Annotated in this window: 53 protein-coding genes (1 of these 53 only partly in view); 21 read left to right on the top strand and 32 right to left on the bottom strand. The window is 71.6% G+C overall.

Annotated features, from left to right (window positions below; genetic code table 11):
• On the top strand, positions 1-69 hold the 3' end of the coding sequence (locus tag ACIBQZ_RS07165) for a hypothetical protein (RefSeq protein WP_396087568.1). 681 nt of this gene lie to the left of the window's left edge; the window shows 69 of its 750 coding nt (coding positions 682-750); the start codon falls outside the window, past its left edge; it ends in the stop codon at positions 67-69.
• Positions 70-71: 2 nt separating this feature from the next.
• Here ACIBQZ_RS07165 and ACIBQZ_RS07160 read toward each other — a convergent pair whose 3' ends face one another.
• The 4 genes from ACIBQZ_RS07160 to ACIBQZ_RS07145 form a co-directional block, all read right to left on the bottom strand.
• Positions 72-620, bottom strand: a complete 549-nt coding sequence (locus ACIBQZ_RS07160; protein ID WP_396087566.1) for a hypothetical protein — start codon at positions 618-620, stop codon at positions 72-74.
• A gap of 77 nt (positions 621-697) precedes the next feature.
• Positions 698-3,229, bottom strand: a complete 2,532-nt coding sequence (valS, locus tag ACIBQZ_RS07155) for a valine--tRNA ligase (RefSeq protein WP_396087565.1) — start codon at positions 3,227-3,229, stop codon at positions 698-700.
• Positions 3,226-3,735, bottom strand: a complete 510-nt coding sequence (locus ACIBQZ_RS07150; RefSeq protein ID WP_396087564.1) for a methylated-DNA--[protein]-cysteine S-methyltransferase — start codon at positions 3,733-3,735, stop codon at positions 3,226-3,228. The genes valS and ACIBQZ_RS07150 overlap by 4 nt, the downstream gene beginning before the upstream one ends.
• On the bottom strand, positions 3,732-5,147 hold the full coding sequence (locus ACIBQZ_RS07145) for an AlkA N-terminal domain-containing protein (RefSeq protein WP_396087563.1): 1,416 nt from the start codon (positions 5,145-5,147) through the stop codon (positions 3,732-3,734). Before ACIBQZ_RS07145 ends, ACIBQZ_RS07150 begins: the two co-directional genes overlap by 4 nt.
• Positions 5,148-5,224: 77 nt before the next feature.
• Here ACIBQZ_RS07145 and ACIBQZ_RS07140 point away from each other — a divergent pair, with 77 nt between their 5' ends.
• The 6 genes from ACIBQZ_RS07140 to ACIBQZ_RS07115 all read left to right on the top strand — a co-directional run bounded on the left by ACIBQZ_RS07140 (position 5,225) and on the right by ACIBQZ_RS07115 (position 9,889).
• The gene (locus ACIBQZ_RS07140) at positions 5,225-5,914 is read left to right on the top strand and encodes a hypothetical protein (RefSeq protein ID WP_396087562.1); all 690 of its coding nucleotides are present in this window, start codon (positions 5,225-5,227) and stop codon (positions 5,912-5,914) included.
• 29 nt (positions 5,915-5,943) lie between these two features.
• Positions 5,944-7,029: a redox-regulated ATPase YchF gene (ychF, locus tag ACIBQZ_RS07135; RefSeq protein WP_396087561.1), complete on the top strand. Its 1,086-nt coding sequence runs from the start codon at positions 5,944-5,946 to the stop codon at positions 7,027-7,029.
• 31 nt (positions 7,030-7,060) lie between these two features.
• Complete coding sequence (locus ACIBQZ_RS07130; protein ID WP_396087560.1) at positions 7,061-7,387, top strand: type II toxin-antitoxin system RelE/ParE family toxin; 327 nt, start codon at positions 7,061-7,063, stop codon at positions 7,385-7,387.
• Positions 7,356-7,649, top strand: coding sequence for a HigA family addiction module antitoxin (locus tag ACIBQZ_RS07125; protein WP_396087921.1), 294 nt, complete (start codon positions 7,356-7,358; stop codon positions 7,647-7,649). Before ACIBQZ_RS07130 ends, ACIBQZ_RS07125 begins: the two co-directional genes overlap by 32 nt.
• Positions 7,650-8,738: 1,089 nt before the next feature.
• Positions 8,739-9,311, top strand: a complete 573-nt coding sequence (locus tag ACIBQZ_RS07120; RefSeq protein WP_396087559.1) for an NYN domain-containing protein — start codon at positions 8,739-8,741, stop codon at positions 9,309-9,311.
• A 44-nt stretch (positions 9,312-9,355) separates the two neighbouring features.
• Entirely contained in the window at positions 9,356-9,889 is a 534-nt protein-coding gene (locus tag ACIBQZ_RS07115) for a hypothetical protein (RefSeq protein ID WP_396087558.1), read from the top strand.
• Positions 9,890-9,905: 16 nt separating this feature from the next.
• Here ACIBQZ_RS07115 and ACIBQZ_RS07110 read toward each other — a convergent pair whose 3' ends face one another.
• On the bottom strand, positions 9,906-10,547 hold the full coding sequence (locus ACIBQZ_RS07110; RefSeq protein ID WP_396087557.1) for a hypothetical protein: 642 nt from the start codon (positions 10,545-10,547) through the stop codon (positions 9,906-9,908).
• Between the two features lie 94 nt (positions 10,548-10,641).
• On the opposite strand from ACIBQZ_RS07110, the gene ACIBQZ_RS07105 reads away from it, so the two are divergent.
• A complete protein-coding gene (locus ACIBQZ_RS07105; RefSeq protein ID WP_396087556.1) occupies positions 10,642-11,991 on the top strand; it encodes an MFS transporter in 1,350 nt (449 codons plus the stop codon).
• A gap of 4 nt (positions 11,992-11,995) precedes the next feature.
• On the opposite strand, the gene ACIBQZ_RS07100 is transcribed toward ACIBQZ_RS07105, so the two are convergent.
• The 4 genes from ACIBQZ_RS07100 to ACIBQZ_RS07085 are packed head-to-tail and all read right to left on the bottom strand — an operon-like array spanning position 11,996 to position 14,029.
• Positions 11,996-12,580, bottom strand: a complete 585-nt coding sequence (locus tag ACIBQZ_RS07100; protein ID WP_396087555.1) for a phosphoesterase PA-phosphatase — start codon at positions 12,578-12,580, stop codon at positions 11,996-11,998.
• An 11-nt stretch (positions 12,581-12,591) separates the two neighbouring features.
• Positions 12,592-12,891, bottom strand: coding sequence for an ArsR/SmtB family transcription factor (locus ACIBQZ_RS07095; protein ID WP_396087554.1), 300 nt, complete (start codon positions 12,889-12,891; stop codon positions 12,592-12,594).
• Between the two features lie 30 nt (positions 12,892-12,921).
• The gene (locus tag ACIBQZ_RS07090) at positions 12,922-13,533 is read right to left on the bottom strand and encodes a DUF402 domain-containing protein (RefSeq protein WP_396087553.1); all 612 of its coding nucleotides are present in this window, start codon (positions 13,531-13,533) and stop codon (positions 12,922-12,924) included.
• Positions 13,514-14,029 carry a MarR family winged helix-turn-helix transcriptional regulator gene (locus tag ACIBQZ_RS07085; RefSeq protein WP_396087552.1) on the bottom strand — a complete coding sequence of 172 codons (516 nt, stop codon included), beginning with the start codon at positions 14,027-14,029 and terminating at the stop codon, positions 13,514-13,516. The genes ACIBQZ_RS07090 and ACIBQZ_RS07085 overlap by 20 nt, the downstream gene beginning before the upstream one ends.
• Positions 14,030-14,117: 88 nt before the next feature.
• Between ACIBQZ_RS07085 and ACIBQZ_RS07080 the strand changes: the two genes are divergently transcribed.
• Complete coding sequence (locus ACIBQZ_RS07080; protein ID WP_396087551.1) at positions 14,118-14,690, top strand: NADPH-dependent FMN reductase; 573 nt, start codon at positions 14,118-14,120, stop codon at positions 14,688-14,690.
• Between the two features lie 63 nt (positions 14,691-14,753).
• Here the strand turns inward: ACIBQZ_RS07080 and ACIBQZ_RS07075 are convergent, their stop codons facing one another.
• Complete coding sequence (locus tag ACIBQZ_RS07075) at positions 14,754-15,212, bottom strand: lamin tail domain-containing protein (RefSeq protein WP_396087549.1); 459 nt, start codon at positions 15,210-15,212, stop codon at positions 14,754-14,756.
• A gap of 288 nt (positions 15,213-15,500) precedes the next feature.
• Between ACIBQZ_RS07075 and ACIBQZ_RS07070 the strand changes: the two genes are divergently transcribed.
• The 3 genes from ACIBQZ_RS07070 to ACIBQZ_RS07060 all read left to right on the top strand — a co-directional run bounded on the left by ACIBQZ_RS07070 (position 15,501) and on the right by ACIBQZ_RS07060 (position 18,252).
• Positions 15,501-16,445 (top strand): G5 domain-containing protein, encoded by a 945-nt coding sequence (locus ACIBQZ_RS07070; protein WP_396087548.1) that lies wholly within the window; start codon positions 15,501-15,503, stop codon positions 16,443-16,445.
• A gap of 239 nt (positions 16,446-16,684) precedes the next feature.
• Positions 16,685-17,518 carry a nucleotidyltransferase domain-containing protein gene (locus ACIBQZ_RS07065; protein WP_396087547.1) on the top strand — a complete coding sequence of 278 codons (834 nt, stop codon included), beginning with the start codon at positions 16,685-16,687 and terminating at the stop codon, positions 17,516-17,518.
• Entirely contained in the window at positions 17,515-18,252 is a 738-nt protein-coding gene (locus tag ACIBQZ_RS07060; protein ID WP_396087546.1) for a Type 1 glutamine amidotransferase-like domain-containing protein, read from the top strand. The genes ACIBQZ_RS07065 and ACIBQZ_RS07060 overlap by 4 nt, the downstream gene beginning before the upstream one ends.
• 33 nt (positions 18,253-18,285) lie before the next feature.
• Here ACIBQZ_RS07060 and ACIBQZ_RS07055 read toward each other — a convergent pair whose 3' ends face one another.
• From ACIBQZ_RS07055 to ACIBQZ_RS07040, 4 genes are all read right to left on the bottom strand, one after another.
• Positions 18,286-19,983 carry a ThuA domain-containing protein gene (locus ACIBQZ_RS07055; protein WP_396087545.1) on the bottom strand — a complete coding sequence of 566 codons (1,698 nt, stop codon included), beginning with the start codon at positions 19,981-19,983 and terminating at the stop codon, positions 18,286-18,288.
• Positions 19,980-22,799 carry a PQQ-dependent sugar dehydrogenase gene (locus ACIBQZ_RS07050; protein WP_396087544.1) on the bottom strand — a complete coding sequence of 940 codons (2,820 nt, stop codon included), beginning with the start codon at positions 22,797-22,799 and terminating at the stop codon, positions 19,980-19,982. The genes ACIBQZ_RS07055 and ACIBQZ_RS07050 overlap by 4 nt, the downstream gene beginning before the upstream one ends.
• A gap of 259 nt (positions 22,800-23,058) precedes the next feature.
• On the bottom strand, positions 23,059-23,421 hold the full coding sequence (locus ACIBQZ_RS07045) for a PH domain-containing protein (RefSeq protein WP_396087543.1): 363 nt from the start codon (positions 23,419-23,421) through the stop codon (positions 23,059-23,061).
• 10 nt (positions 23,422-23,431) lie between these two features.
• Complete coding sequence (locus tag ACIBQZ_RS07040; RefSeq protein ID WP_212994216.1) at positions 23,432-23,743, bottom strand: 4a-hydroxytetrahydrobiopterin dehydratase; 312 nt, start codon at positions 23,741-23,743, stop codon at positions 23,432-23,434.
• A 182-nt stretch (positions 23,744-23,925) separates the two neighbouring features.
• On the opposite strand from ACIBQZ_RS07040, the gene ACIBQZ_RS07035 reads away from it, so the two are divergent.
• On the top strand, positions 23,926-24,360 hold the full coding sequence (locus ACIBQZ_RS07035) for a (deoxy)nucleoside triphosphate pyrophosphohydrolase (RefSeq protein ID WP_396087541.1): 435 nt from the start codon (positions 23,926-23,928) through the stop codon (positions 24,358-24,360).
• On the opposite strand, the gene ACIBQZ_RS07030 is transcribed toward ACIBQZ_RS07035, so the two are convergent.
• Together ACIBQZ_RS07030 and ACIBQZ_RS07025 are read right to left on the bottom strand one after the other, a co-directional pair.
• Positions 24,337-25,872: a long-chain fatty acid--CoA ligase gene (locus ACIBQZ_RS07030; RefSeq protein WP_396087540.1), complete on the bottom strand. Its 1,536-nt coding sequence runs from the start codon at positions 25,870-25,872 to the stop codon at positions 24,337-24,339. The genes ACIBQZ_RS07035 and ACIBQZ_RS07030 overlap by 24 nt on opposite strands.
• A gap of 31 nt (positions 25,873-25,903) precedes the next feature.
• Positions 25,904-27,076, bottom strand: coding sequence for an acyl-CoA dehydrogenase family protein (locus ACIBQZ_RS07025; protein ID WP_396087539.1), 1,173 nt, complete (start codon positions 27,074-27,076; stop codon positions 25,904-25,906).
• Positions 27,077-27,130: 54 nt separating this feature from the next.
• On the opposite strand from ACIBQZ_RS07025, the gene ACIBQZ_RS07020 reads away from it, so the two are divergent.
• The 4 genes from ACIBQZ_RS07020 to ACIBQZ_RS07005 all read left to right on the top strand — a co-directional run bounded on the left by ACIBQZ_RS07020 (position 27,131) and on the right by ACIBQZ_RS07005 (position 33,031).
• A complete protein-coding gene (locus ACIBQZ_RS07020; RefSeq protein WP_396087538.1) occupies positions 27,131-27,778 on the top strand; it encodes a TetR/AcrR family transcriptional regulator in 648 nt (215 codons plus the stop codon).
• Complete coding sequence (locus ACIBQZ_RS07015; RefSeq protein WP_396087537.1) at positions 27,775-29,175, top strand: aldehyde dehydrogenase family protein; 1,401 nt, start codon at positions 27,775-27,777, stop codon at positions 29,173-29,175. The genes ACIBQZ_RS07020 and ACIBQZ_RS07015 overlap by 4 nt, the downstream gene beginning before the upstream one ends.
• The gene (locus ACIBQZ_RS07010; RefSeq protein WP_396087535.1) at positions 29,172-30,257 is read left to right on the top strand and encodes an alcohol dehydrogenase catalytic domain-containing protein; all 1,086 of its coding nucleotides are present in this window, start codon (positions 29,172-29,174) and stop codon (positions 30,255-30,257) included. The genes ACIBQZ_RS07015 and ACIBQZ_RS07010 overlap by 4 nt, the downstream gene beginning before the upstream one ends.
• Positions 30,258-30,454: 197 nt before the next feature.
• Positions 30,455-33,031, top strand: a complete 2,577-nt coding sequence (locus tag ACIBQZ_RS07005; protein ID WP_396087534.1) for a hypothetical protein — start codon at positions 30,455-30,457, stop codon at positions 33,029-33,031.
• 201 nt (positions 33,032-33,232) lie between these two features.
• Here ACIBQZ_RS07005 and ACIBQZ_RS07000 read toward each other — a convergent pair whose 3' ends face one another.
• The 11 genes from ACIBQZ_RS07000 to ACIBQZ_RS06950 form a co-directional block, all read right to left on the bottom strand.
• Positions 33,233-33,544, bottom strand: a complete 312-nt coding sequence (locus tag ACIBQZ_RS07000) for a MerR family transcriptional regulator (RefSeq protein ID WP_396087532.1) — start codon at positions 33,542-33,544, stop codon at positions 33,233-33,235.
• A gap of 515 nt (positions 33,545-34,059) precedes the next feature.
• Entirely contained in the window at positions 34,060-34,656 is a 597-nt protein-coding gene (locus tag ACIBQZ_RS06995; RefSeq protein WP_396087530.1) for a TetR/AcrR family transcriptional regulator, read from the bottom strand.
• Complete coding sequence (locus ACIBQZ_RS06990; RefSeq protein WP_396087529.1) at positions 34,656-35,861, bottom strand: acyl-CoA dehydrogenase family protein; 1,206 nt, start codon at positions 35,859-35,861, stop codon at positions 34,656-34,658. The genes ACIBQZ_RS06995 and ACIBQZ_RS06990 overlap by 1 nt, the downstream gene beginning before the upstream one ends.
• Entirely contained in the window at positions 35,861-36,859 is a 999-nt protein-coding gene (locus tag ACIBQZ_RS06985) for a phosphotransferase family protein (RefSeq protein ID WP_396087527.1), read from the bottom strand. The genes ACIBQZ_RS06990 and ACIBQZ_RS06985 overlap by 1 nt, the downstream gene beginning before the upstream one ends.
• On the bottom strand, positions 36,856-37,629 hold the full coding sequence (locus ACIBQZ_RS06980) for an SDR family oxidoreductase (protein ID WP_396087920.1): 774 nt from the start codon (positions 37,627-37,629) through the stop codon (positions 36,856-36,858). Before ACIBQZ_RS06980 ends, ACIBQZ_RS06985 begins: the two co-directional genes overlap by 4 nt.
• A 2-nt stretch (positions 37,630-37,631) precedes the next feature.
• A complete protein-coding gene (locus tag ACIBQZ_RS06975) occupies positions 37,632-38,387 on the bottom strand; it encodes an SDR family oxidoreductase (protein WP_396087526.1) in 756 nt (251 codons plus the stop codon).
• Between the two features lie 81 nt (positions 38,388-38,468).
• Positions 38,469-39,737: an ABC transporter substrate-binding protein gene (locus ACIBQZ_RS06970; protein ID WP_396087525.1), complete on the bottom strand. Its 1,269-nt coding sequence runs from the start codon at positions 39,735-39,737 to the stop codon at positions 38,469-38,471.
• Positions 39,734-40,780, bottom strand: a complete 1,047-nt coding sequence (locus ACIBQZ_RS06965) for a branched-chain amino acid ABC transporter permease (RefSeq protein ID WP_396087524.1) — start codon at positions 40,778-40,780, stop codon at positions 39,734-39,736. The genes ACIBQZ_RS06970 and ACIBQZ_RS06965 overlap by 4 nt, the downstream gene beginning before the upstream one ends.
• Entirely contained in the window at positions 40,777-41,655 is an 879-nt protein-coding gene (locus ACIBQZ_RS06960) for a branched-chain amino acid ABC transporter permease (RefSeq protein ID WP_396087522.1), read from the bottom strand. The genes ACIBQZ_RS06965 and ACIBQZ_RS06960 overlap by 4 nt, the downstream gene beginning before the upstream one ends.
• 13 nt (positions 41,656-41,668) lie before the next feature.
• Positions 41,669-42,412, bottom strand: a complete 744-nt coding sequence (locus ACIBQZ_RS06955; RefSeq protein WP_396087521.1) for an ABC transporter ATP-binding protein — start codon at positions 42,410-42,412, stop codon at positions 41,669-41,671.
• Between the two features lie 55 nt (positions 42,413-42,467).
• Positions 42,468-43,190 carry an ABC transporter ATP-binding protein gene (locus ACIBQZ_RS06950; RefSeq protein WP_396087520.1) on the bottom strand — a complete coding sequence of 241 codons (723 nt, stop codon included), beginning with the start codon at positions 43,188-43,190 and terminating at the stop codon, positions 42,468-42,470.
• A gap of 237 nt (positions 43,191-43,427) precedes the next feature.
• Between ACIBQZ_RS06950 and ACIBQZ_RS06945 the strand changes: the two genes are divergently transcribed.
• Positions 43,428-44,435, top strand: a complete 1,008-nt coding sequence (locus tag ACIBQZ_RS06945) for a DUF4328 domain-containing protein (protein WP_396087519.1) — start codon at positions 43,428-43,430, stop codon at positions 44,433-44,435.
• Here the strand turns inward: ACIBQZ_RS06945 and ACIBQZ_RS06940 are convergent.
• Positions 44,432-45,046, bottom strand: a complete 615-nt coding sequence (locus ACIBQZ_RS06940; RefSeq protein ID WP_396087919.1) for an alpha-ketoglutarate-dependent dioxygenase AlkB — start codon at positions 45,044-45,046, stop codon at positions 44,432-44,434. The genes ACIBQZ_RS06945 and ACIBQZ_RS06940 overlap by 4 nt on opposite strands.
• Positions 45,047-45,235: 189 nt before the next feature.
• On the opposite strand from ACIBQZ_RS06940, the gene helR reads away from it, so the two are divergent.
• From helR to ACIBQZ_RS06925, 3 genes are read left to right on the top strand one after another with little or no spacing between them, the layout of a single operon-like run.
• Entirely contained in the window at positions 45,236-47,377 is a 2,142-nt protein-coding gene (gene helR, locus ACIBQZ_RS06935; RefSeq protein ID WP_396087518.1) for an RNA polymerase recycling motor ATPase HelR, read from the top strand.
• The gene (locus tag ACIBQZ_RS06930) at positions 47,377-48,924 is read left to right on the top strand and encodes an MDR family MFS transporter (RefSeq protein WP_396087517.1); all 1,548 of its coding nucleotides are present in this window, start codon (positions 47,377-47,379) and stop codon (positions 48,922-48,924) included. Before helR ends, ACIBQZ_RS06930 begins: the two co-directional genes overlap by 1 nt.
• Positions 48,925-48,934: 10 nt before the next feature.
• Positions 48,935-49,759 carry an alpha/beta fold hydrolase gene (locus ACIBQZ_RS06925; protein WP_396087516.1) on the top strand — a complete coding sequence of 275 codons (825 nt, stop codon included), beginning with the start codon at positions 48,935-48,937 and terminating at the stop codon, positions 49,757-49,759.
• A gap of 40 nt (positions 49,760-49,799) precedes the next feature.
• On the opposite strand, the gene ACIBQZ_RS06920 is transcribed toward ACIBQZ_RS06925, so the two are convergent.
• The 4 genes from ACIBQZ_RS06920 to ACIBQZ_RS06905 form a co-directional block, all read right to left on the bottom strand.
• Positions 49,800-50,804 (bottom strand): succinate dehydrogenase/fumarate reductase iron-sulfur subunit, encoded by a 1,005-nt coding sequence (locus ACIBQZ_RS06920; protein WP_396087515.1) that lies wholly within the window; start codon positions 50,802-50,804, stop codon positions 49,800-49,802.
• Positions 50,804-52,693, bottom strand: coding sequence for a fumarate reductase/succinate dehydrogenase flavoprotein subunit (locus ACIBQZ_RS06915; protein WP_396087513.1), 1,890 nt, complete (start codon positions 52,691-52,693; stop codon positions 50,804-50,806). Before ACIBQZ_RS06915 ends, ACIBQZ_RS06920 begins: the two co-directional genes overlap by 1 nt.
• A gap of 10 nt (positions 52,694-52,703) precedes the next feature.
• Positions 52,704-53,510 carry a hypothetical protein gene (locus tag ACIBQZ_RS06910; RefSeq protein ID WP_396087512.1) on the bottom strand — a complete coding sequence of 269 codons (807 nt, stop codon included), beginning with the start codon at positions 53,508-53,510 and terminating at the stop codon, positions 52,704-52,706.
• A 129-nt stretch (positions 53,511-53,639) separates the two neighbouring features.
• Positions 53,640-54,083 (bottom strand): hypothetical protein, encoded by a 444-nt coding sequence (locus ACIBQZ_RS06905; protein WP_396087511.1) that lies wholly within the window; start codon positions 54,081-54,083, stop codon positions 53,640-53,642.
• Positions 54,084-54,669 lie beyond the last annotated feature (586 nt).

Below are 54,669 nucleotides of genomic sequence, written 5' to 3'. Positions count from 1 at the left end.
GACATCGATCAGGCCGGTGACTTCGGCGGCGGTGACTTCGGCGGTGGGGATTTCGGTGGGGACTTCTGAGCTCAGTGCATGCGGCGGGCCAGCTCGCGGCGGAGCGCCCGGGGGCCCGGCCATACCTGGGTGAGGTCGGCGGTGAAGGCGGGTCGGCCCAGCGGGTCGGCCTCGTCGTCGACGATCGCCGGCCAGCCCTCGTCGGCCCCCGAGACCGGGTGCACCCGGTCCAGGTCGACCGGGGTGACGTCCAGCACCGTGCGCAGGCCCTCCCGGCGCACCACCACGTGGTCGATGTCCGGCCAGGCCAGCAGCACCGGGTCGCTGCCCTGCGCGGCCAGTTCCAGCCCGCCGGCCGACGCCCGCACCCAGGTGCTGAGCGCCGACCGCGAGGTCAGGGAGTAGGCGCCGGCGACCAGCACCGCGACCACCGCGCCCTGGGCGAGAATCGACCACCAGGGCTCGCCGGGGGCGCCCAGCACCAACGTCACCAGCGGCGACACCATGACGTAGGCGACCAGCAGGGCGCCGGACAGCAGCGCGAACGTGCGCCACGGCGACGACCGGAACAGCACCGCGTCGTCGGCCGGGGCCTCGACGTCGTCGGGCGGGATCGACATGCTCCCTATGCTGCCGTGCCCGGGGCTTCCTCGGGCCGCGTTGGTGAGGTTGGTGGGTGGACGGCCGTTGACGTCGTTCAGAAGGCGCTGGCGATGACCAGCTCCGTTGTGCGGTCCGGGAGCATGTCGAGCTTGCCGATCCGGCCCGCGGCCTTGAGGTCGTCCTCGACCCGGGCCAGCCGTTCCAGCACCGCCGCCGGGCCGAGCGCCTCGGCGAGCGGCACCTCGGCCTTCATCGACAGCTTGCGGTCCGACTTGGCCCGGCGCACCTGGCGCAGGGCGTCGCCGGCCAGGTCGAGCAGGGTGGCGTCGCCGTCCGGGGCGACCCGGGTCAGCTCGTACTTGGTGGGCCAGGTGGAGGTGTGCACCGAGCCGTACCGCCACCAGGACCAGATCTCCTCGGTCGCGTACGGCAGGAACGGCGCGAACAACCGCACCAGCACCGACAGCCCCGCCGCCAGCGCCGCCCGGGCCGAGTCCCCGCCCGGCCCCTCCGCGTACGCCCGGTCCTTGACCAGCTCGATGTAGTCGTCGCAGAACGTCCAGAAGAACGCCTCGCTCACCTGGAGCGCGGTCGTGTGGTCGTACGCCTCGAACGCCGCCGTGGCCGCCTCCACGACCTCGGCCAGCCGGGCCAGCACCGCCCGGTCCAGTTCCGCGGTCACCGGCCGGCGCAGCGCGTCCGCCGCGCCCAGCCCGAGGGCGAACCGGGACGCGTTGAGCAGCTTGGTGGCAAGCCGCCGGCCGACCTTGATCTGCGCCGGGTCGAACGCCAGGTCGGCGCCCGGCCGCCCGTTGGCGGCCCAGTACCGCACCGCGTCGGCGCCGTTCTGCACCAGCAGATCCATCGGCGTGACCACGTTGCCCTTGGACTTCGACATCTTCTTGCGGTCCGGGTCGAGGATCCAGCCGGACAGCACCGCCGTGCGCCAGGGCAGGGTGCCCTGCGCGAGGTGCGACCGGACGATCGAGTAGAACAGCCAGGTCCGGATGATCTCCTGACCCTGCGGTCGCAGGTCCATCGGGAAGACCCGGTCGAACAGGTCGTGGTCGTCGCCCCAGCCGCCGACGATCTGCGGCGTCAGCGACGAGGTGGCCCAGGTGTCCATGACGTCGGGGTCGGCGGTGAAGCCGCCCGGGACGTCCCGCTGCTGCTCGGTGAAGCCCGGCGGACACTCCGAGGAGGGGTCGACCGGCAGTGCCGAAACGTCCGGTATGAGAAGCTGGCCGTAGTCCGGCTCGCCAGCGTCGTCGAGCCGGTACCAGACCGGGACGGGCACGCCGAAGAACCGCTGCCGGCTGACCAGCCAGTCCCCGGTGAGCCCGTTGACCCAGTGGTCGTAGCGGTGCTGCATGTGCGGCGGGACCCAGGCCAGCTCGCGGCCCCGGGCCAGCAGCCCGTCCCGCAGCTCTTGGTCGCGTCCGCCGTTGCGCAGGAACCACTGCCGGCTGGTGACGATCTCCAGCGGCGAGTCGCCCCGCTCGTAGAACTTGACCGGGTGGCTGATCGGCCGTGGCTCGCCGAGCAGGTCGCCGGTCTCGGTGAGCAGCCGGACCATCTCGCGCCGGGCGGCGTTGACGGTCAGCCCGGCGAACTGCGCATAGCTGCCCGCGGGCACCCCGGCCGGCCGGTCGGGGAGAAAACGCCCGTCGCGGCCCAGGACGACGCGGGTGGCAAGGTCCAGGTCGCGCCACCAGATGACGTCGGTCAGGTCGCCGAAGGTGCAGACCATCGCGACGCCGGTGCCCTTGTCGGCCTCGGCGAGCGGGTGCGCGTACACCGGGACCTCGACGTCGAACAGCGGCGTGCGGGCGCTCCGGCCGACCAGCGGGTGGTCCGGGTGGGTGACCAGCGCGACGCAGGCCGGCAGCAGCTCCGGCCGGGTGGTGTCGACCTCGACCGGCCCGTCCGGGCCGTGGAAGCGCAGCCGGTGGTACGCGCCGGCCCGCTCCCGGTCCTCGATCTCGGCCTGCGCGACGGCGGTCCGGAAGCCGACGTCCCACAGCGTCGGCGCCTCCGACGTGTACGCCTCCCCGCGCGCCAGGTTGTCGAGGAACGCCCGCTGCGACACGGTCTGCGCACGGCTGCCGATGGTCGTGTACGTCATCGCCCAGTCGACCGACAGCCCGAGGCGCCGCCACAGCGCCTCGAACACCTTCTCGTCCTCGACGGTCAGCCGGTTGCACAGCTCGACGAAGTTGCGCCGGGACACCGGCAGCGCCTGCTTGGGCGGCGTCGCCGGGGGCTGCCACTGCGGGTCGTAGGGCAGCGACGGGTCGCAGTAGACGCCGTACACGTTCTGCACCCGGCGCTCGGTGGGCAGCCCGTTGTCGTCCCAGCCCATCGGGTAGAAGACGGCCTTGCCGCGCATCCGCTGGAACCGCGCGACCGTGTCGGTGTGCGTGTAGGAGAAGACGTGCCCCATGTGCAGCTCGCCCGATACGGTCGGCGGAGGGGTGTCGATCGCGTATACGTCCGCCCGCGCCTTGCTGCGGTCGAACGTGTACGTGCCCTCCTCCTGCCAGCGGCGCGCCCACTTCTCCTCGAGGCCGTCCAGCGACGGTCGCTCGGGCAGACCGGCGCGCGCGGTCCGTGCCGTATCAGTCATGCCGCGATGCTACGGCCCTGCTCGTGCCGCAGCAGCCAGGTTTTGACGTCGAGTCCCCAGCGGTAACCGCGCAGCGTGCCGTCGGTGCCGAGGACCCGGTGGCAGGGCACGAACAGGGCGACGGCGTTGCGGGCGCAGGCGGTCGCCGCGGCGCGCACCGCCGCCGGCCGCCCGGCCAGCTCGGCGAAGCCGGTGTAGGTCACCGGCTCGCCCGGCTTGATCTCCCGCATGACCTGCCAGGCGTGCGCCAGGAACGGCCCGCCGGTCCGCTGCTCCACCGGTACGGCGTCCAGCGCCGCGAGATCACCCTCCAGATAGGACCGCACCACCGCGCCGACCCCGCCCGCGTCCGCCGCGGGTTGCGCCTCCTCCCGCAGCGCCGGATGGACGAGCGCCAGCAACAGCGGCAGCTCCGTGGTGAACCCGGCGGCGCGGACCGCGCCGGCCGGGCTGACCACGTAGGTGAACGGGCCGGCCGGGGTGTCGAGGGTCGAATACCGCATCATGCTGATCTCCACAGTCTCATCAGGGCGTAGGAGCGCCAGGGCCGCCAGCTTTCGGCGTGCGCGGCCAGCGCCTTGGGGGAATCGGGCAGGCCGAGCGCGCGGGCGCCGCGCCGGACCGCCACGTCGGTGGGCAGGAACACGTCCGGGTCGCCGATGGCCCGCATGGCCACGTAACCGGCCGTCCAGTCGCCGACGCCGGGCAGCTCGAGCAGCCGGGCGACGGATTCCGCCCGGTCGGCGCCGGGTTCCAGGTCGAGCTTGCCGTCGGCGACGACCTGGGCCAGCGCCCGGATGGTCCCCCGGCGGGCGGCCGGCATCCGGAACGCGGCGTCGGGCAGCTCGGCGACGGTTCCGGCGCTCGGGAAGCCGCGCAGCTCGCCGGGGGCGGCCGGGGTCAGCAGCCGGCTGAGTGTCAGCCGGGCGCCGGCGACCGAGACCTGCTGGCCGACGATCGCGCGGACCGCCAGCTCAAAACCGTCGACCGCGCGGGGCACCCGTACCCCCGGCTCGGCGCGGACCGCCGCGGCCAGCGCGGGATCGGCACCCAGCAGGCCGTCGACGGCGACCGGGTCGGCGTCCAGGTCGAACAGCCGCCGGCAGCGGGCGACCGCGGGCGCGAGGTCGCGGACGTCCGCGAGCCGCAGCGTCGCGGAGACCCAGCGGTCACCCGGCGTGAGCGCGACGGTCGCGCTCCCGTGCGGCAAGGTCAACCCCCGCCGGTACGTCGTGAGGTCGCACTCCTCGATGCCCGGCAGCGTCCGGGCCGCCAGGAACCCGAGCAGCGCCCCGGCGTGCAGGGGTGCCCGGAACGCCAGCCGCAGGCTGATCGTGCCCGCCTCGGGGTGCCGGGTGGTCCGGCGGTCCCGCAACGCACTCGGCGACCGCGCGTACACCTGGAGGATCGTGTCGTTGAACTGCCGCACGCTGCCGAAGCCCGCGGCGAAGGCGATCTCGGCCAGGCCGAGGTCGGTCGTCTCGATCAGGATGCGCGCGGTCTGGGCGCGCTGGGCCCGGGACAGGGCCAGCGGGCCGGCGCCCAGCTCGGCCGTGAGCAGCCGGTTCAGGTGCCGCTCGGTGTAGCCGAGCCGGCCGGCCAGGCCGGGCACGCCCTCCCGGTCGACGACCCCGTCCGCGATGAGCCGCATGGCCCGGCCGACCAGGTCGGCCCGCAGGTCCCACTCGGGGGAGCCGGGCGCGGCGTCGGGCCGGCACCGGCGGCAGGCCCGGAAGCCGCCCCGCTGCGCGGCGGCGGCGCTGGGGAAGAACGTGACGTTCTCCCGTTTGGGTGTGACGGCCGGACAGGACGGCCGGCAGTAGATGCCGGTGGTCCGCACGGCGGTGTAGAACCAGCCGTCGAACCGCTGGTCGCGGCTGTCGACGGCGCGGTAACAACGCTCGAAGTCCAACTCCATGCCACCGAGTCTGCTCCCCGCGACCGGTCCGCGGCTGGCGGGATTCGGACATTGCCGTGGCCCCGTATGCTTCGGCCGTGAGTTCCGAGAGGTTGACGCTGTCGATCGGCGCCCCGCCCGCCCAGAAGGCGTTCGGCGCCGTGTTCGGCGGGTTCTTCGCGGCGGCCGGCGCGGCGTTCGTGCTGCTGCCGTTCGTGGTGGACGGCTGGCTGGGCAGCACGTTCGGCGCGGACGAGAACTGCCCGACCTCGTCGGAGATCTCCGGCATCCCGCCGGAGCTGCTGCCCCCGTCGGTGCGCGAGTGCGTGGCGGACGGCAGCTGGTTCACCGGCGGCGACGGCTTCGGCGCGATGCGGCTGATCGGCCTGCTCGGCATCCCGTTCGTGCTGGTGGGCGGCTATCTGGTGCTCAGCGCCCTGCGCACCGCGGGCTGGCTGGAGGGCACCCGGGCGACCGTACGCGGCGCCCTGCGCACCCGCACCGTCGACCTGACCACGGCAGTGGTCACGGCCGGCGCCCGGACCTACCGCCGCCACCCGCACACCAGCCGCGAGTCGATCGAGCGGGTGCCGACCCTGACCGCCCGGGACCCGGACGGTCACCAGGTCACGATCCCGCTGCACGGGGTGGGCATGGCGCAGCTGCCGCCGCCCGAGCTGCGCGCCCTGGCCGAGGCGCTGACCGCCAACCAGGACCGCGACGCCCGCAACCTGGCGGCCCAGCTCCGCACCATGGCCGACAACCCCCTGGGGCTGACCAGCCGCTAGCTCCGGCGCTCCCCGTAGACTGGCGTGTCGTGAGCCTTACCATCGGGATCGTCGGCCTGCCCAACGTCGGCAAGAGCACCCTGTTCAACGCCCTGACCAAGAACGACGTGCTCGCCGCGAACTACCCGTTCGCGACGATCGAGCCCAACGTCGGCGTGGTCGGGCTGCCCGACGAGCGGCTGCACAAGCTGGCCGAGATCTTCGGCTCGGAGAAGATCCTGCCCGCGCCGGTGTCGTTCGTCGACATCGCCGGCCTGGTCCGGGGCGCCTCCAAGGGGCAGGGCCGGGGCAACGCCTTCCTGGCCAACATCCGCGACGCCTCGGCGATCTGCCAGGTGGTCCGGGCCTTCTCCGACCCCAACGTGCTGCACGTGGACGGCAAGGTCGCGCCCGCCGACGACATCGAGACGATCAACACCGAGCTGATCCTGGCCGACCTGCAGACGGTCGAGAAGGCGCTGCCCCGCCTGCAGAAGGAAGCCAAGCTCAAGAAGGACAAGCTCCCGGTCGTCGCGGCGGCCGAGGCGGCGTTCAAGCTGCTCGACGGGGGCACCACCCTCTACACCGGCGCCAAGGCCGCCGGCATCGAGCTGGAGCTGCTCAGCGAGCTGCACCTGCTGACCACCAAGCCCTTCCTGTACGTCTTCAACGTCGACGAGGCCGAGCTGGGCAACGCCACGTTCCTGGACGAGATGCGCGCCCTGGTCGCCCCGGCCGACGCGGTCTTCATGGACGCGAAGATCGAGTCGGAGCTCATCGACCTGCCCGAGGACGAGGCGATGGAGCTGCTGGAGTCGACCGGCCAGACCGAGCCGGGCCTCAACCAGCTGATCCGGGTCGGCTTCGACACGCTGGGCCTGCAGACGTACCTGACGGCCGGCCCGAAGGAAGCCCGCGCCTGGGTGATCCCGGTCGGCGCGACCGCACCGGAAGCGGCCGGCGTCATCCACTCGGACTTCCAGCGCGGCTTCATCAAGGCCGAGATCGTGAGCTACGACGACCTGATGGCGGCGGGCTCGATGGCGGCGGCGAAGGCGGCCGGCAAGGTCCGGATGGAAGGCAAGGACTACACCATGAAGGACGGCGACGTGGTCGAGTTCCGATTTAACGTGTGACGTTATTGACGCGGCGCGTTATGCCCGGCCGGTGATCCGTTCATTCGGAAACCGGGACACCGAGCGGCTTTGGCGACGCGAACGCGTCAGATCCCTCGATCCCCGCGTCCTCCGAACGGCCCTGAGGAAGCTCGCACTCCTCGATGCCGCGGTGACTCTCGGTGACGTGCGGGTCCCGCCGGGCAATCGCCTGGAGGCACTTAGCGGCGACCGTAAGGGTCAGCACAGCATTCGGATCAACGACCAATGGCGGATCTGCTTCGTCTGGACCGAGACCGGTCCGGAAGACGTAGAGATCGTGGACTACCACCAGGGAGGTGAACGAGATGAGCAAGTTGGCCCCGATCCACCCGGGTGAGGTGCTGATGGAGGACTTCATCGCCCCGCTCGGGATCACCCAGAACAAGGTTGCCGTCGCCATCGGCGTACCGCCCCGGCGGATCAATGAGATCGTCCACGGCAACCGACGTGTCACGGCCGACACGGCTCTCCGTCTCGCGCGCTACTTCGGCACGACGGACATGTTCTGGATCAATCTGCAGAACCGCTACGACCTTGAGGTCGAGAAGGACGCGCTCGGCGACTCCCTCGACCGCATCCGGCCGCTCCAATCGGCGTGAGCCCACACTCGCGGCTGCCACAACGTTGTTCCGCGACGTGACGTGGTTCGCCGAGGAGGGCGCGTGGCCCGCCGCAAGCTGATCCACGAAGGGACGCTGGACCTCGACAGGGAGGGGCTTTCGAAGCTGCTCTGCGGTGATCGTGTCCGGCTCAGCTCTTGCGGCCGGTTACCAGCCCATCCAGGTCGAGGTTGATCGCGAAGGGCGTCGTGGTGCGCAGCTCGTGTCGATGCGCCGACTCCGGCGAGGGCCACCTCGGCCACCAGCAACACCTAGTCGGGCAGGTAGTAAGTGCGGTCCGGGGCGTAGGACGTCGTTGTGGCGAGAAGGCCGGGTTCGGGTCGGTTCCGTTTCGCGGCAAGGGCGAACAGCAACCCGGAGACAGTCCGGCCGTGCCAGGAGCGCTGGGGAGATCATGAAGACAAGTGCTCCACTCGACCTTCGCCATGTGGCGGAGCCCTTACGGCGCCTGGGCCTTCGGCGTCCGCGGAGGTCGGGCAGGTTCTCGAAGTTCTCGCCGAGGATTTCGGGACCTCGGCTCGACCGACGCGATGCTCTCGGGCGCCCGGCAGTGGCCGACAATGCGTGACATCACCCCATATGGCGCCCGCGCCGAGGGGCAGCCGCCGACCGCCTCAAAGATCTTGGAAAGTGCACGGGTGCGGTCGACTTTCGCCATTCAGTGCCGTCGCAGCCTCAGCGGCAGCCGTCCAGCAGATCTTGGTGAGCTAGAACGTTCCAGCCACACCACACCGCTACAAGGTCCACCACCCGTGCCCCTTTCCTCCTGAGATGAACCCCTCAACCCCACTATCGCCAATGCTGCATACCGGACGAACCCGGCAACGGGCTGAATCCGGCGGGACCGTGATCCAGACATGGCGAAAGTCGAGTGCTCCATCGATCAGCTCGGTGTGACGCGGCGCTTCGGGGAGGCGGTCGAGGTCGTCGGCATACCACCCCTCGAGCCGGGGCGGCCGCATCCACTCGGGCACGGCAGCCATACCGTCACCGTAACATCGGCGCCAGCGGCCCTGGCATGCTGCGCTCCGAGGTCATGACGACCCGGCCGAACAGGAGACGAGGACCATGAGCGAACCGGTCGACGGGGTCACCTACCTGCTCATCGACGGCGAGAACATCGACTCGACGCTGGGCCAGCAGATCCTCGAGCATCGCCCGACCTCCGAGGAGCGGCCCCGCTGGGAGCGCCTGCGGCAGTTCGCCGAGGACCAGTGGGGACAGCCGGTCACCGCCCTGTTCTTCCTCAACGCGTCGTCCGGCGTGCTGCCGACGCCGTTCATCCGGGCCCTGCAGTCCATGGGCTACCGGCCGGTCCCGCTCTCCGGTGCCCCGGGCCAGAAGGTCGTGGACATCGGCATCCAGCGCACGCTGGACGCGATCGGCCGCCGCCGGGGTGACGTGCTGCTGGCGAGCCACGACGGCGATTTCCTGCCGCACATCGGCCGGCTCGTCAAGGACGAGCAGCGCCGGGTGGGCGTGGTCGGCTTCGTCGAGTTCTTCAACGCCGGCTTCGCCGACCTGGCCGGCAGCGGGCTCACGCTGTTCGACCTGGAGTTCGACGCCGGCTGCTTCACCAGCGTGCTGCCGCGCGTACGGATCATCCCGGTCGGCACCTTCGACCCCGAGGCGTTCCTGTAGGCGCGGCCGGCCGCCGAGTGGATCGACACCCCTACCGTCGGTCCATGGACTCCTCTTATCCGCGCGCTGTCCTCGGCGCCGCCCTGCAGGGACTGCTCACCGGCGTCTGGGTGGCGGCCGGTGAGCTGCCGACCGGCCGGCGCCGGCTGGTCCGGGCCGGCTCGGTGCTCAGCCTGTCCGCCGTCGCGTCGCTCGGTGACCGCGCCGCCGATGACGCCGACGACGACGACGACGACGCCGACGACGCCGACGACGCCGACGACGCCGACGACGCCGACGACGCCGACGACGCCGACGCCGACGCCGCCGACGACGCCGACGCTGACGAGGCGGACGAGCCGCCCGCGTCCTGGAATGTCGACAAGCGCAAGCTGGCCGTCACCGCCGTCTCGCTCGGGGTCTCGGCCGGCCTGATAGTCGGGCGCCGGCGGCTCGAGAAGCGCTGGCTGGCCGGCCTGACCCGGGCCGGGCACCCGCATCCGCAGCGGGCGCTGGCCCTGCGGCTGGGGCTGCTGTCGTTCGCCGGCACCCTGCCCGGCCGGCTGGTCCGGGTGCACGAGTCCCGGCGAGGGCGCTGACCTCGCCGGGGAACCGTCACAGCGGCGGGTGGCAGCTCCGCAGGTCGTCGGTGGAGCCCGGCATGCCCGCGACCGAGTACGCCACCCGGTCGGTGTCGAACTCGACGGCCTTGCCGGCCATGCCGGCGGGGTCCAGCTCGGTGGGCAGTTCGGCCTCGGTCAGGGGTTTGCCGACGTACACCGCGGTGAGGATCCCGGTGCACTCGCGCGCGCTGAAGTTCTTCGGCGGCTTGATCGTGACCGTGCGGCGCCCGTCGATCGTGACCTGTTTGCGCAGGACCGACTTCAGCTCGAAGGAGGCGTTGCCGACGAACGAGGTCAGATCGACACGCCAGAACTCCACCTGGACGGCCAGGCCCTTGCAGAGGTCGTCGACGTCGTCGTTCCCGCCCAGCACCACATTGGACGACGAGTCGGTCTCGCTCATCGCCCGCACCCAGTTGAGCGTCTGGGTCTGCGACCAGGCCGTGGTCCGCTGACAGGGCCGGGCGCTCGGTGCAACCGACCGGGACGGTGCCGGGCTGCTCGCGGCCGGCGCCGACGTGACGGCCGTGGCTGTCGCCGCTGAGCCGGCGGCCGGCTGCTCCGTGCTGCTGCATCCGGCGAGGACGAGGGCCAGAACGACGAGCGACGCGGCCCGTACCGTCGGGGGAGACATGCCCGGACCTTATCGTGGGGCGGCCCGCCGGAATGTCCACTGTCAACTGTTGGCCTTTTGACCTCAACCCCGGGTGAGGTTCTAGGTTCGGGTGGTGAGTGTGGACAGCGAGACCCCGCGGGCCGGCCTGCTGGGGCGGCCGTACGCCCTGGCCACCGTCGGTGCGTGGAGCCTGGTCTTCCTGGCCGCCTTCGAGTCCCTGGCCGTCACCACGATCATGCCGATCGTCACCAGCGACCTGGACGGCCGGGGGCTGTACGCGCTCGCCTTCTCCTCGACGCTGGCCGCCGGGGTGGTCGGCATGGTCGCGATCGGCTCCTGGGCCGACCGGCGGGGCCCGGCCGTGCCGCTGTTCACCGCGATCGCCGTCTTCGCGGTCGGGCTCGCCATCGCCGGTACGGCCGTGTCCATGCCGGTGTTCGTGGCGGCGCGGTTCCTCCAGGGCCTCGGCGCCGGCGGCATGACCGTCGCCCTGTACGTGCTGGTCGCGCTGGTCTATCCGGCCGCGCTGCACATCAGGATCTTCGGGGCGTTCGCGTCCGCCTGGGTGCTGCCGTCGATGGTCGGGCCGTTCGTCGCCGGCTTTGTCGCCGACGCCCTGAGCTGGCACTGGGTCTTTCTGGGGGTGGTCGCGCTGGTCGCGGTGGCGGCGGCGCTGATGCTGCCCGCCGTACGCGGTCGTGATCGGGCCCCGGCCGACCGGGTGCCGGCGTCGGCGGCGGATGCGCGCCGGGTCGCCGAGGCCGCGGTGGTCGCGGTCTGCGTGGTGGCGCTCAGTTCGCTGGGTGAGCTCGACCCCGGTGTGGCCTGGCTGCTGGCGCCGGTCGCGGTCGGGGCGATCGGCCTCGCGCTGCGTCATCTGGTGCCCCGGGGCACCTACCGGGTCCGCGCCGGTCTGCCGGCCACGGTGGTGCTGTGCGGTGTCGCCGGCGGGGTCTTCTTCGGCACGGAGGTCTATCTGCCGCTGCTGCTGCACGACCGCTACGGGCTGCCGTCCTGGCTGTCCGGCATCACGCTGACCGCGGGCGCGGTCGCGTGGGCGCTGGCCTCGGCGGTGCAGGCCCGGCTGGGCGAGCGGCTCGACCCGGGTACGGCGGTCCGCACCGGCGCCCTGCTCCTGGCGGGTGGGGCCGCGCTGGAGCTGGCGACGGCGGCCCTGCACCTGCCCCCGGCGGTGGCGGCGGTCGGCTGGTTCGCGGCCGGGGCGGGCATGGGCACGTTGTATCCGCGGATCAGCACGCTGGTGCTGGCGCTGTCGGCGCCGGGCGAGAAGGGCTTCAACACCGCGGCGAAGAGCATCACGGACGCGGTGGGTGGCAGCGCGGCGCTGGCGATCGCCGGCCTGCTCTTCCGGCCGGCGCCCTTCGTCGGCCCGTTCACCTTCACCACGCTGCTCGGCGTCGCCACCGTCCTGGTGGCCGTGCGGGTGGCCCGCAGCACCTGAGGGGTCAGCGCAGGGCCGGGAAGACGGTGCCCGCGATGACGGCGCCGACCAGGGCGCCGGCGACCACCTGGGCCGTGGTGTGCGCGGCGAGGCGGACGCGTGCCCAGCAGGCCAGCAGCACCAGCGGCACGCCGAGCAGGGCGAGCGGGCCGTAGATCGCCGTGAGGGTGGCCGCCGTGCCCGCCGCCACGCCCGCGTGGATCGACATCTTCCACCAGTGCGTGACCGCGGTGAACACCACCAGGCCGACGCCGCCAGCGGCCAGCAGCGCCAGCACCTCACGCGGGGCGCCGAGCAGCACCAGGGCCACCAGGCCGGCCGCCACCGACGCGATGCCGAACAGCAGCGGGACCCGGCGGTGCTCGCGTTCCGGGATGTGGTGGCTGCTCAGCCGGCCCTGCCGGACGCCGCGGAGCACGTAGACCAGCGGGATGCCGGCGGCGAACAGCGCCCCGGGCAGGCCCCACCAGCGGGACACCCCGTCCCGGTCGCCGGCGTGCCAGCCGACCACCAGCATCAGGCCCGCGACCAGCACGGCGGGGGCGAAGATCTCGGAGGCGATCCGGGCGGTCCGATCAGCGGTGGGCACGCTTCATGATCTCAGGCGGCCCGGGCGACCTCCGCCGAGGAGAAGTCGTACGGGCTGAGCCAGGCGTGGATGGCCTTGAGCGGTTCCGGGTCCAGCCGGTACAGCCGGTGCCGGCCGACGTCGCGGACCCGCACCAGGCCGACCTCGCGGAGCACCCGCAGGTGCTTGGAGACCTGCGGCTGGGTCAGGCCGAGCAGCTCGACGAGGTGGTTGACCGGGCGCTCACCGGCCGCCAGCAGGTCGAGGATCTCCCGGCGCCGGGGCTCGGCCACCGCGTTGAACGCGTCCGTTGTCGTCGCCGCTCGTGCCATCGGCCGATCGTATACCCATAACGACATGCTTCACCGGGTGGCGGCGTCCCACCAGGGCGGCAGCGTGGCCGGGGCCCACTCCGGCGGCGGCGTGAAGTCCAGCCAGGTGCCGTCGAACGGGAACGTCGCGGTCTGTGCCAGCTTGCCCAGCCGGGCACCCTCGGCGCGGACGGTCGCCGCCTCCGCCGGGTCCAGGGCGCCCAGGTCCTCCTCGTCCTTGAACTGCCACGAGTGGTCCGCCGCGACCAGCACGTCGAGCGTCTGGTCGTGCGAGTCGACGCCGCCGGCCCAGCGTCGGGCCGGGGTCTCGAGGTTGGCGTACCAGCCGGCGAAGGTGCCGTCGGCCTGCCAGCTCCACGAGACGGCGTGCGGCGCGCCGGGCGGCAGGAGCAGCAGGGAGCGGTAGCCCTGGCGGCGTACCGGGGAGAGCATCGTCGGCATGGCCAGCTCGGCGGCGACCGGAAGGTGCCGGGTGGGCGCGCCGGCCAGGTCCGTGCGCCGCATCGACTCGGCGCCGATGTCGACGAACAGCAGCAGCCCGCGGTCGTCGTCCGCGACGACCCGGGCGGCCTGGACCGCGGCCAGCCGGCGGTCACGGTGCAGGAACCGCCGGACGATCACCTCACCGCTGCGGAACGTCATGAGCGGCACTCTGGCACGGCTGCCCGCCGCCGCCCGCCATCGCCTCGAGAACCGCGGCGAGCCGGTCCAGATCCAAGCCCTCCAGGTGATCCACGATGTGCCGGCGCACGCTCGCCAGGTGGGTCGGCCAGGCCCGCCGGAGCCGGGCCAGGCCGCTGTCGGTGAGCACCGCGTTGAGCCCGCGGGCGTCCCGCTCGCAGCGGATCCGCCGCAGGTCACCCTGAGACTCCAGCTTGCCGGCCAGCCGGGTCATCCCGCTCAGCGACATGTCGCAGGCGGCGGCCAGCTCGCTCATCCGCATCAGGCCGTGCTCGGCTTCCGAGAGGTGCCGCAGCACCGAATACTCGCTGAGCGACATGCGCTGCTCGTCCTGCAGGTCCGCGTCGAGCACCCGCGGCATCACCAGCATGAGCCGGCCCAGCGCCCGCATCACCGCCTCCTCGCCCGGGCTCAGCGGCAGCGCCGCGGGCGGCCCGGCGGGGAGGGTGGCGGACATGACAAAGATCCTACGACCTTGACACCACGCCGCCCAGGCCTATTTGCTTGACGAAGCAAACACTGTCTTGAACAACGGAGTCCTGGTCATGACCAAGATCGGCATCATTCTCGGCAGCACCCGCCCCGGCCGTAACGGCGAAGCGGTCGCCAAGTGGGTCCTGGAGCTGGCGGCCCGGCGCACCGACGCGGAGTTCGAGCTGGTCGACCTGCTCGACTACAAGCTGCCGCACCTCGACGAGCCGGTGCCGCCGTCGATGGCGCAGTACAGCCAGGCGCACACCCTGGAGTGGGCCGCCAAGATCGCGTCCTTCGACGGCTTCGTGATCGTGACCCCGGAGTACAACCACGCCACCTCCGGCGTGCTCAAGAACGCCATCGACTTCCTCTTCGCCGAGTGGAACAACAAGGCCGTCGGCTTCGTCGGCTACGGCTCGGTCGGCGGCGCGCGCGCCGTGGAGTCGCTGCGCCTCATCGCCGGCGAGCTGATGATGGCGGACGTCCGCGCGGCGGTCACGCTGTCGCTGGCCACCGACTTCGTCAACTACAGCCAGTTCACCCCGGGCGCCCACCAGGCGGCCGCGCTGACCACCGTGCTGGACCAGGTCGTGGCGTGGAGCACCGCCCTCGCGCCGCTGCGGGCGACGACCGTCGCCGCCTGACGGCGACACCGCGGAAGCGGCCGGCCGCCGGGGCGAGCAGAGCGTCCCGGCGGCCGGCTTTCCTCAGCAGGCGACCCAGGTACGGTTCTTCTTCGCCTTCCAGGAGCAGGAGTCCAGCGCCTTGCCCGCGGCGTTGCGCAGGCGCGCGGTGTCGCCGGTGTTGTTCCAGACGTAGTTGCCGCTGCCCCAGTAGACGTTCTTGGTCGTGTTGCTGCCCTTGCCGGTGTGCACCCAGACCCGGCCGCCGTTCGCCGCGATCGTGGTGCTGCCGAACGTGTACACGTGGTTGGACGCGTCGCGGATGGTGTAGCCCTTCAGGTTGACCTTCGTGCTGCCGCTGTTGACGAGCGAGATCCACTCCGCGTTCAGGCTCTTGTTGCTGCGGGTGTCCTTGCCCGGGGAGTCGTACTGGGCGCCGTGGAAGCGCAGGCTGGGCGTGGCCGCCGATGCCGGGCTGCCGGCCGCCAGGGTGCCGGCGAGGGCCACCACCGCCGCCGCGAGGATGCTGATTGTTCTGCGCACCGTACCTCCAGGGTTCGTGGGCGAGTGCGAGCATTGTCGGCTCGCCGCGGCGGGTGGTGGAGGACGTGGAGTGCGGCGCGGCGGTCCGAAACCGATCACCTCTCGGTGGTGTCGGACAGCCGTTGGGACGCTGCGCGTCATCCTTTCGGGTGCGGGACTGATGCTGGCGCCGTGGCTGCGCGGAAGCATAATGTTTTGGTGCTAAACCAGACATCTAGTGATTCCTGGCAGCATCTACTCGAAATGCCGCGAAAGACATTCTGGTCGCGGCTGCCATTCGGGGTACGGATGGCCACTGCCGGGCTCGGGGTGCTCGCCCTCGTGGCCGGCACCGCAGGCGGGATCGCCGCCCTGACCAGTAATGACACACGTGTCGTCACCGCCGTCGGACAGGCGGCGCCGGTCGTCGACCTGCCCGCCGCGGAGGTGCCGGTGCAGCCACCGGCCGGGCAGACGGGCCTGGGCTCCGGCACCGGCGCCGTCGGCCACGCCCAGGCCGAACGCGAGGCCGACGAGACCCGCTCGGCGCCCGGCGAGGCCGACCGTACGGCGACCCGCACGCCACGCCGGCCGGCCTCGGTGCCCCGGGACAGCGCCGGGGCGGCTGCCGTCGCGCCGGGTGTCGGCGCCGCCGCGGCCGGGCCGGGCGCGGCCGTCGCGCCGGCCGGCCCGCAGATCCGCACCGGACAGGTCTCCGAGACCGAGGCCATCCCGTTCCGCACCACCCTGGTCCGAGACCCTGCGCTGCCGCGCGGCAGCCGGGAGATCCGGACGCCGGGCGCGCCTGGCGAGCGGCTGTTGCGGTACGAGGTCACCTACACCGGGGATCGGGAGACGAGCCGGCGGCTGCTGGACTCGGCGGTGACCCGCGAGCCGCGGAACCGGGTCGTCGCCGTCGGCACCCGGGGGCGCGGTGACCGGCCCGGCGCCGACCACGGGAAGGACCGGGGCCGGGGCCACGACCGCCCCGACCGCCCCGACCGCCCCGGCCGGCACGACCGCCCCGACCGGGATTGCCGGCTGCTCGGGTCGTGCGTCCAGCTGGACCACGGCACGGAGTGCACCGACGGCGACAAGTTCGACGCCCGCCACGAGGGCATCATCGACGGCGACCTCAGCCTGCTCGACCCGTCCGACATCGACGAGCTGGAGCTGACCCTGCCCTGCGAGGATGAGCCGGACGACGCGGACTGGGCCGAGGACGACGCGGACTGGGACGACGGCGACGAGTGACTCGCCGGCGGTGACCGGGCGGGCCACGCAGAATGCCCCGACGGGCGCGTCGTTCGCCGGCCGCCGCGCGGGCGGCCGGCCTGACCGTGCTCGACGTCCGGCTTCGAGGTGGAGAAGGTCCTGCCCCGGCTGCGTGCGGTGCACGACGGCATCCGGTCCCGGGGCCTGTTCGTGTCGTACGCCAAGCGTGTCCTGATCGAGGCCCGCAAACCGTCCTGAGGTACGCGAGGATGGTCGGCGTGGCGTTGAGTGAGCAGCGGCTGGGCGAGCTGGCCGCCGAGCTGGCCGCGGTGCCCGGGGTGGCCGGGGTGCTGCTGGGCGGGAGCCGGGCGCGTGGCACCCACACCCCCGATTCCGACACCGATCTGGGCATCTACTACCGCCGTCCGGTCGACGTGGCGGCGCTGGGTGAGCTGGCCCGCCGGTTCGGTGGTCCGGGCGCGCAGGTCACGCCGCTGGGCGAGTGGGGGCCGTGGGTGGACGGCGGCGGCTGGCTCACCGTGGACGGCGCGGCGGTGGACTGGATCTACCGGGACGTCGACCGGGTCGCCCACGCCTGGGCGGACGCCGAACAGGGCCGGTACGCCTTCCACGCCCAAGCGGGCCATCCGCTGGGCGTGCCCGACTTCGCGTACCCGGGTGAGCTCGCCCTCGGGGTGGTCCTGGCCGACCCGGCCGGGGAACTGGCGGCGCTGCGCGCGCGGATGCGGGTCTACCCGCCCGCGCTGCGCGACGCGCTGGTGGCCGGGCTGTGGGAGGCCGACTTCCTGGTCGGCGTCGCCCGCGAGGCGGTGACCCGGGGTGACGCGGCCTACGTGGCGGGCTGCCTGTTCCGGCTGACCGGGGTGTGCGCGCATGCCCTGCACGGCGCGGCCGGCCGCTGGCTGATCAACGAGAAGGGCGCGATCGCCGCGGCCGCCGCCCTGCCCGGCGCGCCGCCGCGGTTCCGCGAGCGCACCGACGCCGTCTTCGCCGCGGTGGACGGTGACCCGGTGCACCTGACCGTGGCGCTCGACGCGGCCGCTGACCTCGTTCTGGAGACCGCCGACGCGTGCGCCATGATGACGCGATGACCGCTGATCAACCCACCATCCTCGCCACCAGCGCCGGCTTCGAGCGGGGCCGTTACGGCTTGTTCGACCTGCGGCCGGGCCCCATCCACCGGTTTGCCGCCGAGCTGGCGAACGCCGGTGACACCGCGAAGTTCTGCTTCCTGCACCAGGCCGTCGGCGACCCGGAGAACTGGATCGGCGCGACCTACGCAGCCTTCGCGAAGACCGGCTACCGCGCCTCCCACCTGCAGCTCTTCCCGATGCCCAACCACGACGACATCCGCGCGCACCTGCTCGCGCAGGACGTGATCTGGGTCAACGGCGGCAGCGTGGCGAACCTGGTCGCGGTGTGGCGGGTGCACGGGCTCGAGGAGATCCTGCACGAGGCCTGGCAGGCGGGCGTGGTGCTGGGCGGCGTCTCGGCCGGTTCGATCTGCTGGCACCAGGGCGGCAGCACCGACAGCTACGGCTACGACCTGCGCGGGTTCACCGACGGGCTGGGCTGGCTGCCGTACAGCAACGGGGTGCACTACGACGCCGAGGAGCAGCGCCGGCCGACGATGCACCGGCTCATCGGCGACGGCACGCTGGGCGACGGCTACGCGACCGACGACGGGGCCGGGCTGGTCTACCGCGGCACCGAGCTGGCCGAGGTCGTGGCCGACAAGGAAGGCCCGCGGGGCTACGAGCTCAAGCGGGCAGCGGACGGCTCGGTGACCGAGACGCCGCTGCCCACCCGCGTGCTGAGCTACTGAGCCCACCCGCGGCGGAAAACCCAGGCAACTTCGTTAAAGGGGCAGCGTCCACTTCTGGTTGGCGGCGCCCAGGCAGTCCCAGATGTGGATCTGCTGGCCGTTCGCCGAGCTGTTCTGGCTGACGTCGAGGCACCGGCCCGACTGCGGGTTGCGCAGCGTCTGGTCGGGTTGCGCCGACCAGTTCTGCGCGCCCGAGCCGTTACAGGTCCACAGCTGCGCCTTGGTGCCGTTGGCGGTGCCGCCGCCGGCCGCGTCCAGGCACTTGCCGAGGGCCTTCACCGGTCCGTTCGGGGTCACCGTCCACTTCTGCGCGTTGGTGCCGTTGCAGGTGTAGAGCTGGATCTTCGTACCGTCGGCGGTGCCGGCGCCGGCCACGTCGAGGCACTTGCCCGCCAGCCCGACGATCGGGCCGGTGCCGCCCGCCGGCGGCGGGGTCACGCCCAGCTCCTTGATCCGCACGTTGCGGAACGCGGCGTCGTCACCGTCGCCGTGGTTCTGCAGTCCGATGTGGCCGGCCAGCGAGCGGACCGGGTCGGTGTTGGTGAAGTCGTTGATCCTGGTGCCGTTCAGGAAGACCTGCAGCCGCTCGCCCTCGACGAGCAACTCGTAGGTGTTCCACTCGCCCGGCGGGTTGAGCGCGGCGTCGCGGGCCACGAGGTCCGCCGACTTGAACGTGTAGACCGCGCCGGTGGTGCGGTCGGCGGCGTCCGTGGCGTCGATCTGCACCTCGTAGCCGTTGTTCACCGCCGACCACGGGTCGCTCGACGGCGGGAAGCCGAGGAACACCCCGGTGTTGTCGTCGCCGGCCAGCTTCCAGTCCAGCTTCAGCGAGTAGTTGGTGAACTGCTTCTGGCTGTACCAGAACAGGCCCATGCCGCCGATTGAGGTCAGCGTCGCGTCGGTGTTGGTGAAGGCGCCCGGCCCGGCCTGCGACCAGCCGGTGGTGGCGCCGTTGTAGAGCGCGGTGTAGCCCGTCTCCGGCCGGCAGTCGGCGTTGGTCGCCTCGGCCGCGTACCGGATGCCGCCGAGCAGGTGGGCCCGGAAGGCCGGGTCCGCGTACGACTCGATGGTGTGGCCGCCGCCGGTGTAGAAGGACCGGCCGCCCTCGTAGGTCTTGCACCAGACGTGCGGGTGGTCGGCGCCCATCCCGCCGCCGGAGTACGAGCTCTCGTCCAACGTGGCCAGCACGTGCGCGGTGGACCGGGGGTTGGTGCGGTAGTTGTACCACTCGTCGGTGCGGTTCCACCGTTGCGGCAGGTGTGCCGTGGCCGCGTGCGCCCGGTCCTCGAGCACCACCGCGGCCGGCTGGATCGCCGGGTGCGACGCGAAGTACGCGCCGACCAGCTGACCGTAGAACGGCCAGTCGTACTCGGTGTCGGCCGCCGCGTGCACGCCGACGTAACCGCCGCCGCCGCGGATGTAGCCCTCGAACGCGGTCTGCTGGGTGGCGTTCAGGACGTCGCCGGTGGTGTTGAGGAAGACCACGGCCTCGTAGCCGGCCAGCCCGGCCGTGGTGAACGCCGCCGGGTCCTCGGTCGCGGTGACCGAGAAGCCGTTGGCGGCGCCCAGGTCGCGGATGGTCTGGATGCCGGCCGGGATGGCGTCGTGCCGGAACCCGGCCGTGCGGGAGAAGACCAGCACGTCGTAGGGGTCGTCCGCGGCGGCCGCCGGGGACGCGACGGCCAGCGTGGCCGGAATCAGCATCAGGGCGGCTAGCGTTTTTCCGATCATGGCAACACCCACTTCTGGTTGGCGGCGCCCAGGCAGTCCCAGATGTGGATCTGCTGGCCGTCGGCCGAGCTGTTCTGACTGACGTCGAGGCACCGGCCCGACTGCGGGTTGCGCAGGCTGCCGTCGGCGTTCGCGGCCCAGTTCTGCGCCGCGGTGCCGTTGCACGTCCAGAGCTGCGCCTTGGTGCCGTTGGCGGTGGCGCCACCGGCCACGTCCAGGCACTTGCCGAGCGCCTTGACCGTGCTTCCCGCGACGGTCCAGGTCTGCGCGGCGGAACCGTTGCAGGTGTAGAGCTGGATCTTGGTGCCGTCCAGGGTGGCGCCGCCGGCCACGTCGAGACACTTGCTCGCCAGCCCGACGATCGGGCCGACCCGGGCCGCCGCGCTGTTGAGCGTGAACGCGTCCACGTCGAACAACGCGCCGGCGCCGCCGGAGAACGTCAGGTACAGCTGGCCCGTCGTGTTCGGCGCGCCGGAGACCGTACCGGTGACGTCGACGAACGTCTCCCAGCCGCCGGTGAGCGGCACCGTGGCCGAGCCGACGATCGTGCCGGTCGGTGAGCCGGTGCGCAGCTGGAGCGTGCCGCCCACGCCGCCGGAGGACACCCGGGCGGTGAAGGAGGTGACCCCGCTGAGCCGGTACGGCTCGAACGCGATCCAGTCCCCGTTGTTGATGTTGCCGACGGTCTGGCCGCCCTCGGCCGGCGTCTTGCTGAACTTGTCCACCCCGGACGAGGTCTTGTAGTGCTCGGCCTGCCGGTGCCGCGGCTGCAGCGGGTGCTGGGTGTGCGTGGTCAGGCCGCCGGCGTCGGTGTACTCCGCGTCGAAGACCGCGAAGATGTTCGCCGCCGAGTCGTGCTCACCGTCGGCCGGGATGGTGATCGTGCCGGTGCAGCCGTTCTTCGAGGTGATCTGGTGGCCGTGGCTGTCGTGGCCGAGCACGTAGGTCATCTTCACCGCGGCGCAGGTGATCGAGCTGTCCTCGGGGTCGGTGACCGTGATGGAGAACGGGACGGCGTCGCCGTAGGAGAAGAGCGAGCCGCTGGCCGGGCTGTTGATGGTCACCGTCGGCGCGGTGTTGCCGACCGTGACCGTCACGTCGGCCGTGCCGGTCAGCCCCTCGGGATCCCGGGCGGTCAGCGTGACCTGGTACGTCCCGTTGGCCGTGTAGGTCTTCGTCGGGTTGGCCGCCGTCGAGCTGGTGCCGTCGCCGAAGCTCCACGAGTAGCTGAGCGTGCCACCCTCCGGATCGGACGAGCCCGCCGAGGAGAACGTCACGGCCAGCGGCGCCTGCCCGGAGGTGCGGTTCGCGGCAGCCACCGCGGTCGGCGCCCGGTTGGAGCCGGCCAGGTAGTCGAAGCGGTACAGCGCCGAGTTGACGTCACCGTTGAAGTAGCCGGTGCCGTAGTCGAGGACGTACAGCGAGCCCTCGGGGCCGAATGCCATGTCCATCACCTGCTTGCCGGCCCAGGGGAAGGACGAGATCTCGCCGACCGAGCCGTCCGCGCCGACCTTGATCGGCTTGATCCAGCCGCGGCCCAGCTCGCCGGCGAAGAAGTTGCCGTCCAGCGTGGCGGGGAACTTGGTCGGCGAGTTCAGGTTGGCGTCGTAGCGGTAGACCGGGCCGCCCATCGGCGACTCCGAGCCGCTGCCGAACTCCGGCGGGCTGCCGGCGTCACCGGCGTACCGGATCCAGGCCGGCCGGGCCGGCGGCAGCGTGGTCAGGCCGGTGTTGCGGAACGAGTTGTTGGTCGGCCCGCCGGCGCAGTCGTACTTTCCGCCGGTGGCGTTGGTGGCGAAGTTCCACTCGTTGTAGGTCTCGGTGCTGGTGTTGCTGCCGGTGCAGTACGGCCAGCCGTAGTTGCCCGGGCTGGTGATCCGGTTGAACTCGACCTGGCCGCTGGGCCCGCGGCTCGGGCTGGTGGTGCCGGCGTCGGGGCCGTAGTCGCCGAGGTAGACGACGCCGGTGGCCTTGTCCACGCTCATCCGGAACGGGTTGCGGAACCCCATCGCGTAGATCTCCGGCCGGGTGTTCGCCGTGCCCGCCGGGAACAGGTTGCCGGCCGGGACGGTGTACGTCCCGTTCGCGTTCACCTTGATCCGCAGCACCTTGCCGCGCAGGTCGTTGGTGTTGCCGGCGGTGCGCTGCGCGTCGTAGCCGGGGTTGCGGTCGGTGCGCTCGTCCAGCGGCGAGTAGCCGGCCGAGTCGAACGGGTTGCTGTCGTCCCCGGTGGACAGGTACAGGTTGCCGGCCGCGTCGAAGTCGATGTCGCCACCGACGTGACAGCACAGGCCGCGGGTCGCCGGCACGTCCAGCACGTCCACCTTGGAGCCGGTGTTGAGGGTGAAGTCGGCGTTGAGCGTGTAGCGGGAGAGCCGGTTGACGCCGGTCCAGGCGGAGAAGTCCGTGCCGGTGGCGGGGGCGTCGCCGGCCGGGGTGCTCAGCGGCGGGGCGTAGTAGAGGTAGATCTGCCGGTTGGTGGCGAAGCCGGGGTCGACGCCGACGCCCTGCAACCCCTCCTCGTCGTGGCTGTAGACCGCGACGGTGCCGACCACGGAGGTGGCGCCGTTCTTGTCGGTGCGCCGCAGCGTGCCGTTGCGGGCGGTGTGCAGCACCGACGAGTCGGGCAGCACGGCGATGGCCATCGGCTCGCCGGTCTCGGCGACTCCCTTGGCGAGCGTCACCTGCTGGAAGTCGGCGGGGTCGAGGTCGACGGCGGAGACGGGGGCGGGGGTGGCGACCAGGCTCGCTGCCACCAGCAGGGCCACGCCGGCCGCGTATCGAAGCTTGGGGATTCTTCGATGTCTTGAGGACATAGGGGTGTCCGGTCCCTTTCCTGACGTAGGGGAGTTGCCAGGTGTGGGCTACCTTGCGCCGATACGCCGAGCCCTGGCCGACGTCGCGGCCCCGGGAACGACCGCGTCGCGTGTTACCAACGTGTAACAGTGAGCAAACGGTAGTAACTTCTCGTGCGGCTGTCCATACTTTCCGCGTAAGGGCCTCAACTTTCGTCGTTTACAACAAAAAGATGCGCCACTCCGACGTGGAGTGACGCATCGCGGATGGAGGAACGCGTCAGGACGCGTAGTGCAGGATCACGTTGTGCACGTGCTGGGTCTTCTCCGAGCCGCGGAACTCGACCTCGTAGGTGTGCGTGCCCACGTTGATGGCGATCGTGCCGGTGGAGAAGAACTGGCCGGCCCAGCTCTTGTTGCTGACCACGCTCACGCTGCTGACCTTCGAGTACGGGATGCTGGTGATCGCGAAGCGCTTCCCGGCGAAGGACTTGTCCTGGATGATCACGCGACGGGTGGTCAGCCCGATGAAGCCGGTGCCGGCGCCGACGGCGTCGTACACCGCGATGATCTGTTCACCTTCGAGCAGGCCGCTCTCGATCTGCTGGAGCTGGCCCTTGCTGTCGTATATCGGCGCCGTCATGATCCCGAGGTTACTGAGGCCCGACCACTGTGCGGTACGCGTCCTCGATCCGGGCCGCGAGGGTCACCTCACCGTCGGTGATGGTCTCGCCGTCGGAGGCGCCCAGCAGGATCTGCGTGTGACCGTCCATGCGCCGGATGCTGGGCCGTAGGCGCAGCGTGTCGGCGGCGACCTTGATCCGCTCCGTCAGTGCGGCATGCTGACTGTCGTCGCACGCGAGCACGCGCTTCAGCTGCACGCCGTCCTGGGTCCAGCCGCCCAGCACCGCGAGCGCGTCGCTCAAGTAGTCGGAGCGGGTACCCCGGAGTTTCCTGCCCCGCATGGCCGCACCTCCCTGGCGTCGTTGCCGGCTTGTGGCCAAACTGTCGCCGTGTCGTCATGGTCGGTGCCCACAGTCTTGTCTGCCGCGTCAACGATGTCCACGCCCACATATCCGTGTTCTCGTGACGATCGGGACGCATCGTTCAACCTGATCGGTTAAGTTTTGTGGCACGCTCTTGGCTCATGTCCCATGAACACCACGTCAACGGCCGTCCATCACCCAGGGTGATTGTCGCGGCAGTGATCGTGACGGCCGGCCGGGTGCTGGCGTGCGAGCGGGCCGCGCCCCCGGAGGTGGCCGGACGCTGGGAGTTCCCGGGCGGCAAGGTGGAGCCGGGGGAGACCGACGCGCAGGCGCTGGCCCGCGAATGCGCGGAGGAGCTGGGCGTTCGGGTTGCGGTCGGTGACCGGGTCGGCCCGGACGTGCCGCTGGCGCACGGCCGCGCCGTCCTGCGCGTCTTCACGGTGACGCTGCTGAACGGCGACGAGCCGCGCGCCCTGGAACACACGGCGATGCGCTGGCTCTCCGCCGACGAGCTGGACAGTGTGCCCTGGCTGCCGGCGGACAGGCCGATCGTCGCGGAGCTGCCGCGGCTACTGGCCGAACGTCCGGCGTAGCTCGCGCTTGAGCACCTTGAAGCTGGGCCCCATCGGCAGGGCCTCGACGAAGCGCACCTGCCGCGGGTACTTGTGCTTGCCGAGCTTCTCCCGGGACCAGTCGATCAGCTCCTGCTCGGTGACGCCGCCGGGATCGGGCACCACCACCGCGCAGATCTCCTCGCCGTGCACCGGGTCGGGCACGCCGATGACCGCGACCTGCACGACGGCCGGGTGCCGGGCCAGCGCCTCCTCGACCTCCCGCGGGTAGACGTTGAAGCCGCCCCGGATCACCAGGTCCTTCTTGCGGTCGACGATGGTGATGAAGCCGTCGGCGTCCTTGGTGCCCAGGTCGCCGCTGCGGAACCAGCCGTCGACCACCGCCTCCGCGGTCGCCTCGGGCCGGTTCAGGTAACCCGCGAAGACGTTGTGGCCGCGGATCACGATCTCCCCGAGCTCGCCGGCCGGCAGCAGCTCGATCCGCTCGTCGACCTCCGCCCGGGCGATCTCCACCTCCACGCCCCAGATCGGGTGCCCGATGGTGCCGGCCCGGGTGCCGAAGGCCGGCTGGTTGGTGGTCGCCGTCGGCGAGGTCTCGGACAGCCCGTAACCCTCGAACACCGTCGAGTGGAAGGTCTCGCTGAAGCGCTCCAGCACCGCCACCGGCAGCGACGCCCCGCCGGACACGCAGATCCGCAGCTCGGGCAGCTTGTCGGCCTTGGCCGCCGCTTCCAGCAGGCCGATGTACATCGTCGGCACGCCGTGGAAGACGGTCACCCCCTCGCGGACCATCAGATCGATCGCGGCCTCGCCGGTGAAGCGGGCCAGCAGCACCAGCTTGCCGCCGAGCCGGAAGGTGCCGTTCATGCCGACGGTCTGGCCGAAGGTGTGGAACAGCGGCAGGCAGCCCAGCACCACGTCGTCGGCGCGCACCTCGTTGGCGTCGAAGACGTTCACGGTCGCGTTCATGACCAGGTTGAGGTGGGTGAGCAGGGCGCCCTTCGGCTCACCGGTGGTGCCGCTGGTGTAGAAGATGACCGCGACGTCCTCGGCCTCCCGGCTGACGTACGTCGGCAGCGGCGGGACCGTGGCGGCGACCTCCTCCAGCCGCGGCGGCGCGTCCGGCACGCCCGGCGGCATCGGGCCGACGCTGGCCACCTTGGTGCCGGTCAGGGCGGCGGCGCCCAGGGCGGTCGCGAGCTGGCTGGAGTGCGCGACGAGCAGGTCGGCGCCGCTGTCGCGGAGCACGTACGCCATCTCCTCCGCGGTGAGCAGCAGGTGGACCGGGACGATCCGCGCGCCCACCGCGAGCGCGCCGTAGTAGACCCGCGGGAAGTCGGCCACGTTCGGCACCAGCACGGCGACCGTGTCACCGGGGCCGATGCCCAGCTCGCGCAGGCCCGCGGCGTAACCGAGGGACTGCTGCCAGAGGTCGCGGTAGATGACCCGCTCGGCGTGGTCGACGACCGCGAGCTTGTCCGGATACCGGCGCGCGGCCTCGGCCAGCACGGCCGCCAGCGACAACATCGTCATACTGAACCCCCTTCGGGCGCGGTGCGGTCAGTCATGCCAGGTGCCCGCCGATCTTGGTGTAACCGCGCAGCAGATCACGCGAGATGATCAGGCGCTGCATCTCGTCGGTGCCCTCGTAGATGCGCATCAGCCGGACCTGGCGGTACCAGCGCTCGATCGGCAGCTCGCGGGTGTAGCCCATGCCGCCGTGGATCTGCATGACCCGGTCGACCACGTTGTTGACCATGTTGGCGCCGTAGAGCTTCGCCATCGAGGAGGCGTGCCGCGGGTCCCAGCCCTGGTCCACGGTCCAGGCGGCCTTCAGGATGAGCCAGCGGGCCGCCTCCAGCTCCACCTCGGAGTCGGCGAGCATCCACTGGATGGCCTGGTTGGTGCCGATGGTGGTGCCGAAGGTCTCGCGGGTGTTCGCGTACTCGACCGCCATGCCGAGCGAGCGTTCGGCGATGCCGAGCGCGTTCGACGGGATCAGGTAGCGGCCCTTGCCGATCCACTTCATGCCCAGCTCGAAGCCCTGGCCGAGCTCGCCGAGGATGTTGCGGGCCGGCACCCGGACGTCGTCGAAGATCAGCGACGCCGGTCCGCCCTCGCCCATGGTCTGGATGAACTCCGAGCGCCAGCCCATCTCCCGGTCGACCAGGAACGCGGTGGTGCCGCCGCCGCGAACGCCCTTCTCCCGGTCGGTGACCGCCACCACGATCACGAAATCGGCGTCGTTGCCGTTGGTGATGAACGTCTTCTCGCCGTTCAGCACCCAGTCGTCGCCGTCCTGGCGGGCGCTGAGCTTGATGTTCGCCGCGTCCGAGCCGGCGCCCGGCTCGGTGATGGCGAAGCAGGAGATCCGGTCGCCCTCGATGGTCGGTACCAGGTATTCCGCCTTTTGCGCGTCGTTGGCGTAATACAGGATGTTGTCGGCCTCGCCGCCGAACTTGAACTGCACGAACGTGCGGCCGACCTCGGTCCAGATCAGCGACTGCAGGACCGCGGGGAGGTCCATGCCGCCGTACTGCTCGGGGGTCGACAGGCCCCAGAAGCCGAACTTCTTCGCCTTGAGCTGCAGCTCGCGCAGCTCGCTGCGCTCCAGCCCGGGCTGATGGTCGCGCTCGCGCCGCAGAGCTTCCTGCTCGAGCGGCATGACCTCGCGGGTGATGAATGTGCGGGCGGTGTCGCGAACGGCCCGCTCCTCGTCGCTGAGTTGAAAGTCCACGTGATAAAACTAGCGGTGTAAGTTTTGTGCCGTCCAGAGTTTCAGGAGCGTTAAATGGCCCGGCCCCGGCACACCCTGCTCAGCAGGGAACGGATCGTCGAGGTGGCCGGCGCCCTCGTCGACGCCGAAGGACTGGAGGCCGTCTCGGTCCGCCGGCTCGCCACCGAGCTGGGCGTCGCCGGACCGTCGCTCTACAACCACTTCCCCACCAAGGCCGACATCCTGGACGCGGTCGCCGACGCCGTGGTGGCCCGGGTGGACGCGTCCTACTTCTCCTCGCACGACTGGCGGGAGGCGCTGCGGCTGTGGGCGTACTCGTATCACGCCGAGCTCGCCGCGCACCCGAACATCGTCCCCGTCCTCGCGCACGGCCCGGGGCGCCGGCCCGCCGCGCTGGCCATGGCCGACGCGGTCTACGGCGGCCTGATCGCGGCCGGCTGGCCGCCGGCCCGGGCCACCCACATCGGCGCGGTCATGCGGTATCTGGTCACCGGTGCGGCCCTCGGCTCGTTCGCCCTGGGCTTCGACGAGGACCCCCAGCTGTACGCCGAGCGGTACCCGCACCTGCGCGACGCCCACCTGCTGGCCGAGCACCGGCGCAGCGTCGACGAGGGCGCGTTCGCCCTCGGCCTGGAAACCGTCCTCGCCGGCCTGGACGCGCTCAAGGCGCGTCTGGACCCGTTGAAAGGGAGCCTGACATGACCCTCTCCCGCGACACGATCTATCTCGCCGGGGCCTGGACGGCGCCGTCGTCCGCCGAGACGATCCCGGTCGAGAACCCAGCGACCGAGGAGATCCTCGGCCACGTGCCCGCCGGGACCGCCGCCGACGTGGACCGGGCCGTCGCCGCGGCGCGGGCGGCCTTCACCGGCTGGGCGGAGACGCCGATGGCCGAGCGCGGCGCCGTGCTGGGCAAGCTGCACGAGGCGCTCGCCGCCCGCGCGGGCGACATCGCCCGCACGGTCGGGCTCGAGCTGGGCACCCCGCTCAAGGTCGCGAAGGCGGTCCAGGCCGGACTTCCGCTCGCGGTCCTCCGGGGGTACGCGGACCTGGCCGCCCAGCCGGCACGCGAGGAGACGATCGGCAACTCGCTGGTGGTCCACGAGCCGGTCGGGGTGGTCGGCGCGATCACCCCCTGGAACTACCCGTTGCACCAGGTCGTCGCCAAGGTGGCCGCCGCGCTGGCGGCCGGCTGCACGGTGGTGCTCAAGCCCAGCGAGCTGACGCCGCTGGTCGCCTACCTGCTGGTGGACGCCGCCGACGAGGCCGGGCTGCCGCCGGGCGTGCTCAACCTGGTGCCCGGCACCGGCCCGGTGGTGGGCGCGGCGATCGCCGGGCACCCGGACGTGGACATGGTGTCGTTCACCGGCTCCACGGCGACCGGCCGGGCGATCACGCACGCCGCGGCCGACCGGATCGCCCGGGTGGCGCTGGAGCTGGGCGGCAAGAGCGCCAACGTGATTCTTGCGGACGCCGACCTGGCCAAGGCGGTGAAGGTGGGCGTCGGCAACGCCTTCCTCAACTCCGGCCAGACCTGCACGGCGTGGACCCGGATGCTGGTCCACCGCAGCCACTACGACGCCGCGGTGGAGCTGGCCGCGACCGCCGCTGCGGCCTACACCACCGGGGACCCGTTCGACGAGGGCACCCGGCTGGGCCCGCTGGTCTCCGCCGCGCAGCGCGACCGGGTGCGCGGCTTCATCGCCCGCGCCGACGCCCGCCGGGTGGCCGGCGACGCCCCGGTGCCGGACAAGGGCTACTTCGTCGCGCCGACGGTCTTCGCGGATGTGCACCCGGACAGCGAGTTGGCCCAGGAAGAGGTCTTCGGCCCGGTACTGTCGATCATCCGGTTCGAGGACGACGACCACGCGGTGGAGATCGCCAACAACTCGAAGTACGGCCTGGCCGGCGGCGTCTGGGGCACCCCGGAACGAGCGCTGGCGGTGGCACGGCGGCTGCGTACCGGCGCGGTCGACGTGAACGGCGGCTCGTTCAACCCGCTGGCCCCGTTCGGCGGTTACAAGCAGTCCGGCATCGGCCGGGAGCTGGGCCCGTACGGCCTGGCGGAATTCCAGCAGACGAAGGCCATTCAGCGATGAGCGCGTACATCAAGGCCCTGGTGGTCCGCGAGGCCGGCACGGCACCCACGGTCGCCGAGCTGCGCCTGCCCGAGATCGGCCCGGGCCAGGTCCGGGTCCGCATCCGGGCGGCCGGCGTGTGCCACTCCGACCTGTCCATGGTGAACGGCACGCTGCGCCCGCCGCACCCGCTGGTGCTCGGCCATGAGGCCGCCGGCGAGGTCCTGGAGGCCGGTGCCGGGGTGACCCGGGTCCAGGTCGGCACGCACGTGGCCCTGAACTGGTCGCCGCCCTGCCGGGAATGCTGGTTCTGCACCCACGACGAGCCGTGGCTGTGCTCGACGGCGAACGTGGCGGCGCTGGAGAACGGCAGCACGCTGGACGGCGCCCCGGTGCACGTGACGCTGGGGCTGGGCGCCTTCGCCGAGCAGGTGGTGGTGCCGGAACGGGCGCTGATCCCCGTACCGGATGAGCTGGCCTGGGAAAGCGCGGCGCTGCTGGGCTGCGCGGTGCTCACCGGCACCGGCGCCGTCCGCAACACCGCACGGGTCGCCGCGGGTCAGACCGTGGTCGTGATCGGCCTCGGCGGCGTGGGCCTGTCGGTGGTCACCGCGGCCCGCGCGGCCGGCGCGGCGTCGGTCATCGCGGTGGACGTGTCGGAGGCGAAGAAGGCGCTGGCCGAGGCGGCGGGCGCCACCGACTTTGTGGTCTCCTCGGAGAACCTGTCCAAGGACATCCGCTCCCGGACGGCCCGGCTGGGCGCGGACCACGCCTTCGAATGCGTGGGCCGGGCGGCAACCATCCGCGCGGCCTGGCGAGCAACCCGCCGCGGCGGCCAGGTGACGGTGGTGGGCATGGGCGGCGCCGACGACCTGGTGGAGCTGAGCGCGCTGGACATCTTCTCCAGCGCCCGGACACTGCGGGCCTCGGTCTACGGCTCCGCGGACCCGGACCTGGAGGTGCCGGCGCTGGCCCAGGACGTGCTGTCCGGGGTGCTGAAGCTGGATCACCTGATCACCGACCGCATCACGCTGTCCGAGGTGCCGGCGGCCTTCGACCGGATGACCCGGGGCGAGGGCGCCCGGTCCATGGTGATCTTCTAGGCTGCTATTTCCGGCTTTTCGGGGAGAAAAAGGTCACAGCGCCATAGTTTGGTCCAAGCTTGTCGTTTTCTGGCGACATTTGACCAAACGGGGGACGTTCAGTGGCGAGGTTCGCTCAACCGCGTGTGGCGCGGGGCCCACACAAGTCGGCATGGTGGGGTGTCGTCGCGACCATCGCCCTCCTGGTGGGGATGGGGATGGGACCCCAGGCGGCGTACGCGGGGGCGCGATCACCCGCCGACCATCAGGCGGCCCAGGAGCAAACCGCATGGGAGACGAAGGCCCACGCGCGGGAGAAGAAGGCCCACGCGCGGGAGAAGAGGGCCCACGATCGGGAGACGGGGGCGGCCCTCGGCTGTGCCACCGCCGGCCTGGCCAGGATCGACTGTTGCCTCTCCCTCGCCCGGGAACCCTTCTGCTGCCTCGGCGTCGCCCGGATCAGTTGCGACCCGCCGGCGCTGACCGTCAAGTTCGCCGACTCGCTGATCCGGGACCATGAGGCCACCACGCTCAGCATCGACCTGGACCGCGTGGACACCACCGAACCGGCCACCGGTCTCGGCTACACGGTCGCGTTGCCGGCCGGGTTGATCGTCGCCGACACCGCGCAGCACAACCTGACCTGCGCGGGCACCGTCAGCACCCATTACGGTGACACCTCGATCGCGCTCTCCGACGTCACCATCATCGCCGGCAACGCCAAGTGCAGGCTGCAGGTCTCGGTCACCGCGGGGGCGTCCGGCAGCTACTCGATCACCACGAACGACGTCTCCGGCCTGGCCGGCGGGGTCGCCAACGGTGTCATCTCCGAGACCCTGACGGTCGATCCGGCCCCGCCCCGGCTCGGCGGCGGCTTCACGCCCAGCACCGTCGACGTGCTGGGCACCGCGAAGCTGGTGCTCACCCTGATGCGTACTGACAACAACCCCACGGCGGTGGCGGACGGCCTCGGCTACACGATCAGCCTGCCGGCCGGACTGGTCGTCGGCACCGCCGGGCTGTACGCCAACGACTGCGGGGGCACAGCCACCGCCACGCCGGGTGGCACCAGCATCGTGCTGACCGACGGCGAGTTGGCGGACGCGGACGAATACTGCGAGGTCCAGGTTTACGTCAAGGCCACCAGCAGCGGCGAGCTTGCCGTCGACTACTCCGACGTGACCTCCGTGACGAAGGTGGAGAAGGCGCTGGGCGAGGGCTGCCTGGCCGCGGTCGGGGAGGTGGTCGCCCAGGGCGAGGGCTGCCTGCCGACTCTGACCGCGGAGAAGCTGGCGCAGACCGTGACGTTCACCCAGCCGTCCGATCGTGCCACCACCGCCGGAGCGGTCGGGTTGACCGCGTCGGCCAGTTCCGAGCTGACCGTCGGCTTCACTTCGAACACTCCGCAGGTCTGCACCGTGAGCGGCACCGTGCTCACCCCGGTCAGCCCGGGAACCTGTTCCATCACCGCCCGCCAGCCCGGCAACACTGTCTACGCGGCGGCGGCTCCGGAGATCACCCGGACGTTCGCCATCACCGGCCCTTCGCTGTCGTCCCAGACGATCACGTTCAGTCCGCCGTCCTCGGTCGCGCTGAGTGAGGGCACCTGGGCGTTGTCCGCGAGCGCCTCCTCCGGGCTCACCGTCAGCTTCACCTCGGGCACGCCGCTGGTGTGCACGGTCAGTGGCAGCACGCTCACCCTCGTGACCACCGGCGCCTGCGTGATCACGGCAGCCCAGTCCGGCAGCGGTAGCTACACCGCGGCGACTCCGGTCAGCCGGAGCATCACCGTGACGAGCAGCCCGCAGACGATCACGTTCGCCTCGCTGGGCAACGCTCCGCTCGGGCAGGGCACGGTCACCGCAACCGTGACGGCCTCCTCCGGGCTTGCCGTTGTCCTCACCAGCAGCACGCCGACGGTGTGCACCGTCTCCGGGCGAACGATCACGCTGGTCGCGGGCGGCACCTGCACCATCGCCGCCGACCAGAGCGGCAACGCCCAGTATGCGGCCGCGACCACGGTCAGCCGCTCCTTCACCGTCACCCTCCCGCCGGAGGCCCCGCGGCAGGTGAGCGCCACGGCGGGCGTCTCGTCGATCGCGGTCAGCTGGGCTGCCCCGAGCGACCCGAGCGGGATCACCGGCTATACCGCCGTCGCGTCGCCGGGCCCGGCCACCTGCACGACCACCGGCGCCACCGACTGCGTGATGGGCGGGACCGCGGGCGTCACGTACACGATCACCGTGGTCGCCACGTCCGAGGGTGGCGACAGCAGCCCGGCGGGCCCGTCCGGCCCGGTCACGCCCACGGCGCCGCAGCCGCCGGCCCAGGTGCCGGTCACCGACCTGAACCTGACCACCGACCAGGGCCTGATCACCACGGCGGAACCCGGCCAGCTGGTCGTTTTCATCGGTACCGGCTTCGCGCCGTACTCGACCGTCACGATCAGCATCTACTCCGAGCCGACCGTGCTCGGCACCGTGGTCACCGACGGCGACGGTGACTTCCGCAAGCCGATCACCGTGCCGCCGGACCTCGTGGCGGGAGCTCACACCGCGGTCGCACAGGGGGTCGCCCCGGACGGCACTCCCCGCGCGATGAACCTGGCCATCACGGTCGCCGCGGCACCGAGCGACCCGGCCGGACCCGGCGATCAGCTGCCGGTCACCGGGATCAACGTCGCCGTGATCCTGGCGGCGGGAGTGATCAGCCTGCTCACCGGCATCGGGCTGATCCTCGGGGCCCGGCCCCGGCGCCGGCGTCCGACCACCCTGACAGATCGTCGCCTGGCCTGACCGCTGACAGCCGGACGGCGCCGGCGGACCCGACCAGGTCCGCCGGCGCCGTCGGCGTCATGTCGTTGTGGGTGTCCCGGCGCGCAGGCCTGAACAGGGCGGCACCGGGTGGTCCGTGCCGTGGTGATCCGCCGGTCCGGAAATGACGAACGGCCCCGGCCCGGGAAGGGGGCGGGACCGCGTGCCGAAGGCGGCGTGTGGTCAGTCTGCCGTGCTCTTGCGGAGGGATTCGTTCACTCGCAGGGCTTCTTCGAGCTGGTCCTGCAGGATGATGATCCGGCAGGCCGCCTCCAGGGCGGTGCCCTCGTCCACCATCTCCTTCGCCCGGGCCGCGAGTCGCAGCTGGTAGCGGGAGTAGCGGCGGTGTCCACCGGGGGAGCGGAACGGGTCGATCAGCTTTGCCTCGCCGAGTCGTCGCAGGAAGTCCTGCGACACGCCGACGATCTCCGCGGCGCGGCCCATCGTGTAGGCCGGGTAGTCCTCGTCACCGAACATGTCGTCGGGTGGGGCCATGTCACCTCCAGGTCGAGGGCCCCGGCGCTGATCGCGCCGGGGCCCAGGGTTATCGGGTCTAGAACACCATTTGCCGACAGTCGCGTCGGTTGTCTAATCCGCACCAGCCGTGTGTGACGGTTTCGGGCGCGAGGATCGCGAATGCGTGACCGGAGACCACCTCTCGTTCGATGGAAACTGCGGTGTCCGCCGGACCCGGTCGTGCGGTCTCGGGCGGGCGATCCAACGGTGCTGAACCCTCCCTTTCCTCTGCGTTCCACTTGCTCTGACGTGGTGCCGTTCTTCCCTGCCGGTGGTAGAGCCCCACGCAAAACTCCATGGCCCTGCCACGTCCGGCGGATCTTGCGACCCCGCCGCTCAGGCGTGGGTGCTGTGGTGCACGTGCTGCGCTCGTCGTGGCCTCACGGCCGAGCGGTCCGTCCGCGTCTTGTTGTTCCTTGTTCGACGAGAGAAACGTTAGCCGACCGAGCCAAGTAAATCTAGTTCTTTGCGGAGAGATTTTCTGGGCGTGGCGGTCAGGCCCGGGCCAGCAGGGCCGTGACGGTGCGGATCAGCACCACCCGGGCGGCCTCCGGGTCCAGGCCCATCGCGTCGCGCAGCGTGCCCCAGGTCGGCCACATGCTGGTGGCGGTGAGCGCGGCCAGCATCGTCTCGTCGCCGTTGATCTCCCGGCCGAACAGGATCTTGAGTTCGGTGCGGACCCGGTCCACGTGGCTGCGGCGATAGCTCTGCAGCGCCGGCGAGAACGGCTCCTTGAGCGCCGAGGCCTTGGCGATCGGGGCGATCTGCTCCAGCTGGCGGGCCCGCTGGCGGCAGTACGCCTCGATCCGTTCCGGCAGCGGCAGGTCCGCCGGGATCGGCTCGTGGGTCTGGTCGCGCTGTTCCAGGATGCGCTCGCCGCTGGCCGCGAAGAGCGCCTCCATGTCCGCGAAGTGGCTCCACAGCGCGCGCAGCGACACCCCGGCCTGCTTGGCGATCCGGTCCGCCGTCGGGCGCAGGTCGCCCTCGCGGATCAGCGCCACGTGGGCCTCGACGATGGCGTTGCGGGTGCGTTCCGAGCGGGCCGTACGGCCGTCGATGCGCTGGGGCGGGCGGGGTGAAGCGGTCGGCATCAGGCGCTCCGGTAGCGGTTGAGCTCGCGGCGGGCCAGCGAGCGCTTGTGCACCTCGTCGGGGCCGTCCGCGAGGCGCAACGTGCGCGCCTGGGACCACAGCCGGGCCAGCGGGGTGTCCTGGCCGACGCCGGCGGCGCCGTACGCCTGGATCGCCTTGTCGATGACCCACTCGGCGGTGCCGGGCACGATGATCTTGATGGCCTGGATCTCGGTGTGCGCGCCCTTGTTGCCGACCGTGTCCATCAGCCAGGCGGCCTTGAGCACCAGCAGCCGGGACTGTTCGATCCGGACCCGCGACTCGGCGATCCACTCCTGCACCACGCCCTGCTCGGCCAGCGGCTTGCCGAACGCCGTCCGGGCCAGCGCGCGCCGGCACATCAGCTCCAGCGCCCGCTCGGCCATCCCGATCAGCCGCATGCAGTGGTGGATCCGGCCGGGGCCGAGCCGGGCCTGCGAGATGGCGAAGCCGGAGCCCTCCTCGCCGATCAGGTTCGTGGCCGGCACCCGGACGTTCTCGAAGAGCATCTCGGCGTGGCCGCCGTGGTCGCCGTCGTCGTAGCCGAAGACGGTCATGCCGCGCTGGACGGTCAGGCCGGGGGTGTCGCGGGGCACCAGGATCATGCTCTGCTGCACGTGCCGGGCGGCCTCCGGATCGGTCTTGCCCATCACGATGAAGATCCGGCAGTTCGGGTTCATCGCGCCGGAGATGTAGAACTTGCGGCCGTTGATCACGTAGTCGTCGCCGTCGCGGGTGATCCGGGTGCCGATGTTGGTCGCGTCCGAGGAGGCGACCTGCGGCTCGGTCATCGCGAAGGCGGACCGGATCGTGCCCGCCAGCAGCGGGCGGAGCCACTGCTCCCGCTGGGCCGGGCTGCCGAACTGGGCCAGCACCTCCATGTTGCCGGTGTCCGGGGCGGCGCAGTTCAGCGCGGGCGGGGCGATCGCCGGGCTGCGGCCGGTGAGCTCGGCCAGCGGGGCGTACTGGAGGTTGGTCAGGCCGGCGCCGTGCTCGCCGGGCAGGAACAGGTTCCACAGCCCGGCCGCCCGGGCCTGCTCCTGCAGCCGGGCGATCACCGGCGGCGGGGACCAGTCGCCGGCGTAGTCCTCGTCGAAGGTGGCCTCCGCCGGGTAGACGTACTCGTCGAGAAAGGCGAGCAGCCGCTTGCGGTAGTCCTCGGTCTTGGCGTCGAACGCGAAGTCCATCAGTTCCCTTCCAGCGTGCCGTCGAGCGACTCGTGTCCCTGAGCCACCAGCGGCGCGACGAGCGCGCCAACGGTGTCGAACCCCTCGCCGACGGTCTGACCCTGAACGTAGCGGTAGTGCACGCCCTCGAGGATCACGGCCAGCTTGAACGCGGCGAAGCCCACATACCAGTGCAGGTCGGATACGTCCCGGCCGGAGCGCTTCGCGTAGTGGCCGGCCATCTCGGACAGGCTCGGATGCCCCGGTACGGAGATCGACGAGCGGCCCTCGAGGAGCAGCGGGCGGCCCGCGTAGACCAGCATCAGGGCGACGTCGCTGAGCGGGTCGCCCAGCGTCGACATCTCCCAGTCCAGCACCGCGCTGATCTCCAGCCGCGGCCCGATCAGCACGTTGTCCAGCCGGTAGTCGCCGTGCACCACCGCGCCGGCGCCGTCCGGGATGTCCGCGGCCAGCCGGGCGTGCAGCTCCTCGATGCCCGGCACCTCGCGGCTGCGGGACGCGTCGAGCTGCTTCTTCCAGCGCCGCACCTGGCGCTCGTTGAAGCCCTCGGGCCGGCCGAAGTCGCCGAGCCCGATCGCGGCCGGGTCCAGCGCGTGCAGGTCGGCGAGCGTGTCCACCAGGGCCAGCACCAGCGTGCGCATCGCCTCCGGGCCCAGCGCCTCCAGCTCCGCGACGTCCCGGTAGATGGTGCCGTCGACGTGCTCCATCAGGTAGAACGGCGCACCGATCACGTCCGGTTCGGTGCAGAGCAGCACCGGGTGCGGTGCCGGGAAGCCCGCCGCCGAGAGCGCGGCGAGGACCTTGTGCTCGCGCACCATGTCGTGCGCGGTCGGCAGGACGTGGCCGAGCGGCGGGCGGCGCAGCACCCAGCGCTGGGTGCCGTCGGTGACCGCGTACGTGAGGTTGGACCGGCCGCCGGCGAACATCGTCGCCGACAGCTCGCCGGTGCCCAGATGGGCGCGCAGCCGTTCCAGGTCGAGCCCGCGCGGGCCGGTCATGACGTGGCCGCCGTGTCGAAGCCGCGCTGGATCCTGTTCATCCCGGCGAGCCAGCGGTCGGTGTCGGTGGCGCGGCGCTGGTAGTACTCGGCAACCTCGGCGTGCGGCAGGACCAGGAAGCTGTCGCCCTGGACGGCCTTCGCCACCACGGCGGCCACCTCGGCCGGCTCCATCGCGGTCGCGGCGAGCTGGGCCCGGCTTGCGCTCTCCCGGTCGTCGCCCAGCAGCATGTCCGTACGCACCCCCTGCGGGCAGAGCGCCTGCACGGTGATGCCCCGGTGGGCGTACGTGGCGCGCAGCCACTCCGCGAAGCCGAGGGCGGCGTGCTTGGTGACCGAGTACGGCGCACTGCCCAGCAACGTCAGCAGCCCCGCCGCGGAGACGGTGAACAGCAGCCGCCCGCCGCCGTTCTCCAGCCAGCGGGGGAGCACCGCGCGGGCCACGTACACGTGTGACATGACGTTGACCTGCCAGGCCTGTTCCCACGCGGCGTCGGGCGCGTCGGCCGAACCGGCGGTCAGCACGCCGGCGTTGGCGCAGAACAGGTCGACGCCGCCGAGCTCGGCCCAGGCCGTCTCGACGAGCCGCTGGGTGTCCGCCTCTTTCGCGGCGTCGCCGGGCACGGCCAGCCCGCCGATCTCCGCGGCCACCGCCTCGGCGGCCGCCGGGTTCAGGTCGTTGACGATCACCCGGGCGCCGTCGGCCGCGAACCGGCGGGCCAGCGCCGCGCCGATGCCGCCGCCGGCGCCCGTGACGACCACTCGCGCCAGGCTCACTGAGCCGCGCCCGTCAGCGTGACGCCGCCGTCGATGACAACGGTCTGTCCGGTGATCCAGGCCGCGTCGTTCGAGCACAGGAACGCGACCGCGCCGGCCACGTCCTCGGGCACGCCGAGCCGGCGCAGCGGGTAGGTGGCGGCGACCTGGGCCTCGCGGCCCTCGTACAGCGCGGTGGCGAAGCGGGTCTTGACCACCGCCGGGGCGACCGCGTTGACCCGGATCTTCGGCGCCAGTTCCACGGCCAGCTCCTCGGTGAGGTGGATCAGGGCCGCCTTGGTGGTGCCGTAGAAGGCGATGCCGGGCGCCGGGCGCACGCCGGACACCGACGAGATGTTGACGATCGAGCCGCCCGCCTCGGCGAGCCCGCCGCGCAGCGCCTCCTGCACCCAGCCCAGCGTGCCGAGCACGTTGACGTCGATCATCTTGCGGGCCGCGCCCAGGTCCAGCGTGCTCAGCGGCCCGTACGCCGGGTTGATGCCGATGTTGTTGACCAGCACGGTGACCGGCCCGAACGCGCCGAGCACGGTGTCGACGACGGCGGCCCGGTGGTCGGCGTCGTCACCCTTGCCGGCGATCCCGATCGCCACCTCCGGCCCGCCCAGGTCCTTGGTCGCCGTCTCCAGCGCGCCGGCGTCGCGTCCGGTGATGCAGACCCGGGCGCCCTCCGCGACGAAACGTTGCGCGATGGCGAACCCGATTCCTCGGCTGGCCCCGGTCACGATGGCCACGGCACCGCTGAGCTTCGTCATCCGGTCAGCACCTCCTACTAGTGAGTAACCCTCTCGCCGCCAACCCTGCATGGGTCGGCGGCGAGTCGCAACAGTTCCGGCCTAGGAAGCAGCCGGGATGCCGTTCGCCGGCGGGGCCGCCGGGGGTGTCGTGTACTCCTTGACCGGCCCGTCCGCCTCGTCCGTTTCGAACGGCGTACCGAAGTAGGTCTGCTTGCCGCCTTCGACCTTGGACAGGCGCATGCCGCCGTACCCGGAATGGTCCTTGTCCGAGTACCGCAGCGGGACGAAGCCCGGGCCCTGGAAGCCGCCCTTCTCGATCGCCGAGATCAGGCCCTCGCGGGTCAGGTCCTTGCCCGCGGCCTGCAGGCTCTGTACGAAGAGGTAGCCGACGGACATGCCGTAGACGATGTTGTTGTCGAAGTCGGCGTTGCCGTTGTGCGCCGCGTTGACCTTCTTGTAGAGCTGGATCCACGGGTTGGCGTCGTCGTTGCTCAGCGGCAGGTAGTTGTCCGAGATCAGGCCCTCGGTCAGCGGCGCGGCCGCGCCCAGCTGCTTGCTCAGCGTGGTCAGGTCGGCGCCGACCTGGGAGACCACGAACTGCGGCTTGAAGGCGATCTTCGCCGCGGTGCCGAGGCTGAGCGCGGTGAAGCCGGGCACCGTCGCCAGCATGACGACCTGGCAGCCGGCCTGCTTGAGCGCGCCCATCTGCGGGCCGACGTTCGGGTTGCTGGTCACGTACGACTGCTTCGCCGCGACCGGGCCGAGGATCTTCTCGATGCCGGCCAGCGCGTCCCGGCCGAAGTCGTCGTCCTGGCCCAGGAAGCAGACCTTCTTGCCGGCCTGGGTCGCCTTGACGTGGGTGGCCAGGATCTTGCCCTCGACGGTGTAGTCGACGTTGAAGCCGAACGTGCCCGGGTACTTGTCCGGCTGGTCCCAGCTGCGGCTGCCGGACGCCACGAACAGGTCCGGGACGCGGTTGGTCTTGAGGAAGTCGAGCACGCCGGTGTGCGTCGGGGTGCCCAGCCCGTTCAGGATCGCGAAGACCTTGTCCTGCAGCACCAGCTCGCGGACCACCTGCTGGGTGGTCGCCGGGTTGTAGGTGTCGTCCATGATCTTGTAGGTGATCTTGCGGCCGTGCACGCCGCCGTTGGCGTTCACGTAGTCGAAGTAGGCCTTGGTGGCCGGCGCGATCTTCGAGTAGCCGGCCGCCGCCGGGCCGGTCAGCGGCATGTGCGTGCCGACCAGGATCTCCGTGTCGGTGACGCCGGGCACGCTGGCGCCCCCGCCGCCACCCCCGTCGTCACCGCTGCAACCGGCGGCGGCAGCGACCAGGGCCACCACGGCGAGCGCGGACCAAATACGTCTCATGCCTTTCTCCTTCTGGGTCGTAGTGAGGCGATACCGCCGGGTGCGGCGAGCATGACGATGATCAAAGTGATGCCGAACAGGGCCAGCGGCAGGTTGCCCTCGAGGCGCTGGGCGACCGCGGGCGAGACGTCGATCGAGTCGGTGACCGAGTGGGTCAGCGCGGGCAGCGCCACCAGCAGCACCGCACCCCAGACCGCGCCGGCCAGGCTGCCGAGCCCGCCGATCACGATCGCCATCACCAGGAACAGCGACAGCGAGATCGGGAAGGCGCCGGGGGAGACGCTCTGGGCGAGCACTGCGAACAACGCGCCGCCGAGCCCGGCGCAGGCCGCGCTGACCACAAATGCCAGGACCTGGGTACGGGCCACGTTCACTCCCGCGATGCGGGCGGCGGCCTCGTCGTCGCGTACCGCCCGCAGGGCCCTGCCGAACCGGCCGCTGACCAGGGTGGCCAGCAGGAACAGGGTGAGCAGCGCGCCGGCCCAGGCGAGCCAGGCCTGCCAGCGCTCGTACGGGAACGTCGCGCCCAGCGCCAGCGGCGGCGGATCGACGTACACCGACAGGCCCTGGTCGCTGTTGAAGGTCGTGTCGAAGGTGGTGGCGATGGCCGGCACCACCACGGCGACCGCGAGCGTGAGCCCGGCCAGGTACGGTCCGCGCAACCGCGCCGCCGCCAGCCCGACGATCCCGCCGGCCACCGTGGCGACGGCGATCGCGGCGAGCACCGCGATCAGCAGCGTCCACTGACCGCGGCCGGCCAGCTTCTCCTGCACCATCGCGACCGTGTACGCCCCGGTCGCCATCAGCGCGCCGTGGCCCAGCGAGAGCTGCCCGTTGAGTCCGGTGAGGACGGTCAGCCCGGCCGTCACGCACAGGTACGCGCCCACGGTGGCGAGCTGGTAGTTGCGGAACGGCGGCAGCAGATAGGTCAGCGCCACGATCAGCACCGCGGCGCCCAGCGTCCACAGCAGATAGCGGTGCCGGTGGGGCACCGTCGGCCGGCGCGCGGCGGTGTCCACCTTCGGGGCGAGGGTCACGCTCATACCGCTCTCGCCGCCGATCGGGAGAACAGCCCGCCGGGCCGGCCCAGCAGCACCACGACCAGCAGGATCAGCACGGCGATCGGGGCCACGGTGGCGCCCAGATAGCCGCTGACGTAGGAGAGCAGCAGCCCGACGATCAGGCCGCCGGCGACCGCGCCGATCGTGCTGTCCAGCCCGCCCACCACGGCCGCGGTGAAGGACGACACGAAGACGATGTCCATCGCGTTCGGGTGCAGGCCCAGCTCGGTCGGCAGCACCAGCATGCCGGCCAGCGAGCCGACCGCCGCCGCCAGCGCCCAGCCGAGCGTCAGCATCCCGCCGACGTTCACCCCGAGCAGGCGGGACACGTCCGGCGCGAACGCCGAGGCGCGCATCCGCAGGCCCACCGACGTGCGGGTGAACAGCACCGCCAGCAGCGCCACCACGACGAAGACGGCGCCGAAGACGAACAGGTCGAAGCGGGACAGCAGCGCGATCCCGCCCACGGTGAACGCGTCCCGGCTGAACGGCGCCTCGGCGGGGCGGAACTCGTTGCCGTAGACCATCCCGAGCACACCCTGGATGACCAGCACCAGGCCGAGCGCCACGACCACCCCGTTGAGGTGCGACGAGTGGTCGACAAAGCGCATCACCACCCGCTCGGTCACCGCGCCCAGCGCCAGCCCGCCGAGCACCGCCACCGCGAACCCGAGCCAGTACGAGCCGGTCGCCGCCGACACCGAATAGCCCACGTACGCCGTCGCGACCGCCATCGCGCCCTGGGCGAAGTTGACGATCCGGGTGGCTCGCCAGATCAGGACCAGGGCCAGGGCGAACGCGGCGTACACCGCACCCCGGCTCAGGCCGTCGAACGTGAGGAACACGAACCGGTCCATCGCCCTCCTTCTCTCAGAATCCGAGGTATGCGTGCCGCATGTCTTCGTCGTCGCGGAGCGTGGCGGCATCGGCGTTGGCCACCACCCGGCCCAGCGACATGACGACTCCCGTGTCGGCGACCGACAGGGCGCTGCGCACGTTCTGCTCGACGAGCAGCACGGTCAGCCCGGTGTCGTCGCGCAGGGTGCGCAGCAGGCCCATGATCTGCGCGGTCACCCGGGGCGCCAGCCCCAGCGACGGCTCGTCCAGCAGCAGCAGCCGGGGCCGGCCGACCAGCGCGCGGCCCAGCGCCAGCATCTGCCGTTCCCCGCCGGAGAGCTGGTGACCGGGGAAGCGCCGGCGTCGGGCCAGCGGCTCGAAGAGGTCGTACACTTCGTCCAGCGCGCGCTTGGCGTCCGCCCGGTCGCGGCGCCACAGGCCGCCGAGCCGCAGGTTCTCGTCCACGGTCAGCTCGGTGACCACGCCGCGGCCCTCCGGCACGTGCGCCACCCCCCGGCGCACCATCTGCTCGACCTTGACCCCGCGCAGGTCCTGCCCGTCGAGCACGACCCGGCCGGCGGCCGGGCGGAGCAGACCCGAGAGGGTACGCAGCAGCGTCGTCTTGCCGGCCCCGTTCGCACCGAGCACGGCGGTGATCGAGCCCTTGGCCACGCGCAGGTCCACGTCGTGCAGCACCGGCGCGCCGCCGTACCCGACGGTGAGCTGCTCGGCCTCCAGCAGCGCGGTGCCCTGTTTCGTCGCGGTGGTGTCGGTCATGCTGTGTCTCCTCTGGCATGCCCTTCTGGCCCTTGCTTCGCTGCGGTGCAGTCGGTCATGCCGGAGCACCCAGGTAGGCGTCCACGACGGCCTCGTCGGTGCGGATCTCGGCGGGCGTCCCGTGCGCGACGGGCTTGCCGAAGTCCAGCACCAGGATCTCGTCGCAGATCGCCATGACCAGGTCCATGTGGTGCTCGACCAGCAGCACCGCGCAGGGCAGCTCCTTGATCAGCTCACCCAGCCGGGCGATCTCGTCGGCGCCGAGACCGCCGGCGGGCTCGTCCAGCAGCAGCAGGCGGGGCTGGGCGACGAGCGCGCGGGCCAGAGCGACACGCTTGCGGACCGCGTACGGCAGTCCGCCGGGAAGGGCGTGCGCGTGCGGGGCGACACCGCAGCGCTCAAGCGCTTCCCACGCGCTTTCGGGTCTCTGGCCCGCGTGCTCGGCACCGACCATGACGTTCTCCAGCACGGTCAGGCCGGCGAACAGGCCGACACCCTGCAGCGTGCGGGCGATGCCCAGCCGGGCCAGCCGGTGCGGGCGCGGTCGCAGGGGTTGGCCGTCGAGGGAGATGGTGCCGGCGGTCGGCGTGACGAAGCCGCAGATCACGTTGAAGAGCGTGGTCTTGCCGGCGCCGTTGGGGCCGATGACCCCGACCGTCCGGCCGGGCGGCACCCGCAGCGACACGTCGTCGAGGGCGACGAGCCCGCCGAACCGGACGCCGATCTGGTGGAGGGAGAGGCCTTGGTCGGGATCGGTGGCGGGCGCAGGTCGGGTCATCGTCACCTCGGCACTGAGGGGCAGCGCCGCACCGTCCTCGATGGAGGAAGCTGCGGTCGGCAGTTATTACACTTGGAGTGTAAGTTCTTGAGACGCCATGTCAATGCCCTGGAAACATTACCGAAAGTCGATGCGTAGGCAACGGTCCGTGCTCTTGATCGTTTCGGGTGTTTTGCCGGGCAGCGCGCGGCCGATCGGGGTCGCTATCCTTCGGCGCCGCCTCGACGAAGGAGCACCGTGACCGAGTTCGCGCCCTATCAGGGCGGCGCCTTCCAGCCGTCGCCCGCCTTCGCCGGCCCGGCCCGCTCGCTGCGCGTCCCGGCCCGGGTCACGCTGGTCGCGCTCGGGCTGATCGGCGCCGAATCCCTGGTGGGCGCGGCGCTCCAGGCCTTCTGTTATCCGATGGCGGTCGGCGCCGGTGAGCCGACCGCCGCGCAGCTGGCCGTGGCCGACTTCCTGTATCTGCGGGAGCCGGCGGTCGCCGCGGTCCTGGTGCTGTTCGCCGGCCTGTCCTTCGTCGTCTGGCTGCATCGGGCGCGCACCAACCTGGACGGCCCGGACGTCGAGGAGCTGACCTGGAAGCGCGGGTGGTCGATCGGCGGCTGGTTCCTGCCGCTGGGCAACCTGGTGATCCCGCAGCTGGTGGTCAGCGAGATCGACCGGGTCAGCGAGCGCCTGGCGGACGAGGCCGAGGGCCGGCCGCACGAGCGGCATCCCGGGGTGGCGGTGGCCTGGGTGACGCTGTGGTCGCTCTTCCTGGTCGTCAGCCAGATCGGCGAGTCCGTGCTGGGCGCCCTCTACCCGGGGCCGTCGGTGCTGCTGGGGTCGGCGTTCGGGGTCTTCGAGACGGTGGTGGCGGGCAGCGCGATCCTGCTGGTCCGGCAGATCACGGCCAACCAGGAACGAGCCCGCGCCGCGGCGGACCGGCTCGGCCGGCTGCCAGTGGCCGATCCCGCGCCCGCTCCTGCGCCCGCTCCCGCCGGCGCTCCGGAGCCGGAGCGGGCACTGATCCGCGCCGCCGCTCCCGGGTCCTCGCCGCGACTTCCCGCTGCCGCCGAGCCGGTGTCCGCGACGCCGGTGTCCGCGACGGAATTCCCCGACGCTCCGGAAATAGCGCCCGCGCCCCTCGGCGTGCCGGTGCCCTTCGACGTGCCGGTGCCCGCGCCGGAGTCGTCCGGCGCGCCGGAGCCGGTGCCCGCGCCGGAGGCTTCCTCCGCTGCTGAGCCGGGATCCGGGGCGCGCTAAGCGACGTTGATCGGGCGGAACTGCACACTCACCCGCGGTCCCACCGGCTTTGCCGTCTTCGGGATCGCGTGCTCCCAGGTGCGCTGGCAGGAGCCGCCCATCACGATCAGATCGCCGTGCCCGAGCGGGAACCGCAGCGACTCCGCGCCGCCCGCCCGGGGGCGCAGCATCAGGTGTCGGGGCGAGCCGAACGACACGATCGCCACCATCGTGTCCTCCCGTGCCGAGCGGCCCAGCGTGTCGCCGTGCCAGGCCACGCTGTCGCGACCATCGCGGTAGAGGCACATGCCTGCGGTCACGAAGCCCTCGCCCAGCTCCGGGCGGTAGTGCGCGGACAGCTGCTCGCGGGCGGTGGTCAGCAGCGGGTGCGGCAGGCTCTCGTCGCGGCCGTACCAGCGGAGCAGGCGGGGGACGTCGACCACGCCGTCGTACATCGGGCGGCGTTCGGCGCGCCAGTCGACCTCGGTCAGCAGGGTCTCGAAGACCGCGTCGGAGCCGTGCACCCAGCCGGGGAGCACGTCGACCCAGGCGCCGGCGGTCAGCGTGTGCCGCGTCAGGCGGCCGGGCAGCGGCTCCAGGGTGGCGGACGGGCCGGCCATGAGGTCGAGCATCGACGGCTGATAGGTGCTCACGCGCCCACTCTACGTCAGATTCGTACGCTCGTACTAATGGAAGAGGGGTGGTCACTCATCTCCACTTCTAACGTATAGCGGACCCCGGGGCTTGTGGCAAGACCCGGGTGCGGGCGCAGAATCGTCGGGTCGAAGGCCAGGAACTGCGCAAATGGGGTAGCCACACCGATGACAGTCATCACCAGTGCGTTCGATCTGCCCGACCGGCTCTCCGCCAAGGCCGACCCGGCGCTGATCGCGGCGGACGAACGGCACTTCGCGGCCATCGCGGCCGGCCTGGCCGAGTCGATCGCCGAACTGTCCGGCCGCCTCGACGCCGCCCGCCGGGCCGCCGGCGGCAAGGGCCGGCAGGCGGTGGACCGGGACCAGGAGATCCGCCGGCTGACCACGCGGCTGCGTACCCTGCGCCGGTTCAGCATGGACCTGTGCCTGGGCCGGATGGTCGGCGCGAACGGCGCCGAGCCGGTCTACATCGGACGATTCGGGCTCACCGACAGCGCGGGCCGGCGGCTGCTGGTCGACTGGCGTTCGCCCGCGGCCGAGCCGTTCTTCGGCGCGACCCACGCCAACCCGATGGGTCTGGCGAGCCGCCGCCGGTACCGCTGGACCCTGGGCCGGATCAGCGACTACTGGGACGAGGTGTTCACCCCGGACGGGCTGGTGGGCCACGCCGCGCTCGACGACCAGTCCGCCTTCATCGCCAGCCTGGGCGGTGACCGTACGGGCCGGATGCGCGACGTGCTCGGCACCATCCAGGCCGACCAGGACGCCATCATCCGCGCGGGTTCCCGCGGTGCGCTGGTGGTCGAGGGCGGCCCGGGCACGGGCAAGACCGTCGTCGCCCTGCACCGCACCGCCTACCTCCGCTACTCCGACCCGCGGCTGGGCCACCGCCGGGGCGGCGTGCTGTTCGTCGGCCCGCACCAGCCCTACCTCGCCTACGTCGCCGACGTGCTGCCCAGCCTGGGCGAGGACGACGTGCAGACCTGCACCCTGCGGGACCTGGTGGCCGAGGGGCCCGCGGCGGCGGCCGAGACCGACCCGGAGGTGGCCCGCCTGAAGTCGTCCGCGGCCCTGGTGCAGGCGATCGAGGCCGCCGTCCGGTTCTACGAGGAGCCGCCCGCCGCGGCCCTGACGGTCGCGACCGAGGAATCCGAGGTACGGCTGACCGCCGAGGACTGGGCCGAGGCGTTCGACGCGGCCGGGCCCGGCACCCCGCACAACGAGGCGCGCGACGAGATCTGGGCCGAGCTGATCGCGATCCTGCGCGATCGGACCGACGGTGACGAGGTGGGCCTGCGCCAGCACCGGGAGCTGCGCGCGGCGTTCCATCGGGCCTGGCCGCTGCTCGAGGCCACCGACCTCGTCGCGGACCTGTGGTCGGTGCCGGCCTACCTGCGCAGGTGCGCCCCGTGGCTCAGCCCCGCCGAGATCCGGCTGCTCCAGCGCGACGATCCGCGGGCCTGGACGGTGGCCGACCTGCCGCTGCTGGATGCGGCCCGGCAGCGGCTCGGCGATCCGGAGGCCTCCCGCCGGCAGCGGCGGCACGACGCCCGCCTCGCCGCCAAACGCGAGCAGATGGGCCGGGTCGTCGACGACCTGATCGCCTCCGCCGCCTACGACGACGGCGAGGGCCTGATGACGATGCTGCGCCAGCAGGACCTGCGCGACGCGCTGGTGGACGAGGACATCGTGGACGGCGCCGATCCGGATCTGCTCGCCGGACCGTTCGCGCACGTCGTCGTCGACGAGGCCCAGGAGCTGACCGACGCCGAGTGGCAGATGCTGCTGCTCCGCTGCCCGTCCCGGAGCTTCACCATCGTCGGGGACCGCGCCCAGGCCCGGCACGGCTTCACCGAGTCGTGGCGGGCACGGCTCGCCCGGCTCGGGCTCGACCGGATCCACCTGGCGACCCTGACCATCAACTACCGGACCCCGGCGGAGGTCATGGCGGAGGCCGAGCCGGTGATCCGGGCGGTGCTCCCGGACGCCAACGTGCCGACCTCCGTCCGCAGCACCGGCGTACCGGTCAGGCACGGCGCCGCCGCGGAACGGGATTCCATCCTGGACGGCTGGCTCGCCGCGCACCCCGAGGGCATCGCGTGTGTCATCGGCGATCCCACGTTCGAGGCGACGGCGCGCGTCCGGTCGCTGACCCCGGAGCTGGCCAAAGGGCTCGAGTTCGACCTGGTCGTGCTCGTCGACCCGGAGACCTTCGGCGGGGGCATCGAGGGAGCGGTCGACCGCTACGTCGCGATGACCCGGGCCACCCAGCAACTGGTCGTTCTCACCACTACCGAGGGAGCTTGATGACGTCGGCCACTTCGAAGATGTCGCACCGGGAAGTCGTGCAGGCGCTCTCCGGGCTGATGCTCGGCATGTTCGTGTCGATCCTGGCCTCCACCATCGTGTCCAACGCGCTGCCCCGGATCATCGCCGACCTCGGCGGCAGCCAGTCGGTCTACACCTGGATCGTCACCACCGAGCTGCTGGCCATGACCGCGACGCTGCCGCTCTGGGGCAAGCTCGCCGACCTCTACAGCAAGAAATTGCTGATCCAGCTCTCCCTCGGCCTGTTCGTGGCCGGCTCGCTCATCGCCGGGCTCACCCCGAACGTCGGGATCCTCATCGTCAGCCGGGTGGTCCAGGGTGTCGGCGCGGGGGGCATGGGCGCGCTCGCGCTGATCGTGATGGCCGCGATGATCCCGCCGCGCGAGATGGGCCGCTACTCCGGCCTGTTCGGCGCCATCTTCGGCGTCGCCACCATCGCCGGGCCGCTGATCGGCGGGGTCCTGGTCGACACGTCCTGGCTGGGCTGGCGCTGGTGCTTCCTGATCGGCGTGCCGTTCTCGCTCGCCGCGATCCTGCTGCTGCAGCGCACGCTGCACCTGCCCCGGACGCCGCGCAAGCCGGTCTCGATCGACTGGCCCGGCGCACTGCTGATCACCGCGGGCGTGTGCGATCTGCTGATCTGGTCCACGCTGGCCGGCCACCACTTCGCCTGGGGCTCCTGGCCGACCGTCCTGTTCGTCGGCGGCGGGCTGCTGCTGCTCGGCGCTGCCGGGTACGTGGAGTCGCGGGCCCCGGAGCCGATCATCCCGCTGTCCATCTTCGCCAACCGCACGGTCTCGCTGACCATCGTCGCCAGCGTGCTGGTCGGCGTGGCGATGTTCGGCGGCACCGTGTTCCTGTCGCAGTACTTCCAGATCTCACTCGGCAAGTCCCCGACGGTCGCCGGGCTGATGAGCCTGCCGCTGGTCTTCGGCGTGCTGGTCTCCTCGACGGTCGCCGGCCAGCTCATCACCAAGTACGGCCGCTGGAAGGCGTACCTGGTCGCCGGCGCGGTCGTGATGACCGGCGGCATGGCGCTGCTCAGCACGATCGACGCGCACACCGGCGTGCCGACGCTGGCGCTGTACATGGCGCTGCTCGGCGTCGGCGTCGGCATGCTCATGCAGAACCTGGTGCTCGCGGCCCAGAACGACGTCCCCGCGCAGGAGCTGGGCGCCACCACCTCGGCGCTGACGTTCTTCCGCACCATGGGCGGCGCGATCGGCGTCAGCGCCCTCGGCGCCGTGCTGGCCGGCCGGGTGACCGCGTTGCTGGCGGAGCGCTTCGGCACGACCGCAACCGGCGGTACGGCGAAGGTGCCCGACCTGGCCACCCTGTCACCGCAGGCGCTGGCCGTCATCCGGGACGTCTACGGCGAGGCCACCGCCGGCCTGTTCCTGATCGGCACCCCGATCGCGGCCCTGGCCGTGCTCGCCGTGCTGGGCATCAGGGAGCGGCCACTGCACACCCTCAGCGGCGACGAGCGGCGGGTAAAAGAGGAGGCGGCTGCCGGGCGCACTGCATAGGGTGCGCGCCATGCCCACCTTCACCGCGCCGGACGGCACCAGGCTCGCGTACCGCTCGATCGGGGAGGGTGACCCGCTGATCTGCCTGCCGGGCGGTCCGATGTGGGATGCCGCCTACCTCGGCGATCTGGGCGGCTTGTCCGCCCGGCGCCGGCTGATCCTGCTGGATCCGCGCGGCACCGGGCGGTCGGCGGCGCCCGCCGATCCCACCTCGTACCGGTGCGACCGGCAGGTCGACGACGTCGAGGCGCTGCGGCAGCACCTCGGGCTGCGCCGGATCGACCTGCTCGCCCACTCCGCCGGCACCAACCTCGCCGCCCAGTACGCGGCGCGGCACCCGGAGGCGGTGGCCCGGCTCCTGCTGATCACGCCGAGCCTCTTCGGGGTCGGCATCCCGGTCACCGCCGAGGACCGGCGAGCGGTCGCGGAGCTGCGGCGCTACGAGCCCTGGTATCCGGCCGCGGCGGCCGCGCTGGGCCGGATCGCGGCCGGGCAGGCCGGGCCGGACGACTGGGCGACGATCGCGCCGTTCCGGCATGGGCGGTGGGACGAGGCCGCGCGGCACCTTGACGCCGAGCACGACGCGCAGGTCAACGCCGAGGCCGTGGAGTTCTTCGTCGCCGGGTTCACGCCGGACGCCACCCGGGCGGCGCTGGCGACCTTCCCGGCGCCGGTGCTGCTGGTGGCCGGCGAGTACGACCTGAACAGCCCGCCGGCCGCGGTGGCCGGGTACGCCGCGCTGTTCCCCGATGCCACCCTGGTCGTCCAGCCGGGGGCGGGACACCAGCCCTGGCTGGACGACGCCCAGCTGTTCACGGCGTACCTGGAGAAATAGCGAACGGCCCGCCGGAGCGGGCCGTTCGATGCTGCTCTGGTCAGTCCTTGCCCGGGGTCGGATGCCGGTAGGTGATCCCGCCCTCGCGCAGCGGGAACTCCTGGTCGTCGCCGAACGGCGACGGCCCGCCCGCCTGGTGCGAAAGCAGCTCGGCGACGTCGAGCCGGCCGTCGGCGTTGACCGCCGGCGCTTCCGGCCGCCGGGCGCTGCCCGCGCCGGACAGGCCGGACGCGACGCCGGTGACACCCTCGGACGTGCTGGGCGCCATCGACTCGCCGCCGGAGCCGTTGCCGTGGAGCTGGTCCCGGCGGAAGATCTTGCGACCGAGCCAGACCAGCGGGTCGTAGCGGTTGTCCACGACCCGTTCCTTCATCGGGATGATCGCGTTGTCCGTGATCTTGATGTGCTCGGGGCAGACCTCGGTGCAGCACTTGGTGATGTTGCAGTAGCCCAGCCCCTGGTGCGCCTGCGCGTAGTCCTTGCGGTCGGTGCGGTCGTCCAGCGGGTGCATGTCGAGCTCGGCCGCGCGGATGAAGTAACGCGGACCGGAGAACGCCGGCTTGTTCTCCTCGTGGTCGCGGACCACGTGGCAGGTGTTCTGGCAGAGGAAGCACTCGATGCACTTGCGGAACTCCTGCGAGCGCTCCACGTCGACCTGCTGCATCCGGTAGTCACCCGGCGCGACCCCGGGCGGCGGCGCGAACGCCGGCGTCTCCCGGGCCTTCTCGTAGTTGAACGAGACGTCGGTGACCAGGTCCCGGATGATCGGGAACGCGCGCAGCGGCGTGATCGTGACGGTCTCGGACTCCTCGAAGGTGGACATCCGCGTCATGCAGCCCAGCCGCGGCTTGCCGTTGATCTCCATCGAGCAGGATCCGCACTTGCCGGCCTTGCAGTTCCACCGGCAGGCCAGGTCCGGCGTCTCGGTCGCCTGCAACCGGTGGATGATGTCGAGAACGACCTCACCCTCGTTCACCTCGACGTCGAAGTCCTGGATCTCGCCGCCCGACGCGTCGCCCCGCCACACCCGAAAGTGACGCTTCATCACTTCACCTCCGTGAGCTCTTCGTCGGTCATGTACTTGCCCAGCTCGGTGCGGTCGAACAGGCCCAGCAGCTCCGGGCGCATCGTCGGCACCGGCTTGCGTTCCAGGTGCACGTCGCCGGTGTCGTCCAGCGAGCAGACCAGGTTGAGCAGCCGCCACTGCGGGCTCATCTTCGGGTAGTCCTCCCGGGTGTGCCCGCCCCGCGACTCCTCGCGCTCCAGTGCCGCCTTCGCGGTGCACTCCGAGACGATCAGCATGTTGCGCAGGTCCAGCGCCAGGTGCCAGCCCGGGTTGTACTTGCGGCCGCCGGTCGCGCCGACGTTCGCCACCCGCAGCTTGAGCTCCTGGAGCCGCTTGAGCGCGTCGGTCAGTTCACCCTCGCGGCGGATGATGCCGACCAGGTCGCCCATCACCGCCTGCAGGTCCTGCTGCAACGCGTACGGGTTCTCGCCGGCCTCCCGGCTCAACGGCGCGAGCGCGGCGTCCACCGCGGCCTCGACGTCGCCCGTGGTCACCTTGGGCCGCTTGCCGATCGCGTCGGTGTACGCCGCCGCGTGCTCACCGGCCCGCTTGCCGAACACCAGCAGGTCGGAGAGCGAGTTGCCACCCAGCCGGTTGGAGCCGTGCATGCCGCCGGACACCTCGCCGGCCGCGAACAGGCCCTGGACGTGACCGAACGCCGCCGCAGTGTCCGGGTCGACCTCGACGCCACCCATCACGTAGTGACAGGTCGGCCCGACCTCCATCGGCTCCTTGGTGATGTCGACGTCCGCCAGCTCCTTGAACTGGTGGTACATCGACGGCAGCCGCCGCTGGACCTCCTCGGCCGGGAGCCGGCTGGCGATGTCCAGCAGGACGCCGCCGGCCTTGGTGCCGCGGCCGGCCTTGACCTCGCTGTTGATCGCGCGGGCGACCTCGTCGCGGGGCAGCAGTTCGGGCGGGCGCCGGTTGTTGTCCGGGTCCTTGTACCAGCGGTCCGCCTCCTCCTCGGTCTCCGCGTACTGCTTGCGGAAGACGTCGGGGACGTAGTTGAACATGAACCGCTTGCCGTCGGTGTTCTTCAGCACGCCGCCGTCGCCCCGGACCGACTCGGTGACCAGGATGCCCTTGACGCTGGGCGGCCAGACCATGCCGGTCGGGTGGAACTGGAGGAACTCCATGTTGATCAGAGTCGCGCCGGACCGCAGGGCCAGCGCGTGGCCGTCGCCGGTGTACTCCCACGAGTTCGAGGTGACCTTGTAGGAGCGGCCGACGCCGCCGGTGGCCAGCACCACCGCGGGCGCCTCGAGCAGGATGAACTCGCCGGACTCGCGGTAGTAGCCGAACGCGCCGGCGATCCGGTCGCCGTCGAGCAGCAGCTCGGTGATCGTGGTCTCCGAGAAGACCCGGATCTTCGCGTCGTAGTTGCCGGTCTCCGCGAAGTCCTCCTGCTGCAGCGAGACGATCTTCTGCTGCAGGGTGCGGATCAGCTCCAGGCCGGTGCGGTCGCCGACGTGCGCGAGCCGCGGATACTCGTGGCCGCCGAAGTTGCGCTGGGAGATCTTGCCGTCCTTGGTGCGGTCGAACAGCGCACCGTAGGTCTCCAGCTCCCAGATCCGCTCCGGCGCCTCCTTGGCGTGCAGCTCGGCCATCCGGAAGTTGTTCAGGAACTTCCCGCCGCGCATGGTGTCCCGGAAGTGCACCATCCAGTTGTCTTTGCTGTTCACGTTGCCCATGGCGGCGGCCGCGCCGCCCTCGGCCATGACCGTGTGCGCCTTGCCGAACAGCGACTTGCTGATGATCGCGGTGCGCTTGCCGGCGAGCCGGGCCTCGATGGCCGCCCGCAGCCCGGCGCCGCCGGCGCCGATCACGACCACGTCGTAGTGGTGTCGTTCGATTCGAGTAGTCATTGGGGGCCCTCTAGTTGATGAATCGCAGGTCGGGCCACCAGTCCGCCGCGACCGCCATGATGTAGAAGTCGGTGAAGGCCAGCGTGCCGAGCGTGATCCACGCGAGCTGCATGTGCTTGGCGTTGAGCTTCGACACGAAGACCCAGAAGCGGTACCGCACCGGGTGCTTGGAGAAGTGCTTCAACCGCCCGGCGACGATGTGCCGGCACGAGTGACAGGACACCGTGTACGCCCACAGCATGATCACGTTGATCAGCAGGACGATGTTGCCCAGCCCGAACCCGAACTCCTCGCCGGACCGGAACGCGATGACGGCGTCCCAGGTGTTGATCACCGAGATGATCGCGGCGGCGTAGAACGCGTACCGGTGCACGTTCTGGAAGATCAGCGGGAACCGCGTCTCGCCGGTGTACTTCTGGTGCCCGTCGGGCACGGCACAGGCCGGCGGCGACATCCAGAAGGCGCGGTAGTACGCCTTGCGGTAGTAGTAACAGGTGAGGCGGAAGAGCAACAGGAACGGCAGCGTGAGCGCCGCTTCCGGGAGCAGCCAGAAACTCGGTAGAGGGGTGCCGAACAAGGCTGACCCGTCCGCGCACCGGTCGGTGAGACACGGTGAGTAGAACGGGGTCAGGTAGTGGTGCTCCTCGACGAAGTACCACTTGTGCATGAACACGCGGACGGTCGCGTAGGTGACCCACGCGGACAGACCTATGAAGGTGATCAGTGGTGGGAACCACCACCGGTCCGTACGCAACGTCCTGGCCGCGATCGAGGCGCGTGAACGCCCCGGATCCGGCTTCGTTGCCGTCGTCGTCATTGACGTCTCCCTGACGGTGACCTGCAGCTGCCGGCGGGCGCGCTGGAAATGGGGTGTGCGTCCGCAATGTGTGGCACACGTTACAACGAAGGTCAGCTTCGTGCGGGATAAGGGAAGGCTAACCGCGCGCTACAGGTCGGGAGCGGCCAGCCGCCGGATCGGACCGGCGCAGGCCGCGGGCGACCAGTGGGCCAGCTGGTCGGCGAGCGAGACCCCGTCGCGGGGCGCGGGAGCGACATAAAAGGCCGGGGTACGCGACTTGACCTGCGCATCGAGCGCCTCGGCGAAAGCGGTACGGGAGTCCAGCAGCTCCCGCCACCCGTCCGAGACCCGCTGGTTGTCCAATCGGCCCACGTAGATGCGGGTGGCGGCGTTCTCGTCCCGTACCGCGGTGGCCCTGGCCTGCGGGGTGCTGGTGGCGCCGGGGGGCGGTAGGCGGTTGAGGCGGGTCTCGAGCTCCAGGCAGGCGGTGTCGCGGAGCCGCCGGTCCTCGCGGGCGTCGGCGGCGTCGTCGCGGAAGCCGGAGACGGCGCGCAGGACGGCGAGCCCGCCGGCGCAGAGGGCGATGACCACGAGGGCGGCGGCTGTCGAGATGCCGGCGATGAGCAGGCGGCGCTTGCGGCGCTTCCGGGCTTCCAGATCGGCGTCGGCCGGGCGGTTGGGGGTCGGTCGGGGGCGGGTTGCTGGGTCTTTGGCTGCTTTATCCGGGTCGCTGTGCGCGTCTTGGTGCGCGGTCCTGCCCGGGGGCTGGCCCGCGGTCCTGCCCGCGGCCCTGTTCGCGTCTTTGGCGGCGTCTTTGGCGGCGTCTTTGGCCGCGTCTTTGGTCGCGTCTCTGTTCGGGCCGAGGGCCGACGCGGAGACGGCACCGGCCGGCGGGCCGGTGGTCGGTTCGTCAGCCGACGCCCAGCGGTCGGGGTCCTGGTCACGCGGCCCGTCACTCATCGATCCAGCGCTCACCGGCCCAGTGAAACACGCCGGTCAATGGCCCGCTTGACTCAGCGGCTCGCTCGGCTCAGCGGTCCGCTCGGGCTCGGCGGCCCGCTTGGCTCAGCGGTCCGCTTGGCTCAGCGGCTCGCTCGGCTCAGCGGTCCGCTCGGGCTCGGCGGCCCGCTTGGCTCAGCGGTCCGCTTGGCTCAGCGGCTCGCTCGGCTCAGCGGTT

The sequence above is a fragment of the Actinoplanes sp. NPDC049599 genome, assembly GCF_044465625.1.
Lineage (GTDB): Bacteria > Actinomycetota > Actinomycetes > Mycobacteriales > Micromonosporaceae > Actinoplanes.
The sequence above is the reverse complement of the archived record's forward strand: the minus strand, read 5'-3'. Positions and strand labels throughout refer to the sequence as shown.

Bases quoted from the DNA above. Each gene is read 5' to 3' on its own strand.
- ACIBQZ_RS07160 (WP_396087566.1), bottom strand. From the start codon at position 620: ATGTCGATCCCGCCCGACGACGTCGAGGCCCCGGCCGACGACGCGGTG.
- valS (WP_396087565.1), bottom strand. From the start codon at position 3,229: ATGACTGATACGGCACGGACCGCGCGCGCCGGTCTGCCCGAGCGACCG.
- ACIBQZ_RS07150 (WP_396087564.1), bottom strand. From the start codon at position 3,735: ATGATGCGGTATTCGACCCTCGACACCCCGGCCGGCCCGTTCACCTAC.
- ACIBQZ_RS07145 (WP_396087563.1), bottom strand. From the start codon at position 5,147: ATGGAGTTGGACTTCGAGCGTTGTTACCGCGCCGTCGACAGCCGCGAC.
- ACIBQZ_RS07125 (WP_396087921.1), top strand. From the start codon at position 7,356: ATGAGCAAGTTGGCCCCGATCCACCCGGGTGAGGTGCTGATGGAGGAC.
- ACIBQZ_RS07120 (WP_396087559.1), top strand. From the start codon at position 8,739: ATGAGCGAACCGGTCGACGGGGTCACCTACCTGCTCATCGACGGCGAG.
- ACIBQZ_RS07115 (WP_396087558.1), top strand. From the start codon at position 9,356: ATGGACTCCTCTTATCCGCGCGCTGTCCTCGGCGCCGCCCTGCAGGGA.
- ACIBQZ_RS07110 (WP_396087557.1), bottom strand. From the start codon at position 10,547: ATGTCTCCCCCGACGGTACGGGCCGCGTCGCTCGTCGTTCTGGCCCTC.
- ACIBQZ_RS07095 (WP_396087554.1), bottom strand. From the start codon at position 12,891: ATGGCACGAGCGGCGACGACAACGGACGCGTTCAACGCGGTGGCCGAG.
- ACIBQZ_RS07090 (WP_396087553.1), bottom strand. From the start codon at position 13,533: ATGACGTTCCGCAGCGGTGAGGTGATCGTCCGGCGGTTCCTGCACCGT.
- ACIBQZ_RS07085 (WP_396087552.1), bottom strand. From the start codon at position 14,029: ATGTCCGCCACCCTCCCCGCCGGGCCGCCCGCGGCGCTGCCGCTGAGC.
- ACIBQZ_RS07080 (WP_396087551.1), top strand. From the start codon at position 14,118: ATGACCAAGATCGGCATCATTCTCGGCAGCACCCGCCCCGGCCGTAAC.
- ACIBQZ_RS07070 (WP_396087548.1), top strand. From the start codon at position 15,501: ATGGCCACTGCCGGGCTCGGGGTGCTCGCCCTCGTGGCCGGCACCGCA.
- ACIBQZ_RS07060 (WP_396087546.1), top strand. From the start codon at position 17,515: ATGACCGCTGATCAACCCACCATCCTCGCCACCAGCGCCGGCTTCGAG.
- ACIBQZ_RS07055 (WP_396087545.1), bottom strand. From the start codon at position 19,983: ATGATCGGAAAAACGCTAGCCGCCCTGATGCTGATTCCGGCCACGCTG.
- ACIBQZ_RS07050 (WP_396087544.1), bottom strand. From the start codon at position 22,799: ATGTCCTCAAGACATCGAAGAATCCCCAAGCTTCGATACGCGGCCGGC.
- ACIBQZ_RS07045 (WP_396087543.1), bottom strand. From the start codon at position 23,421: ATGACGGCGCCGATATACGACAGCAAGGGCCAGCTCCAGCAGATCGAG.
- ACIBQZ_RS07040 (WP_212994216.1), bottom strand. From the start codon at position 23,743: ATGCGGGGCAGGAAACTCCGGGGTACCCGCTCCGACTACTTGAGCGAC.
- ACIBQZ_RS07035 (WP_396087541.1), top strand. From the start codon at position 23,926: ATGTCCCATGAACACCACGTCAACGGCCGTCCATCACCCAGGGTGATT.
- ACIBQZ_RS07030 (WP_396087540.1), bottom strand. From the start codon at position 25,872: ATGACGATGTTGTCGCTGGCGGCCGTGCTGGCCGAGGCCGCGCGCCGG.
- ACIBQZ_RS07020 (WP_396087538.1), top strand. From the start codon at position 27,131: ATGGCCCGGCCCCGGCACACCCTGCTCAGCAGGGAACGGATCGTCGAG.
- ACIBQZ_RS07015 (WP_396087537.1), top strand. From the start codon at position 27,775: ATGACCCTCTCCCGCGACACGATCTATCTCGCCGGGGCCTGGACGGCG.
- ACIBQZ_RS07010 (WP_396087535.1), top strand. From the start codon at position 29,172: ATGAGCGCGTACATCAAGGCCCTGGTGGTCCGCGAGGCCGGCACGGCA.
- ACIBQZ_RS07005 (WP_396087534.1), top strand. From the start codon at position 30,455: ATGGGACCCCAGGCGGCGTACGCGGGGGCGCGATCACCCGCCGACCAT.
- ACIBQZ_RS07000 (WP_396087532.1), bottom strand. From the start codon at position 33,544: ATGGCCCCACCCGACGACATGTTCGGTGACGAGGACTACCCGGCCTAC.
- ACIBQZ_RS06995 (WP_396087530.1), bottom strand. From the start codon at position 34,656: ATGCCGACCGCTTCACCCCGCCCGCCCCAGCGCATCGACGGCCGTACG.
- ACIBQZ_RS06990 (WP_396087529.1), bottom strand. From the start codon at position 35,861: ATGGACTTCGCGTTCGACGCCAAGACCGAGGACTACCGCAAGCGGCTG.
- ACIBQZ_RS06985 (WP_396087527.1), bottom strand. From the start codon at position 36,859: ATGACCGGCCCGCGCGGGCTCGACCTGGAACGGCTGCGCGCCCATCTG.
- ACIBQZ_RS06975 (WP_396087526.1), bottom strand. From the start codon at position 38,387: ATGACGAAGCTCAGCGGTGCCGTGGCCATCGTGACCGGGGCCAGCCGA.
- ACIBQZ_RS06970 (WP_396087525.1), bottom strand. From the start codon at position 39,737: ATGAGACGTATTTGGTCCGCGCTCGCCGTGGTGGCCCTGGTCGCTGCC.
- ACIBQZ_RS06965 (WP_396087524.1), bottom strand. From the start codon at position 40,780: ATGAGCGTGACCCTCGCCCCGAAGGTGGACACCGCCGCGCGCCGGCCG.
- ACIBQZ_RS06960 (WP_396087522.1), bottom strand. From the start codon at position 41,655: ATGGACCGGTTCGTGTTCCTCACGTTCGACGGCCTGAGCCGGGGTGCG.
- ACIBQZ_RS06955 (WP_396087521.1), bottom strand. From the start codon at position 42,412: ATGACCGACACCACCGCGACGAAACAGGGCACCGCGCTGCTGGAGGCC.
- ACIBQZ_RS06950 (WP_396087520.1), bottom strand. From the start codon at position 43,190: ATGACCCGACCTGCGCCCGCCACCGATCCCGACCAAGGCCTCTCCCTC.
- ACIBQZ_RS06940 (WP_396087919.1), bottom strand. From the start codon at position 45,046: ATGCTCGACCTCATGGCCGGCCCGTCCGCCACCCTGGAGCCGCTGCCC.
- helR (WP_396087518.1), top strand. From the start codon at position 45,236: ATGACAGTCATCACCAGTGCGTTCGATCTGCCCGACCGGCTCTCCGCC.
- ACIBQZ_RS06930 (WP_396087517.1), top strand. From the start codon at position 47,377: ATGACGTCGGCCACTTCGAAGATGTCGCACCGGGAAGTCGTGCAGGCG.
- ACIBQZ_RS06925 (WP_396087516.1), top strand. From the start codon at position 48,935: ATGCCCACCTTCACCGCGCCGGACGGCACCAGGCTCGCGTACCGCTCG.
- ACIBQZ_RS06920 (WP_396087515.1), bottom strand. From the start codon at position 50,804: ATGAAGCGTCACTTTCGGGTGTGGCGGGGCGACGCGTCGGGCGGCGAG.
- ACIBQZ_RS06915 (WP_396087513.1), bottom strand. From the start codon at position 52,693: ATGACTACTCGAATCGAACGACACCACTACGACGTGGTCGTGATCGGC.
- ACIBQZ_RS06910 (WP_396087512.1), bottom strand. From the start codon at position 53,510: ATGACGACGACGGCAACGAAGCCGGATCCGGGGCGTTCACGCGCCTCG.